Below are 56,484 nucleotides of genomic sequence, written 5' to 3'. Positions count from 1 at the left end.
CATGTGCGCCTTGCCGACGGTGAGCAAGTGCCGTACGACCGGTTGCTGATCGCCACGGGCACACGCGCGCGCCAGTGGCCGAACCCGGCCGAAGCCGCCCTGCACGGGGTGCACGCGATTCGCTCGCGCGATGATGCGGAGCAGTTGCAGAAGGAGATGGCCGAGCCGCCGTCGCGGGTTCTGGTGATCGGCGCCGGATTCATCGGCTCGGAAGTGGCCTCTGTCTGCCGGGAGCTCGACATCCCGGTGACCGTCGTCGAGCGGGGTTCGGCGCCGCTGGTCGGCGCGCTCGGCGGGGTGATCGGGAAGATCGCCACGCAGATGCAGCGCGATCACGGCGTGGACCTGCGCTGCGGGCTGGGCGTGTCCTCGCTGGAGGGCGACTCCGGAGGACGCGTGCGGCGGGCGCACCTGTCCGACGGCAGCACTGTCGACGCCGACGTGGTGGTGGCCTCGTTGGGGTCGATCCGCAACGTGGAATGGCTGGACGGCTCCGGGCTGGCGGCCGGATTCTGGGGCGTAGGGTGCGATGCCGGTGGCCGGGCCTTCGACATCAATGGCGTGGTCACCGACAGCGTCTACGTGGCAGGCGACGTGGCGCGTGCGCCGCATGTGCTGTACGAGTACCAGTTCCTTGCGATGGAGCACTGGGACAACGCCGTTTTCGGCGCGGAGGTAGCGGCGCACAACATGGTGAACCTGGAGCCCCACTATCGCCCGCATCTGCTGCTTCCCGGCTTCTGGTCCGGTCAGTTCGGCGTGAACATCAAGTCCGTCGGCGTGCCGCCCTTCGGTGACGAGATCGTCTTCACCCAGGGGTCCGTCGAGGAACGCCGTTTCGCCGCCGCCTACGGTCACCGGGGCCGGATCGTCGCGGCCGTCACTTTCGATCACGGCAAGTGGCTGCAGTACTACGGGAAGCTGATCGAGCAATCAGGTCCGTTTCCGCCTCCGCCGCCGGGCTGGGACCAGCCGCCCGAGACTAAGCCGATGCCGGCCGAGTTTCCGGACCCAAGGGTCCCGACGGCGATTCCCGACGTCGTCCTGACCGGACACGCCCCGAGCGAGCGGACGGCCGAGTTCCGGCCGTAGCGTCACTGACGCGCGCGCCGCCCGCCGAGTCAAGCGTGCAAGCGGACAGCACCGACAGGAAGAAGGAGGGGAGCCTCGTGGTCGAGGAAACCCCCTGGCAGCAGGCCCTCCGCTACGCCAACCGCGCCAACCCGTATCCGTTCTACGAGGAACTGCGCAAACAACCCGTGGCGCGGCAGCCGGACGGTACCTATGTCGTCAGCACCTACCGGGAGATCGTCGCCCTGTTGCATGACCCCCGGGTCAGTTCGGATCCACGGAAGTGTCCCGTTCCGGCCGCAGTCCGGGCAGAGGGCTCGGGGGAGGCGGTGGCCGAACCCATCAGGGAGGCGCTGACCGAGCCGAACATCATCACCTGCGATCCACCCGAGCACGATCGAGACCGCTCGATGATGATGCCGCATTTCGCCGGCCCGCCCCGTGCGCCTCATCTGATATCCGACCTGGAGCCCGACATCCGACGCATCGTCGACGGCCTGCTGGACGACATGAAGGGCAAGACCCGGATCGATGCCGTCGACGACTTCGCCTACCCCTTGCCGGTGACGGTGATCTGCAAGGTTCTGGGCGTGCCGCTGGAAGACGAGCCGCGCTTCCACCACTGGATCGAGACCGCACTGGACGCCCTGGACTTCGGCCCTGAGGCCGCCTCCGAGGAGATCCAGAGCCGGCAGGCCGGCGGCCGCCAGGCCGTGCAGGATTTCGGACAGTTCGTAGCACAGCTGCTCGACCGGTACGCCCAGCAGCCCGGCCCGGGCATGCTCTCGGCATTGGTGAACGAGGACGGCCCGGAGGGACGGATGTCCAGGGGTGTGCTCACGAGCAACGCCCTGCTCCTGATCTTCGCCGGACACGAGACCACGGTCAACCTCATCGCACACAGCGTGCTCACCCTGCTGCGCCACCCCGACGCGTTGGACAAGCTGCGCAGCCGGCCCGATTTGATCGTGCCGGGGGTGGAGGAGCTGCTGCGCTTCGAGTCGTCGGTGCAGTTCTGGCACACCCGCTCCGCCCTGGAAGACATCGACATCGCCGGCACCACCATCCCGAAAGGCGCGCCGATCTTCCTGGCGTACGGCTCGGCGAACCGTGACCCGGACCGGTTCACCGCCCCCGACATACTCGATCTTGAACGCCGCGACAACGAACACCTCGGCTTCAGCCAGGGCATCCACTTCTGCTTCGGCGCTCCGCTCGCGCGACTCGAGGTCCAGATCGCGGTCGGCGAGTTCGTCCGCCGGGTGCAGAATCCCCGGCTCGTCGAGGACCCGCCGCCGTACCGGCACAACCAGATCTTCCGCGGACCGCGGCACGTCCTGGTCGACATCGACGGCATCCGGGACTGACCGGTGTGCGTGTGAGGAGGGATCACCGTGCGGGCTGATCAAGTCGTCGTTGGCGACAACCGCGCGAGGTGCCGGTGCCGGTGCCCGAGCCGGCGCCGGGGCAGGTCCGGATCGCTGGTGAGCGCGCCCGATGCACAAACGCGGTGCGGTGGACGGTGATTGTCGGAGGGGTTGTCATGGAGGCGGCGGCTGTTGGTGTGATCGCTGATCCGGGCCGGTGGCCCTCGGCGCAGTCAGCAGGGGTCGTGGTGGCGGTAGTTCTGTCACCGCGAGTGGCGTGGGCCGGTCTGGCGAATGCCGCCTGTCGGATCCGGTCATGACGGATCAGGCGTCTCGGCCGGTGGCTGTTCGGCGGCCGTATCTGATCGTCAATCCGCGTTCGGGGGGAGGGAAGGCGAGCCGGTTCCGTGTCGTGGACAAGGCCCGCGCGCTGGGCGCTCAGGTTTTTCTGATCGATCCGTCCCGCCCCCAAGACCTCGCGGATGTCGCCCGCCAGGCGGTGGACGACGGCGCGGATCTGCTGGGCGCGGCCGGCGGGGACGGTACGCAGGCACTGATCGCAGAGGTGGCTGCGGAGCGCGGTCTCCCCTTTGTCGTCATTCCGGCCGGTACCCGCAACCACTTCGCGATGGACCTGGGGCTGGACCGTGCGGACCCTTCGGCCGCGCTCGAGGCACTCACGGACGGCATGGAGTTGCGCGTGGACCTCGGGTTCGCAGGCGAGCGGGTCTTCGTCAACAACGTGTCGTTCGGCGCCTATGCCGCCCTGGTGCAGGACCCGGCCTATCGGGACGACAAAATCGGCACGGCAGTGCGCATCCTTCCAGAATTCCTGGCCCGCCACGAGGGCCCGGAACTGGTGGTTCGCGCCGAGCTGCTCACCGTGGACGGGCCGGATGCCGTGCTGGTGAGCAACAACCCTTACCAGGTGGATGATCCGGCCGGGCTCGGCAGGCGTGCGCACCTCGACTCCGGCCTCCTGGGCCTACTGGCCGCCACGGCAGAGACGCCCGCCGAGACGGCCAGGAGGCTGCGCAGCGGGCAACCGAACCGCCTGACCCGTCTCGCCACGCCCGACGACGTCATCGTGGACGCCGATGTCCCCGTCCTCCACGCCGGGCTGGACGGCGAAGCGATCAGCCTGCCGACTCCCGTGCGGTGCCGCATCAGTCCTCGGGTGCTCCGGGTATGGGTTCCCCGGCATCGTCCCGGCGCCCACAGCCGGCGTCCTCTGACTCGCCGGCCGCCGACACAGGATTCCCCTTTGCCGTAGCCGCGGGCTCTCGTCATGGAAGCCAGAGGCCCGGAGATGTCGAGTACCAGAACACCGGCCCGGAGGGCGCCTCCGGGGAGTGAGGAGCGTCTCCGGCACCGGGGGCAGGCCGGCCGCCTTCTATGGTCTGGCCGCAGCCGTGCGGGTCGCGTCCGGCGGGGTGCAGGCGCGATCCGAGTAATTGTCAGATGGTGTGAAGTTGGGCGAGGCTGTCACCGGCCTTGCCTGCGGTGCTCTCCGGAGTTGCCCAGGTGTCACTCGGAAGATCTCTCGCCGGAGGTCTCACCTGCACGAGGGCTCCTGACGTGCGCTCAGCAGTGCGGAGCGCCTCTGTCCGCTGCAAGGCGGGTGAGCCACTCGCGCAGCAGGTGCTGCTCGGCGTCGCTCAGGACATCGGCATCGTCAGGGAGAGCGGCGCGCAGCGCGCGGGCCGCTGCCGCGGGGCCGGCCTCCGCGGCGGGGACGGTCGGTTCGGCGCGGGTGACGGCGGCGACCATGGCCTCGCGGAGGGTGGTCAGCAGCGCCGGATCGCGGCGGTCTGCCGGGGTGGAGTGCCAGGTGGTGACCGCGCCTCGGCCGGTGGCCTGGATGATCTGGGCGGCCAGTTCCTCGTCGACCCGTAGCCACCCCGCAGCCGCCAGTCGGCGCACCCGGCCATGGAGTATCTCCAGTCCCGCGCGGTGTGCCATGTCCGCTCCCCGGCCGGTGGCCCTGTCCATCACCGCGAACAGTTCGGGGCGGGAGACCCCGAACTCCACCACCATGTCCCAGCCCCGGCGCAGGTCCTCCACCGCGTCCTGCGGTTCGGGATCGAGCTGCGCGCGCTTGCTCTCCAGGAACTGCGCGTAGCCGTGCTCCGCTACGGCCTCGAGGAGGCCCTCCTTGTCGCCGAAGAGGCGGTAGATCGCCGGCGGCTGCATGCCGGCCGCGGCGGCGACCGCCCGGGTGCTCACCGCATCCGGGCCGCCCGTCTCCAGTAGCTCGACGGCTGCCTCGACGATGCGGTGACGAGGGCTGTCGGTGGTGTCGCGCGTAGCCATGAATCGATGATATCGGAGATTTGATTCCAGCGATATTCCAGTGTTAACGTCATGGTGATTCCACTGGAAACAGCGTCGGGAGAGCCCATGATCATCGTGACCGGAGCGACCGGAAAGCTCGGCCACCGCACCGTCGAACGCCTCATGGAGCGCGTCCCCGCCGACCGCGTCGGCGTCAGCGTCCGCGACCCCCGTAAGGCCCAGGACCTCGCCGACCGCGGCGTCCGTGTCCGGCAGGGCAGCTTCGACGACCCGGCCTCGCTGGTCCATGCCTTCGAGGGGGCCGAGCAGGTGCTCCTCGTCTCCCTGGACCGCACGGGAGAGGAGTGCGTCACCGGCCATCGCGCCGCCATCGACGCCGCCGTGAAGGCCGGCGTCGGCCGCATCCTCTACACCAGCCAGATGGGCGCCGCCCATGACTCCCTCTTCCAGGCGTGCCGCGACCACGCCCGGACCGAGGACCTGCTGAGCGCCACCGGCCTGCCCTGGACGGCGCTGCGCAACGGCTTCTACGCGGCCAGCGCCTTGCAGTTCCTGGAGTCCGCCCGTCACACGGGCGACATCGCCCTTCCCGCCGACGGCCCCGTCGCCTGGACCGGCCACGACGACCTCGCCGACGCCACCGCCGCAATCCTCGCCGAGGAGGGCCGCTTCGAAGGGCCCACCCCGCCGCTCACCGGCGCGGCGGCGCTCGACTTCGGCACCGTCGCCGAGATCGCGTCCCAGGCCACCGGACGGCCCTTCACCCGCACCGTCGTCCCCGACGACGCCTTCCGCGAGCAGGCCCTGGCGCACGGCACCCCGGCACCGATCGCCGACCTGATACTGAGCATCTTCGCAGCGGCACGTAATGGCGAGTTCACCGCCGTCGACTCGACGCTTGCCGAGCTGATCGGACGAGAGCCCGCCACCTTCGGTGCCCTGCTGGAGCGCGCCTGGGCCGAATAGACCCGTTGACAACGTGCAGAAGGCGCGGGCCCGCAAGGACGCACCCGGCGAACGCGCCGTCCCCGCCCGGGCAGAGCTGAAGACCAGAGCCAGTGCTCTGACCGGGATGGTTCGCCGGATCGCCTCTTCTGGCGGTTGGAAGTTCGGAAGCGCGGTGACGTCCGATCCGACCGCTGGGGGGTGTGGTGGCTGAGCCTGTCCGTATGCGCGGGTTGACCGACCAGGAGGGGCAGAAGCTGCAACAGATCGTGCGCGCCGGGGCAGCGCCAACTCGGTGCCTTACCGGCGGGCGATGATCCTGCCGGCCTCGGCCGGCGGGAACGGAGTCCCGGTGATCGCGAAACTGGTCCAGGCCGACGAGGACACGGTCCGGGACGTGATCCACCGGTTCAGATGACACCGGCGACCTCACACCCGCTCAGTGCGTGGCCATGCTGCCACGGCTAGAAGCGATCGTCGGCGAGCGGCCACAAGTCGTCGACGATCCCGTCCTCCAACGGCGCATCAAGGACACCCGCCAACTGATCGCCGTCGTGAACTACTGCGTTAGGCAAGGGTGTCCCACTCGATTCCCGCTGAGTAGGGGTCCAGAGCTGTCCCGCCCCGCTCGGTCCAGCCGCTGAAGTGCGGGCTGGTCACGGGGCACGTTCGTACGGTGCCCCCGGGTCCTGGCCCAGTGGCCCGCCGCGCCAGTGCGAGAGCCGCGCGGGGACGGGGCCTGGCAGGATCCCCTCCCATGAGTGCTGTCCACTTCTCCACCCACGGGATCGAGATGGGCGCGGGTCGCGTGATCAAGCGGTTCGCGTCGCGGGACGACGGCCGCGCCGGACGTGAATGGCAGGGGCTGACGCTGCTGTCCACTCACGCTCCAGGGCTGGCACCCGAGCCCGTGAAGGCGGACCTCGTGGCGGACAGACCGGTGGTGGTGATGTCCCGTCTGGCAGGTGTTCCTCTGCGGGGCACCGTCATCGGCGAGAAGGAACTTGCGGCGCTCGTTGAGGCCGTAGCCGCGCTTCATCTGGCTGTGCCGGGCGATGTCCTTGGTCGGGTTCCGCCCAGACCGGGGCTGCCGGGCGAGCTTCTGGGGCGAATCGACGGGTGGGCGGCTGACGTGCCCTCCCAACGGGGGTTGGTGAGGCAGGCCATGGATGCCGGGCTGGCCTGGTTGCAGCGTTCCATGCTGTCGGCCGGCGCCCCGCAGGACCTCCCGGAGGTGTTCGGACCCGGGGACGGCAATCTCGCCAACTACCTGTGGGACGGCTCCAGGGTCCGGGTGGTCGATTTCGAGGACTCAGGGCGCAGCGACCGCGCGTTCGAACTGGCCGAGATCACCGAGCATGTGGGCAGCTGGGTCGAGGAACCCTCGGATGTCCCCGCCTTCCTCGGCCAGTTCGATCTTCGGCCAGCGGAGCGGGTGCGGCTGGGGGAGTGCAGGAGACTGCTTGCGCTGGTCTGGCTGTTCCTGCTGGCCGGAGATGATCCGGAGCATCCGCGGAATCCGGCCGGCACCGTGGACAAGCAGGCGGCCCGGGTGCTGGAGCTGCTCGGCTGACCGACCACAACCCTGCCGTGCAGGACGGCCTGGAGCCGCCTGACGCCCCGCACGCATCTTCCACCTCTTTCCTCGGCGGCCTGCCGGGGGAAGGCGGTGCCCGGATCCGTCCGCAGCGCCGCAACCCCTGGGCTGGGACGTTAGGTTGTTTCGATGACCGAGCCTTCACTGCCCGGCTTGCCCGGCGGCGCTGTCCTCGATGCAGGCGAACTGGACGCCCGCTGGGCGGATGCCTGGCGGCCGCACCAGATCGCGCAGCGGCTGACCGGGGTCAGCGTGCCCTGGTGCGTCGTGGCCGGGTGGGCCCTGGATCTGTTCCGCGGTGCGCAGTCGAGGCCCCACGGCGATCTGGAGATCGCGGTACCGGCGGCACAATTCGCGGAGATCCGCGGCCGTTTCGCCGAGTACGAGTTCGACGCGGTCGGCTCGGGACGGCTCTGGGCACGGGCAGGAGCCACCGCGCTCGCGGTCACGCGCCAGACCTGGGTGCGTGATCCGGCGAGCGGACAGTTCCTCTTCGACGTCTTTCGCGAGCCGCACGAGGGCGGGACGTGGATCTACCGGCGGGACGAAAGCCTGCGGCTGCCCTACGACGCGATCATCGAACGGACGCCCGACGGCATCCCCTACCTGGTACCGGAGCTGGTGGTGCTGTTCAAAGCGAAGGCGCCACGTCCCAAGGACCACGCCGATTTCGAGGGCGTCCTGCCGCTGCTGACCCAGGCACGGCGCGACGCTCTCGGTGGATGGCTCACGCAAATGCACCCCGGGCATCCATGGCTGGCGAGACTCGCGCGAGAGTGAAGCGGCCCCCGAGGGGCGACCCTACGTCCTCACGCTGATTGCGTTCGGACTGTTTGGGGGTGGGCATATGGGGCTGGTCACAAGTCTCTGACGTCCGTCTCGACCTCGTTCTCGGCGTCCGGTGTTGTGACCTGGGGGTTCGCCGAGTGCACCATGACCTCCGCGTGATGCGGCACGTCGACTGCCGAGCGGGAGCCGATGCGGTCGAGAACCGACTTCGCCGCCCGAAGCCCCCTGCCTGACCCGGTTCGTCGGCACGGATGAGGCCGGCCAGGGCGGAAGAGGCCAGTGCCGGTCGCTGTCGACGCCCGGTCCAACGCTGTGCGCCGTGCGGACGACGGGCGGCTACGGATTGTGGCAGGCCCGCCAGCATCGCCGGTTGCGGTGTGTCGTCCTCGGCTGTGCCTGCGAGCGCGCCACCGTAACGCGGTCCTGAGACCGGTGAACGCGGCATCTGGCAGCAAGGGGTCAGGCAAAGGAGTCGTGGCCGCGTAGGCAGGGCTGGTAGGAAGTGGAGATGACTACCAGTGATATCAACCCGATGGAGCGTCTCCTGGCGGAACGGTCTTGTGAACGCTTGATTTTGGAATTCGTCCGCCGGCTCGACCTGGGTGACCCGAGCACCGTCTGTGACCTCTTCACCGCCGACGGCGTCTGGGAATGGCCGTATGACCAGCGGCGGATCGAAGGCAGGGAGGCTCTGCGCGAGTACTTCGGCTCTCGACCGGTGGATCGGTTGTCCCGGCGCATGTGCACGAACATCCTGGTCACCATCGACTCGCCGGACACTGCCGCAGCGACCACCTACTTCGCGACCTACCGAGTCGACGGCTATACAGAGGGGGCACTGGTGGCGCCCCGACTGCCGGCGAACATCGGCCACTACCAGGACACTTTCCACAAGATCGACGGCTCGTGGCTCATGGCGACACGCACCCTCGTCCTGCCTTTCGGCGGGCCGACCGAACGCCTGGACAGTCCCAGCCAGTCCTGATCGACACGCAGCCCTCAGCACGTGACGGTGTTTTCTGTCTTCGGGCCGCCCTGGGGTCGGCGAGCTGGTGCGACTTGGTGCTGGTCGAGTTCGCTGAGTGGTGGCCTGAACGGAGATGGTCACCAGGTGTGGAGGGCGGGCGTGCCGCTGTCGTGGTGTTGCCAGGCTGCGTTCAGGCGCGTGAGTCGGTCTGCGGCGGCGATGCCGTACAGGGCGGTGACGTGGCGGTCGTCGACTTCGAACACCACGGTACCCACGACCCGTTGGCCGACCACGGCGATGACGGCCGGGCAGCCGTTGACCGTTGCGACATGCAGCGCGGGGGAACCGCCGGCCAGCCGCCGTTTGGCCGGCGTGGGCCTGAAGCCGGCGCGCACGAAGGTGGCGATGCGTTCGCGAGTGGTGTGGCGCAGCAGCCGCCTGGCCAGCCCGGCGCCGTCGGAGACGGCGGTCGCGTCCTCGGTGAGCAGTGCCACCAGGTGCTCGGTGCGCCCTGACACGGCGGCGGCCAGGAACTCCTCGACGACCCGGCGCGCAACGGCGGGGTCGGCGAGGCCTTGTCCGCGGCGGCGTTCGGCGGCGAGGCGGGCGCGGGCCCGGTGGAGGTGCTGCTGGCTGGCGGACTCGGTGATGTCGAGGATCTGGGCGATCTCCGCGTGGCCGTAGGCGAACGCCTCGCGCAGTACGTAGGCGGCCCGCTCGGTGGGCGAGAGCCGCTCCATGAGGGTGAGCACCGCCAGGGACACCGATTCCCGTTGCTCGACTGTGTCGGCGGGATCGAGCATGGGGTCGCCCTGGAGGAGCGGCTCGGGCAGCCAGGCGCCTGCCGTGCGTTCGTGGCGTGCCTGCGCCGACCGCAGCCGGTCGAGGCAGAGGTGGGTGCAGACCTTGGTCAGCCAGGCTTCCGGTACCTCGATATGGGCACGGTCGGCGGCCTGCCAGCGCAGGAACGTGTCCTGTACGGCGTCCTCGGCGTCGGCGGCCGAGCCGAGCAGGCGGTACGCGAGCGAGGCCAGCCGGCTCCGGCCGGCCTCGAACCGTTCGACGGCTGCGCTGTCCATGCCAGGAAGCCTAGGCGGTAGCCCCCACCCCGCTTGGTCCGGGTGCGGCGGCGAGGCGGCGGGCCCGTGCGGGGAGGCCGAAGGTCGGGTGGGCGACGTTCCACCCCGCGCCCTTGAGGATGCCCGACTTCAGCCGGGCGGCACTTCGGCCGCTCAGGTACCAGGACTTGGAGCGGACGTCGGCATCCACCATCTGGAAGATCGCGTCCCTCCGGCCGAGGCTGAGGTGGTTGCCGTAGTGCTTCAACCCGGTCAGTGGGACCTCACGGCCGGTCAGGCGTGCGGTGATCGCGGCGGTCGCCTGCTGGGCGGTGAAGCCGGCCGTCGCGCAGGACATCGGCAGCGGCCGCCCGTTGTCGCCGACCGCGCAGGCGCAGTCACCGGCGGCGTAGACGTCCGGGTGCGAGGACGAACGCATCGTGCGGTCGACGGCGATCCGCCCGCTACCGGTGACCTTGAGGCCGCTCGCGGCCGCGAGGGGGTGCACGGCGAACCCTGCCGACCACACCGTGACGTCGGCTGTCAGCGACCTGCCGTCGGCGGTGACCGCCCGGCCCGGTTCGACGGCCTCAATCCCGGTGTGCTCGTGGACGGTGATGCCGAGGCGGTCGAACGCCCGGCGCAGGTGACGGCGGGCCCCGGGGGACAGCCAGGCACCCAACTCGCCGCGGGCGGCGAGCGAGATGCGCAGGTCGGGCCGCGACTCGGCGAACTCGGTGGCGGCCTCGATCCCGGTCAGCCCCTCACCGACGACCAGCACACCGCCGCCCGCGCCCAGACGGTCCAGACGCTCACGCAGCCGCAGCGCCGAGGACAGACCGGTCACATCGAAGGCGTGCTCCGCCGTACCGGGGATCCCGTGATGGGCCACCGAGCTGCCGAGGGTGTAGAGCAGCGTGTCGTAGGCGAGTTCGCTCTCGCCGTGCCTGCCGTGGCCGCCGTTCTCGCCGCCCTCACCGTGCCCGCCATGGTGGTCGTGTCCGCCGTTTCCGCCGGTGAGGGTGACGGTCTTGCGCTCGGGGTCGAGGCCGGTGACGCGGGCGAGGCGCAGCCGTACCCCGGTGCCGGCGAAGACGTCGGCGAGCCGGCGGAACGCGACGTCCCTACCGCTCGCGAGCTGGTGCAGCCGCATCCGCTCGACGAAGTCGGGCACGGCGTTGACGACGGTGATCTCGGTGTCGGCGGGGGAGAGCCGGCGGGCCAGGTTCCCGGCGGCCCAGGCCCCGGCGTATCCGGCACCAAGGACGACGATGCGGTGCTTCATGACGTTGCTCCTGTCTCGTTCGTGCCCCCTGAACGAGACGGCGCCCCGATTACTGACAGAAGCAGCGTGTGACGTGGGTCACCGGGGCGACGGTGGGCGACTTGGTCTCCGGGTATGCGGGGGAGATACGTCCCCGATGGCGGTCGGAACCGGCTGCTCGAACGGTCCGGCCGCTTGGGGGGGCGTCCGATTGCTCGGGCGTCTCCGGTGGGCAGCGAACGGTGCCCCGAGTGTGGGCCCGGGGCACCGAGATCGCTGCGGCAGCCGCTTTCCTTATGCCGCAGCGATGCCTGTTCGTGCTGCGGTGCCATGGTGGCCTGTAAGTTGCGCGGACCGCTCCTGTTGGACCGGACACGTCACTGACACGTCACTTCCCCGGAAGGGCTGGGGGAGGGAGCGGAGGGCCATGGCAGCATCGAGAACCCGCTGCCGGACCAATTCGCCGCGCCTCGTGCCCCCACCAACGCAGCAGCCCGTACGCGGCAAAAGGCAGGTCCGTGGTCAGCGGTCACCGTGAGGGTATGCAGTGGTAGGTCTGCCGGATCGGGGCGATGAGTTTGGACAGTTCCACCAGGGCGGCGTCGGTCTGGACCGGGCCGTTGAAGACGACCTGGGTGGCCGGGGTGCGGCCGTAGCTGACGATGACCTTGCGCGTACCCGCGGACTGCGCCCGGTCGATGATCCAGTCAACGCCGTCGACCGCGAAGCACGGATCAGGGGTCAGGTGCGGGGGAGTGACCCCGCAGCGTAGAACGATGTCCTGCTTCCCCCACACCGCCACGCCGGCAAGACTGCTGTCGCGGCGGGGCAGGCCCCCGAGCGGGGTGGGAGCGGTGTCGGTGATGCGCCGGCAGTGCGGGGCACCGGAGGCCTTCGCCGGCTGTAACCCGGCATCCGCGTCGGTCCCGGTGAAAGCATGAACGGCCAGGGCCGCGCCGGCGGTGAGCAGGGCACCCCCTGCGGCGAGAACGAGTCGGGTACGGCGTGTAAGAGGCATGCGCGACGGTCGTCTTCCCGGATGGGGCGGCTGGGCCCGGCCCACGTTAGAACACGGCGGCAGACGCACCGCACGCGGCACCGGCAGCCCCCTTGAGCCGCGAGGCCGAGCGACGGGCCCGCCCGTGACACCGGTGAGGCCGGTTTGCCCGGCCACCCCGGGTGCCCGGCCGCCCCGGGTGCCCGGCCGCCCCGGGTGGCCTGCGACCCCCAGCAGTCCCCGACCGAACTGTCCCCGACCGAACTGTCCGCCCCGGTCCGGCAGTTGTGCTGTCCGGGCGCCATGGGCAGCGGCGGCGGTTACCGCGCCCCGCCCACGGGACCGTGGGGGACTGGGAGGACAATGATCGTGAAGCGGCCCGCCGTCGGGGCCCGCACCACATAGAGGATGAGGTGACCGTCATTTGGCGCAGAGCCGTTCCGTTCGCGCTCACGCGCCGTCTACGTGGCAGCAGCTGACCATGCGGTGCCGCGGCCGCGCGCGGACCGTGCGTAGAGACGGCCGGACCCCCATTGACACGAAGGATCCCGCACAGCCGATGACGACACCCCGCCGACCCCGACAACCTCGCCGAACCGAACGAACTCCTCTGGCAGTAGCTGTAGTTGCGGCCCTGTTCTGCGTGATCGTGGCCGGCTGCTCGACGCCCGCCCCGATCGGTGACACGTCCTCCTCCGGTCCCCTCAGCCAGACCCTGAAGGAAGACGAGCGGCCGCCTGCTCCTGACTTCTCCGGGCCCACGCTGGAGGGCCGCACGGTGCATCTGTCCGACTACCGGGGCAAGGTCGTGGTGGTCAATGCCTGGGCGTCCTGGTGCGGCTCGTGCCGTATCGAGGCGCCCGAGCTGAAGAAGATCCAGCAGCGCTGGAAAGGCCGGGATGTACAGGTCCTCGGGATCGACCACGACAACAACCGCGCCGACGCACTCGCCTTCCAGCACGACCACCATCTCGGCTACCCGTCCCTGCACGACCCGTCAGGACGCCAGGTCCTGAAACTTCCGCACGGCCTGGTCAACCCCCAGGCCCTTCCCTTCACGATCGTCGTGGACCGGAAAGGGAAGATAGCGGCCACCCAGATGGGAGCGGTGACCGAGACCGCGCTGACGAAGGCCATCACCCCGCTGCTGCACACTGCCGAGAAGACCCCCGCCACTTCCTGACCCCGGCCGGCGAGTGACGGCCGCCCCGTGCACAACCCGGCGGGGGACGGCCTCGGCTGCCGGACCAGACGGTCTCGAACACCTCCACCTGCCGGACCACATGCCCGTAGGGGGCCGACTCGAAGTAGAACCAGATCGCGCCCCCGTCCCAGAAGCAGCGGATCCGGCGCGTCACTGGTTCACCGCATCGAAGGGCTCATCGTGCCAGCGCCAGTCGGCGGTGCCGTCGTCATGGAGGCGCAGCATGAACTCGGTGACCTCGCGGCCGTCGGGAAACGTCAGGGTCAGTGCACCGCGGATCCGGGCGTAGCAGGCGTCGGCCTGCTCCCAGTCCTCCTCCTCGACGGCCCGCTCCTGCTCGCGGAAGAGGGGACGGAACTCTTCGAAGCCGGGCAAAGTCTCGACGGCGGCGTGGGTCCAGGGCATGTCGGCGCCGGTCACGGTCAGCCGGGCGATCTCCTGGCCGCCGTGACGGAGCCGCCAGACACTGCCGGCGGCAAGGGCATGATGGGTCATCTCCCTATGATGGCGATCACCCCTGACACACACCCGGCCGGGACCTCCGCACGGCAACAGCGATCGGTGACGGGGCGCGCCCCTTGCGCGCGGCACACGCAGACGGGGTACGAAATCCGAGCCCCCAGGCCGCGTTCGGGCCGGCGAAGCCCGTTGCGTGTGTGATGGTGCATGGCGGTGCTGTCGTCCGGCGGAGAGGGCAGGATTCGAACCTGCGTGGGCCCCCAAAGGGGCCCGACCTGTGAGGCGTGCTCGCTGGTCCCCGATGAACCACTCCGGGCACCTCTCCTCGTGTCCGGCCCCAGGGTTGTACCCCTTGCGCCGTTCACAAGCACCACAGTGGCAGGAGTCGCTGACGGCGCCCTGACACCGCCCGGCGAGGCTCGTACGGGGGTGCGGTTGAGGCCCGTATGGGGCTGCCGTTGCGCCCGGCCGCCCGGCCGCCCGGCCGCCGGGCCAGCCGCCACTGCCGCGGGCCGCGGGCCGCGGCGGTGCGAGCGGGCGCCCCGTGGCCGGAAGAGGGGACTTGGCGCACTGCCGGTTCAGCGGTTGCCGTTCGGCCCGTTACTCGTAGCGGTACTTCAGCGAATCCGCCTCCGCACGCTCGATGTCGGCGATCGTCAGCTCCGGCATCCGCAGCTGGGCCAGCGTCACCTCGGCCGAGGTCGGCTGGGCGTCGGCCGACAGCCACTGCTCCGGCTTCCAGGCTCCGCTGCGCAGCAGGGACTTGGGGCAGTGCGGGTAGACCTCTTCGATTCCCACCACGAGCGCACTGGCCGGTGGCTTGCCCACCGCGGTCAGCTGCTCCAGCAGCTCTGGGCGGGTGGAGACGCACGCCCGGCCGTTCACCCTGAGTGTCGTGGTGCGCCCGGGAATGACGAACAGCAGCCCGGCCCGGCCGGTGGCGATGACGTTCTGCAGGGTGTCCAGGCGCTTGTTGCCGGTCGCGTCCGGTATCGCCACGGTCCGTGAGTCCAGGACGGCGACGAACCCTGCGGGGCCGCCGCGCGGGGAGACGTCACAGTTGCCCTCGGCGTCCGTGCTGGCGACCAGGACCAGCGAGGAGCACGCGATCAACCGCCGGGTCTGTTCGCTGAGTTCGGTCATCTGCTTGCGTACGGCCGCGTCGCTGGGCAGTGCGTAGGCCCGGCGCAGCGTCTCCTGGTCGGGCACGGCGTCGAGGCGGAGCGTGTCGAAGGCACTGCCGGCAAGGGGTGGTGTCATGCCCTGACCCTAGTGAGCCGGACGCGGACTGATCCGGTCGGGGGCGCGCGGGGCCCGGAAGACACCCGAGAGAGTCGTCTGCGAAGGGGCTGGGCGGCCTGACCGGACAGCAGTTGCTCCAAGTCCGCGCGAAATTCCCTTGCTCAATGGTCAAGAGTCGTTGACCATTGCTCGTATGCCCACAGACGATCTCCCCGAGACGCTTCACGTCACCACGGACGAGCAGCTGCGCGCCGTCTCCAATCTCACGCGTCACCGGATCATGGCCGTGCTCCGCTTCGAGCCCGCGACGATCACGCAGATCGCCGAGCGGGTCGGCCTCGCGAAGGGAAGCTCCAGTTACCACGTGAGGCTGCTGGAGCGGGCCGGCCTGGTGAAAGTGGTGCGGACGCGGAAGGTCCGGGGAGTCACCGAGCGGTACTACGCGATGGCCGCGCGGGCGCTCGTGCTGCCGGAGCCAGGCGAAGGAGGGCCGGACGTGCTGATGCGGCATGCGGTGGCGGACCTGGAGGCGTCGCCGGTGGAGAGTGAGCGGCACGTACGGATGGTGCATCTGCGGCTCACCCAGGAGCAGTTCGCACAGCTGGGGGCGCGGCTGCAGGCACTGGCGGACGAGTACCGCGAGCTGTCCGACCCGTCACTGCCCGACGCGTCACTCGTCTTCGCACTGTTCCACCCGGCAGCGCCCCAGCAGACCGAGGGGGAAACCAAGTGACCGCAGCCGTAAGAAAATTGCCGACCGGGTTCGGACGGCTGTGGACCGCGCAGACGACCTCCTCGTTCGGCGACGGGGTGACACAGGCCGCGCTGCCGCTGCTCGCGTTGACGCTGACGCGCGATCCGATGGCACTCGCCGTCGTCACGGCCGCGGGAACGCTGCCGTGGCTGCTCTTCGGGGTGCTCGGCGGTGCGCTGGTGGACCGCTGGGACCGCCGGCGAACGATGTGTCTCGCGGACACGGCACGTGCGGTGCTGCTCGCGATACCCGCGACGGCGGCCGTGCTCGACGTGCTGAGCATGAGGCTGCTCGCGGCCGTCGCCTTCCTGCTCGGCCTCGGCGGGATCTTCTTCGACACGGCCGCCACGGCCTATCTACCCGATCTGCTCCGCCGCGATCCCGCACTCCTTCAGCGCGCCAACTCCCGCCTGCGCGGCGCCCAGACCGCCATGTCCGGCTTCGCGGGACCGCCCGCGGGCAGTGCGTTGCTCGCGCTCGGGAGGGCGGTTCCGCTGCTCACCGACGCGGTGTCGTTCGCGCTCTCCGCACTGCTTGTACGTACGCTGCCCGCCCTGCCCCGGCCCGTGCCGGAGACCCGGGAGTCGCTGCTTGGGCAGGCGCGGGCCGGGGCCGCGTACGTCGTGCGGGACCGGTTGCTGCTCGGCCTCGCGCTGCGCCCGGCGGTCGGGAACATCGCCTTCCTCGCTGTGGAGACCGTCCTCGCCCTCTTCGCGCACGACCGCCTCGGCATCAGCACCTACGGCTTCGGCCTGCTCCTCACCGCGGAGGCCACCGGCGGCCTGCTCGGCTCGGGCATCGCCTCCCACCTCGGCCGGCGACTCGGCACCGGCACCGCACTGACCTGCACAGCCGCCGTCGAGGGGCTGGCCATCCTGGGCCTGGCCGCTGCCCCGAACCCGTACGTGGCCGGCCTGGCGCTCGCCGTCTGCGGGGCCGGCATGGGCGCCACCATGGTGCTCGGGCCCTCCCTGAGGCAGGCGATCGTCCCCGCCCACCTCATGGGCCGGGTCGCCTCCACCTCCCGCATGCTGGCCATGTGCGCCGCCCCCGTCGGGGCCTTCCTCGGCGGCTGGCTGGCGACCACCTACGACATCCGCACCCCGCTCTACGCCGCCGCCGGACTCCTCCTGGCGATGACAGCCGTCACGGCATCCATGACCGCCAACCACCGGGTCGAAGCGGCGCTGCGTGCTGCCGCCCCGGCCGGCGCCACGGATTCTCCGGGAGGCAAGGTCACAGCCCAGGACAGTGCCCCCGAAGCGTTGTGATGCCTGCCACGACGGGGCGCAACATTTCGGATGTCACGCCCCCGGGTGGCGCAACGAGCGGCCGGGCCGGTCGGGTGTGCCGGCCGTCAATTTCCCTCGCGCTTGGGAGGCGTTCGGGCCCCGGGAAGGCGCGTATCGTCCTGACGGCGATCCCCTTCGACGATCGTTAAAAGGCGGCCCGGCCGAAAGTGTCGCCTGCCTTACACGCCTTCGACGAGGCTGAAGTCAAGGGCTGGTTCCTCAGTCACCACACCGATCTGCGGGCCTTCTACAACCGGACTGCCTCCACGGGGGCATGCCGTCGTCAAGGCCTTCTGGTACTGAGCCGCAGTCTTCTCCTCGGCTCGCGGCTACCTCAGCCCATTTCACCTGCGCCGTTGAGGACGCAAGGCCCTCAGGGGGTCCTGAGGGCGGTCGGGCTGCGTGGCACCGGGGCCTTCGCCGCCCCCCCCGGACCCCGCTACCCCGCCACTTCTGCGCGGATGAACGTCACCGGACGGGGTAACCGGGCTGCTGCCGTCTGAAGCTCGTCCGAGGAGAACTTGTGAATGAACCAGCAGATCTGGGTGTCGAGGTGGCTGTGATCAGCTCCGACGCCGCGATCATCACCGTCTGCGGAGAGCTCGACGCTGACACCGACCTCGTCCTTCAGCACCAGTTGGCCGGCCAGGTGGTGCACGGACGACGTCACCTGGTGCTGGACCTGGCGGACGTGCCGTTCATGGACTCCTCCGGGCTGCGTGTCATCGTACGGACCGTCAACGAGGTGCGGAACGTCAACGGATCCGTGTCCCTGGCCGCGCCCAGCCCAGTGGTGCGACGCGTACTCGACCTGACCGGGGTCGGCATGAGCTGCCGGATATTCGACACCGCGGACGCGGCCTGTGAAGCTCTCCTCGGCCGGCAGGGAGAGGTGTCGGAAAGCACGGTGGGTGACACGGCGGATCGATAGCGGATCCACCACGACCAAGCCTTGCGGGCACTCCGTCGGACCGCCTCGTCGCCCTGCGCGAGGAACTGCGCGGCAAGCTCCTCGTCGACGTCTCCAACGCCACCTCGACGGACCGGACGGACTGCCCGCCGACCTGATCGACCCCAGCTCGAGTCTCGCCGGGCACCTCCAGGAGGTGCCCGGCGAAACACGCGTCGTCAAGACACTCAACACCATGCTCTTCCCGGTGATGACCGCGCCGGCCACGCTCACCCAGGCGCCCGGCGCCTTCCTCTGCGGCGAGGCCCCGCAGTTTCCCGTTGCCGGCAGAGCGGACCCGTACCCCGGCTCCGGCCGCATGAGCCCCGACGAGGGCCGGCGAACCACCGCGGGCACGAACAGCAACAGCGCGTCCGGACACCGCGGCCGGACCTCGCCGAACGGAGAAGACGTGCCCGACCGCCGCGGCCCGTGCGGTTGCCGAGTTCGCGACGCTGCGACCCCGCACTCGCGAGTACGGCGCCGAGCGGCGGCCTAGAGGCCATTCGGCACCGTCTGGCGGAGCTGGCCCGGCAGCCGCGCGAGGATTGCCGTGCCATCGAACCGAGTGGTGCCCAGTCGCGGACGCGCCTGGAGGCGTCACGACCGCTGGACGAACAGGCACTGGGCCGGGACGTGCAGTTGCTGACCGTCTACCAGGACAGCGCCCGCGGGAAGAGAGGCCGGCCGCGGTGCAGGCGCCCTCAGCGTCGCGCCCGGGTCAGCGCACACCGGCTGGATCAAACCAGCGCGTACCGGCACCGACGGCTGCACTTCCATTGCCTGACGGTGCTCCGCCTCACACCGATCCTTACCGGCGATCCAACCGTCGAGTCAACCCAGGGCGTCCTGTTCCCCGAACCCGCGGGGATCGGCCTTGGGAACCGAAATGATCCTGCTACTCCGGGGGAACCGCCGGTGCGGGGCAAGCGCGGGCCGTCCCGGCGCCGACCGGACATCGTGTTGGCGACCGCGGCCACGGTAAGGGCCGCCGGCCGATCCGGGACCTTACCGTGACCGTTGCTCGCCCGCCGAGGCTCACTCCGTCACGACCGGGGGCAGCGGTTCGCAGGCGGCGTGCCACGCCGGCGGGAGCGCAGTGACGCCCGTGCGTGCGGCGATCACCCCGCCCGCGATAGCGCAGGTGGTGTCGATGTCGCCGCGCCCTGCAACCGTGAACCACAGGCCCTCGTGCAGGTCGTCGAGGTGCCCCGCCGCGCACCACAGGGCGTAGGGGACGGTGTCGGGCCCAGACATCCGGTAGCCGGAGCCCAGGACCTCCGCGGCGTGCCGGACCGAAGTGTGCGCCGGCATCCGGGCGGCGATCCGTATTCCCGACCGGACGTCGCTGTCGGGGAGCCGCTCGGCGACTGCCTGAAGGAAGTCCGACCTGGCCGGGGCGTTCCCGCCCTGGCTGCGGGTGGCCAGCGCAGCAGCAAGGGCGACCGCCACCGCACCGGTGACCGCCTCAGGGTGATGGTGCGACACCGCGCCCTGGCGGGCGGCCTGTTCAGCGACCGCATCGAGGTCGGCGGAGTGCCAGGCGCCGAGCGGAGCGGCGCGCATGGCTGCGCCGTTGCCCCAAGAGCCCTGGCCGCCGAACTGTCCGGCGACCACTTCCTGCCATGGCTCGCCCGCGCCGATCCGGCGGAGCACGTCGTGCATCGAGGCTCCGTAGCCGCGGTGCGTGTCCTCGGCGTAGGCCGCCGCGAAGCGGAGGGCGAGGCGGTCCTGGTCGACGATGCCGCCGCCCTCGGCGAGTTCCCGGACGAGAACGAGCGCTTGGGCGGTGTCGTCGCTCCACCGCCACAGCGGTTCAGAGGGCAGCGTCCGCGCCTCCAGGCTTGTCGGACCGTCCCGGCGCAGAATGCCGAACCAACGGTCACCGAAGGCGTCGCCGAAAGCGAGCCCGTGCAACGAATCCAGCACAGCAGCAGGGACGGTGATCATCAGGACAGTTTCGCAGCGCGACGGCGCTTCCGCGCCCCAGTTTCGGACCGGGCATGCTTCAACCTCGCCCTCGCCCGATAACGGAAAAGCAATCAGGTTGACCTCGCATGTAAAAGATCACTTACGGGGCGGCCTTCGGGGACCCCTTGCCGAACCCGCCCGGCGCGTCGTGATCTCGCGCGTGCAGTACAGCGCGATGGCCGACACGCCCACGGCGAGCGGAACCCATTGCGGCGAGACGAACCAGACATACACGCGTCTACGCAGCCACCGACCTGACGGCGGACCAGGCCTGCACCCCGAGATCGCGCACCACGTCCACGAGCACTGGGGCATCGAAAACAAGATCCACCACGTCCGCGACACCCTCTTCGCCGAGGACGCCTCGCGCGTGCGCACCGGGACCGCACCCCGGACCATGGACGTACTGCGCATCCTCTCTATCGGCGCCCTCCGCCTCGCCGGCTACGACAACATCGGCGCCGGCTTGCGCAAACACGGCCGAGACGCCGCCCGGCCGCTGGCCACCCTCGGCATCACATGATCAAAGTCGCTGCGGGGACGAGATGGTCGAGTCCGTGCGCACTGCTCATCGCGGCCTCGATCGAGCGTGGCAGCATGATGCTCTCGTAGGCGCGGACGGCGTCGTCGACGCTGGATTCGGTGACGAGGGCGTGGGCGAGGTCGGAGCCGTCGAGCATGGCGAGATTGGCGCCCAGCCCGACCGGGGGCATCAGGTGCGCGGCATCGCCAAGGAGCGTGACGCCGGGAGCGTGCTGCCAGGTGTGCGGGGCGGGCAGGACGAACAGGGACCGGTTGATGAACCCGTTGTCGCTGTTGCGCAGGATGTAGCGCAGGCTCTCGTCCCACCCGTCGAACATCCCCAGCAGGTGCGTGCGCACGGCCCGTTGATCGCCGAGGTCGATGCCGGCGGCCACGTGCCAGTCCTGCGGCGCGCGGAGCGCGATGTAGGCGCGGATGTGGCCGTTGCTGTTGCGCTGGGCGACCAGGGACATGCCGGCGCCCTTCGCCAGCATCGATCCGTTGCCGACCAGCCGCGCGAGGTCGGGATGGCGGGTGTCGCAGTGGTCGAATCCGGTTTCGACGAAGGTGACGCCGGTGTAGAGGGGTGCGGCGTGCGACAGGGCCGGGCGGACGCGCGACCAGGCGCCGTCGGCTCCGACCACCAGGTCGAAGTCCTCGGCGGTGCCGTCACCGAAGAGCAGCCGGCAGGTGCCGTCCGCGAGCGGGGTGGCCCCGCTGACGGCGCGGTCCCACCGCACCGTGTTCTCGGTGAGCGAGTCCAGGAGCAGGCCGCGCAGTTGGCCGCGGTCGATCTCCGGCCGGCCGCCGGCGGCGGAAGGCCCCTGATGCGCCAGGAGGGCGGCGTCGGCGAAGTCGAGCACGCGCCACTCCTCTCCTTCGGGGCGGGCGAGGGCTTGGAATCGGTCGAGGAGCCCCGCCGCCCGCAGCGCGGCCTGACCGGTGTCGGCATGCAGGTCGAGGGTGCCGCCCTGCGGGCGGGCGTCGGCGGAGGCCTCGCGCTCGAACACGGTGACGGAGCGGCCGTGTTGCTGCAGGACTCGGGCGCAGGCGAGGCCACCGAGGCCGGCGCCGACAATCGCGATGCGGGGGTCACGAGCAGAGTTCATGGGAGTGTCCCTCGGAAAGTGGGTGAGCCGCCGGGAGGCCCGGCATCCCCAAGAAAGCACACTCACCAAATAAGTGCAATCACTCAACTTTCATATTCGCTGCACACTTGGGTATGGTGGGCGAGTGACCGAACCGACCGGGCGCCGCGAGCGCAAGAAGGCCCAGACCCGCCAGTCCCTGGCCGACGCCGCACTCAAGCTCTTCCTCGACCGCGGCTACGACCAGGTCGGGGTCAAAGACGTCGCCGACGCCGCCGACGTCTCGGTGACCACCCTGTTCAAGCACTTCCCCAGCAAGGAGGCCTTGGTCTTCGACCAGGACGACGACCTGGAAGCAGCACTCGTCGCCGCCGTGCGCGACCGTGCCCCCGGCCAGTCGATCCCACAGGCGCTACGCGAGCACCTCCTGCTGAAACAGACCCAGTTCGCCGTCCACGCCACAGACCCGCGGTTCGCCGACTTCACGCGCCTGGTGCAGGAGACCCCCGCGCTGCGCGACTACGCCCACCGCATGTGGACGCGCCACGAAGCGGCCCTGGCGCGGGCCATCACCGAGGCTGTCGGCGCCCCCGAGGACGACGTCAGCTGCGCCGCCCTGGCCCGTTTCGCCCTTGAGGCCCGCGGCCTCATCCTGCGGCACGCCGAGCCGCACCGCGCCGCCGACGAGGCCTTCGCATTGCTCGAACACGGCTGGGCGGCCTCCCACCCGGGCAGCTGACCCGGTCCGCGCGGAGCCCTGGGGCGAATGGCTGCGTTGCGCACCACACAGATTCGACCTGAGTATGAAGTACACGTGATCATCACAATCTCAGGCCGGAAATTGGAACGGAAAACGGCAGTCAGATAATCCCCCACCCGCAGATCCAGGGCGGTGTCGTTCAGAGGTTTTGTCCGGCTGGAGAGCTCCTGAAGGCGGCGTGTCGGATGTCAAGGAACCGAAGCTTCCGAATCTCGTCGACCGAACCACAGGGCGATCTGTGTGCGTGAGCGAAGACCCAGCTTGTCGCGCACCCTGTCCAGGTGTGTGGCGACCGTGTGCGCCGAAAGCCCGAGTGCGTCGGCGGTCTGCCGGTTGGTCAGCCCCTTCGCGACGAGTTCGACCACCATGAACTCCCTGGCGGTCAGCCGCCACCACTCGCCGCCGGCCCCCATGGTGTCCGGCCCCTGCCGGACCTGCTCACGGTTCCCTGTCCGCAGGGCGTAGGCGACGAGCCGGTCCCCGCGCAGCCCGCGAGCGCCGACGACCGCGGCCTCCCGCGCCGCCGTCGGCAGCAGGGTCCGGGCGCGGGCCGCCGCCTGCTCGATCCGGCGCCGCCAGGGCGCCTCGGGCTCGGTGTCCAGCCGGCGTCGCGCGTGCGCGCTCGCCTCGCACAACCGCAGGGCGCGCCGCATGTCACCGCTCTCCGCGGCCACCAGCGCCAGGCCCTCGACGGGGTACAGCGCGTGGAAGCTCCCTCCGGGGGCGATGCGCAGCACTTCGGCGAAGAGGGCCTCGGCGCTCTCCAGCTGCCCCAGAGCCAGCCGGACGGCGCCCGCGGTGTGCAGCGCGGCCGCGGCCCGGGGCCAGGGCGCCTGCTCCCTGAGTACCGGAAGGCAATCCGCCATCAGCTCGTCGGCCTCGCGCTCCCCACCCGCCTGGAGCAGCGCCCAGGCCAGGTGCTGGGTGCACCATGCGACGTCCTCGGGCGAGCCGAGCGAGACGACGACGTCCAGGCACGCGCGCAGATCCGTGACGGCCTCGGCGAATTCGCCGTGACACAGCCACGCCGCGGCCCTGGCGTCGAGTGCGTTGGCCAGCCCGGCGGGCACGTGACGCCGCCGCTCCAGGTTCACCGCCCGCTCGCCCAGGGACAGTGCTCGGTGCGGGTCGGCCTGCTGAGCGGCCACGCGTGCGGCGAGCGCGGCCACCTCCCCGCCCAGTGCCCGACCGCCGGGCTCCCGCAGCAGTCCGGTCAGCAGTGCGCCCGCGGCCGACGGTTGCTCCTGCTGGTAGTGCACCCGGGCCAGCTCCAGGGTCAGCCGTAACCGCGCGGCCTCGTCCTGGCCAGTGGCGTGGGCCGGCACCGAGGTGAGGTTGTCCCGTTCCACCGTCAGCGGGCTGCTCGCCTGGTCGGCGAACACATCCCCACGATCGCGCTCGGCCACCTCGTGGAGCCACGTGAGGGCGCTGCGCAGGGTGGGGCCCAACTCGCCGGATGCGCGCAGACGTTCCATGGCGTAGGCGCGGATGACACCGAGCTGTCGGAAGCGGGTGGGCGTCGCGTCCCCCGGCAGCCGTACGATCAGTGATTTCGCCTCGAGCGCGCACAGGAGGGGAAAGACCTCTCGCGGCCCGATGCCGCCGCCCGCGCACACCGAGCGCGCCGCGGCCAGGTCGAATCCTCCGACGAGGACCGCGAGGCGCCGGAAGACGGCCTGTTCCGCCGGATCCAGCAGCCGGTGGCTCCAGTCGACGGCGGTGGCGAGCCCGCTGTGCCGCGGGGGCCCGGTCCTGCTGCCACCAGCCAGGAGGTCCAGCTGGGACAACTGGTCGTCCAGGCCCGCGAGGATGTCGCCCGGTGCGAGGGTGCCGATGTGGCCGGCCGCGAGTTCTACGGCGAGGGTCAGGCCGTCCAGCCGTCGGCAGATCTCCGCGACCAGCCGGCCGTTGTTCCGGTCCAGCGCGAACCCGGGCGAGCGGTGCGCGGCGCGTTCCACGAACAGCCGTACGGCGTCCGCCCGCAGCAGGGTCGTCACATCGTCCCCGGCGTCCGCCGGCGGCAGGGACAGTTCGCCGACCCGGAACACGGTCTCCCCGGGCACCCGCAATGCCTCACGGCTCGTGGCCAGGATCCGCAGCTGGGGGCAGCGGCCCAGCAGGGTCACGACCAGCCGGGCGCACGGCTCGGCGAGGTGCTCGCAGTTGTCCAGAAGCAGCAGCCGGGGGGCATCACCGATGGCCCGGACCAGGACGTCGACCCCGGTACGGGCCGCCCGTTCGCCCACGTCCAGCGCGTCGGCCACGGACTGCGTCAGAGTTGCGCCGTCCCGCAGCGAGTCGAGCTCCACCAGGTCGAGCCGGGCGTACCGGCTCGGTAACCCTCTGGCGAACTCCAGCGCCAGCCGCGTCTTGCCCACACCGCCCGCCCCGGTCAGCGTGAGCAGCCGTGTGCTCCTGAGCAGCGCGCGCAGGCCCGACAGTTCCTGCCGCCGGCCGACGAAGGAGTCGAGTGCCGGCGGCAGGTCGCGGTCACGGGTTGCTGCGGTCGTCGCAGCGGGTGCCGTGGTGGGGGCCGCAATCGACGCGGCACCCTGGGTCCGGACGGAGTCCCGCGCTGCCGTCCGCCGCCGGAGCGCCCGTTGCCGGCAGGCGTTGGAACAGTACCGAGCCGGCCGGCCGCCCTGCCGCCTCGTGATCAGCGTCGTACCGCATACCTCGCACGTTCGACTCTGGCTCATCCCCGATTCCTGGCCGCACGTTCTCGCGCCGAAACCAGGCGCGGCGAGTGGGCGGTGCGCGCGGCGGCCGGAACCGTCCCAGGGCCCGGCCACCGCTCCCGGACGACCGTCAGGGTGTGGCGGTGGGGTCGATGCCGAGTACGACGGTCCCGGTCACGCCCTTGCTCAGGTCGCTGCCCTTCTGGGTGAGGGTCAGCAGGGTCGACGAACCGCCGTTGCGGTAGATACCGTCCCTCGCGTTGAGCGTGCGCGTGGCCGTGTTGTTCCGGTAGGGGGACAGGGCGGCGACCCTGGTGTTGTACGTCTCCGGGAAGTAGAGCTGGCCGGTGTGGGAGACACGGCCTCCATGATAGGTCCCGTTGGAGACGGTGCCGCCGGCGTGCGTCTTGACGTGGATGTGGAGGGCCCGGCCGACGTACCACCCCGGGTAGACGGTGGTGAACTCCGCGACCCCGGAGGCGTCGGTCAGCTGCACACCGCGCAGGAAGGTCGTGTCGGGGGTGGATCCGCCGGCGACGTAGCCGGAATAGATCCCCAGCGCGTCACAGTGCCAGATGTCGACGGCCGTGTTGGGCAGTGCGGCGCACGTGATGCTGTCTATGGCCGTGACGCGAAGGGTCAGCGGAACGCCGGCCTTGCCCTCGGTGATGTCCTTGCGGACCCGCTCCAGGTCCAGGTAGTAGGGGCCCTCGGTCTGCTCGGGCGTGAGGACGCACGCCGCGGCGAGCGGGGGAGCGGGCCGGTCCGCGCTCCGGGCCGCCGCGGCCGCGGCCTGCGTGGCGGTGAGTCCCAGGGCGGCCACGCCGAGCGTGGCGCCGCCGAGGGTGGCGATGACGGATCTGCGGGTGGCACCGGCCGGACCCTCGGTCGGCTCGGGGGCGCGCTGCGGGTCCGTGGCGTTGTGGTGGGGGGTGTCAGTCATGCAGCGACCATGGCGCGCACGACGTTTCACCGGATCGCTCGGACGAGCGACGAGATCGGACGCGTTACGAAAGCCGTGCGGGTCCTTCCGCCGGACCTCAGAAAGGCCGTCGTGCAGCCTTCGGAACTGGGGGCAGGATGAGGTGGGCGAGATTGCCAGGCGGGGGTGTGGTCACCGGCCACAGCCGAGCGGCTGCAAGCGGCGGAAAGCGTCGAGGGCGGGCCGGCGCATCCGTCCGGGAGGAAGAAGGGGCGGTCCGTGAACTACTGCCGCTCAGAGTCTGGTGGAGTGCACGGTGCACGCCGGCACCGCAGTCGCGCTGTCGAAGCATCGGCACATGCCCGACGGTTGTGCGGGACACGAGCGGCACGAGGGCAGGGAACACCGGCCATAGCCGGTACGAGTCCCGTGCTCACTCGGGCGCCGGCAGGGGGTCGTCGCCGTCACCTGGTCGGACCGGAAGCAGCAGGGTGAACGTGGCCGGAGCGCGGCTGGTCAGGGAGAGCCGGCCACCGAGCGAGATGGTCAGGTCACGCGCGAGGGCGAGGCCGATGCCTGTTCCCGGCCGGGAGCCCGTGTGCCCCCGATCGAACAGCCGCGCCGGGTCGCCCGGCACGGTTCCCTCGTCGCTCACGTCGAAGGCGAGCGCGTCGTCGAGATCCCGCACTGCTACACGGACGGTTCCGTGTCCATGCACGCGCGCGTTGTCCAGCAGGATCCCGAGCACCTCCGCCACCGGGCCGCCGGGAACCCGGACGTCCGGCGGTACGTCCTGGGTGCCGTACTCCAGTCGTCGGCCGTCGTCAGCGAAGAGGCCGTGCCACCGCTCCTCCGTCTCGCGCAGCAGCCGCGCCACCGGAACACCAAGGGCGACGGCGTGGGCCCAGTCCTGCGACCGGGACAGGCGCAGCACCTCCTCCACCGTTTGGTGCAAGCGGTGGGTGGTGGCAAGCGCCTCCGCAAGCAGAGGCCGCAGCCGGGCGTCGTCGTCCTGGGCGAGGCCCGCCTCCAGTGCCAGTTGCAGGCCGGTGAGCGGAGTGCGCAGCTGGTGAGAGGCGTTCGCCGTGAAATCCCTTGCGCGGCGCAGGAGTTCGGACAGGCTGTGCAGCATCTCGTTGTGGGTGCGGGCGACCTGGTCGATCTCGGCGATGCTGCTGGGGGCCGCCCGGACGTTCAGGTCGCCCTCGGTGACGGCCCGGCAGCAGCGGGATAGATCCTCCAGCGGTGCGGCCAGCGCTCTGGCCTGACGGCGGGCGACGAGTACGGCCACGGCAAGGGCGAACAGGGTGACGCCCAGCAAGGCGGCCCAAACGGCGAGAACACGGTCACGTGTGGCGTCGGCAGGGGAGGAGGCCCGTACGCTGCCGATCACCTGCTCGGCGTGCGACACGGGTACGGCGACGACCAGGTCGCCTCCCGAGCGGCCGTGGGCCACCTGCCCGGCGAGGGCGCGGCGAGTCAGGGCGTCACCGCTCTGGGGGCCGCGGCCCGCACGCAGCCTGAGCCGGGGGTCGTACAGCCCCAGACGACCGCCGGCGGGCGCCGACGGCAGTTCCACCGGGTCGCCGGTCGCATAGTCCGGGCTCACCTGCACCGCGCCCGCGAGGGCCGCGCGCTCCAGGGTGTCGCGCTGGTCGGCATACAGGGACGACCTGATGGCCAGGGCCAAGGGAACGGCGAGGAGGACGACGGCAACCAGGGCGGCGGTGAGGGCCACTCGCACCACGCGCTGTCTCATGCTCTCATCATGCGGCCCCCGCACGCGGCCGGCGGGCCGGCGGCACGGCTTTTGCCGTCGTCTAACTCTTGCTGAGCGGAGCGTTAACCGATCACTTCCTAGCGTGGCTGGCATGACCGTCCGGTCCGACGACTTCCTGGAGGGGACTGCCATGACAGTTCACGTACGGACAAGCGCGGCCTTCGGGCTGGTGCTGGCGGTGGCGGTGACCGCGGGTTGCTCCGGCTCCGGCTCGCACTCCGGTTCCGGCCCGACACCGGCGGTGACCTCGTCCTCCACCACGGGCGGGAGCAGCGCACCGAACCAGGCAGCGCCCACCGAGTCCAATCCGCCCGGTGACATCCCCGACAACCAGGTCTACGTCCCCTACCGGCCGGCCGGTGGTGCCTTCACAGGCTTCGCGGTGAAAGTGCCCGAGGGCTGGGCCCGCACCGTCCAGAGGGACACGACGGTGTTCACGGACAAGCTCAACACCGTGAGGATCACGGCGGTCTCCGCCGCGAGTGCCCCCACGATCGGCTCGGTCACCAACACGGTCGTACCTCAACTGCGGTCCCGGGTATCCAAGTTCGCGGCGCCGAAGGTGTCCGAGGTGACCCGGCACGCCGGTCGTGTCGTTCTGCTCACCTATCAGGGCGACTCGGCGAAGGATCCGGTCACCGGAAAGGTGGTGCGGGACGCGTTCGAGCGTTACGCCTTCTACCGGTCCGGCCACGAGGTGGATCTGACCCTGTCCGGCCCGGTCAACGCCGACAACGTCGATCCGTGGCGGATCGTCAGCGACTCGTTCGCATGGCGGTGACCGCCATGGCGTCCGAGACGGCCCTCGTCGCCCGCGAGCTGTACCGCTTCTATCGGGCCGGCGAGGAGGAGACCCTCGCGCTCCGGGGCGTGTCGCTGCACGTGGAGCGGGGGGAGACGCTCGCGGTGGTCGGGCCGTCCGGGTCCGGTAAATCGACCCTTCTGGCCTGTCTGGCCGGGCTCGACGAACCGTCGGGCGGGGAGGTACGGGTCGCCGGCATACGGATCAGTCACCGGCCGGAGACCGAGCGGGCCCGGTTGCGGGCCCGGCACATCGGGGTGCTGCTCCAGACCCGCAATCTACTGCCCCATGTGAGCATTCAGGACAACATCCGCCTGGCCCAACGGGCCGACACGGGCAGGCCCGCCGTCTCCGCGCGGCAACTGCTCGGCCAGGTGGGTATCGCCGAGCGTGCTCATGCTTTGCCCCGGCAACTTTCCGGCGGCGAACTGGCACGAGCCGGGCTGGCCGTCGCGCTCGCCAACTCACCCGACGTCCTGCTGGCCGACGAACCGACCGGCGAACTGGACGGTGAGACGGAGCAGGTCGTTCTCGCCCTGCTGCGCGACCGGGCCGCCCAGGGGTGCGCGGTGCTGATCGTCACGCACAGCGAGGCTGCCGTGCGCGTCGCCGACCGCGTCGTCGAACTGGCAGACGGACGGGCCGGCAGTCCCGCGGTATCGAAGACGGCAAAGTGACGGGAGACCCGAGATGACACCGCCTGAGACACTCGTCGCCTGCCGGAAGGCGGCGCTCACCTTCGGCCGCGGCCCGCAGGCGGTCGTGGCCGTGCACGGAGCAGACCTGGAGATCGGGTCCGGCGATCGGCTCGCCGTCGTCGGACCCTCCGGATCGGGAAAGAGCTCGCTCCTGCACCTGCTCGCAGGGCTGGAGCAGCCCACCAGTGGAGCCGTGATTCGGGCCTCCTCACTGGGGCCGTACGACATCGGCCTGGTCTTCCAGGGCGACAGCCTGATCCCGGCTCTGAACGTGGTCGAGAACACCGCCCTGCCCTTGGTCCTGGCCAACCGGCCGGAGGGCGAGGCACGACAGGCAGCCCTCGCGGCGCTCGCCCTGGTGGATGTGGCCGACCTGGCCGACCGGCTGCCCGAGGAGATCTCCGGCGGCCAGGCCCAACGGGTGGCCGCGGCCCGGGTTCTGGCCCAGGCTCCACGCCTCATCCTCGCCGACGAGCCCACCGGCCGCCTCGACCATGCCACCGGAGCCCACGTCCTGGACGCCCTGCTCACGGCCGCCGACCACACCGGCGCGGCCCTTGTCGTCACCACCCACGACCCGGCCGTCGCCGCCCGCCTCGCCATGCGGCGCACCATGCGCGAAGGCCGGCTTCTCGCACCCGAGGGAGTGTCATGATCGGCTCGTGGGCGGGCGGCCTGGTCCGCCACCGCACCGGACGGCTGCTGGCCGCCCTGACCGGCATCGCGCTCGCGGTCGGGCTCGTCGCCGCGCTCGGCTCCTTCCTGACCGCGTCGAAGGCGACCATGACCCAGCGCGCCCTGCGCTCGGTCGCCGTCGACTGGCAGGTCCAGGTACAACCCGGCGCCGCCCCGAACACAGTCCTGGACCTGGTCCGCAAAACCCCCGGCACCCGGGCCGCCCTACCCGTCGGATACGCCCGTAGCACCGGCTTCACCGCCCGCGTGCAGGGCAGCACCCAGACCACCGGTCCCGGCATGGTGCTGGGCCTGCCCGACGGCTACCGCAGTCTGTTCCCGGACGCGATTCGCACCCTCTCCGGCTCGTCCACCGGCGTCCTGCTGGCCCAGCAGACCGCCTCCAACCTGCACGCCGCACCCGGCGACACCATCGGCGTCCAACTGCCGGGCGTCGGGGCGCGCCAGGTGAGGGTGGACGGCGTCGTCGACCTGCCACAGGCCGACTCGCTCTTCCAGACCGTCGGCGCTCCCAGCCAGTCCCAGCCGACCGCGCCCCCCGACAACGTCGTCCTGCTCCCCGCCGCCCGGTTCGCCGCCCTCACCCAGGGCGCCACCGGTACGACGACCCAGATCCACACCGCCCGCGACGACACCCGGCTGCCCTCCGACCCGGCCGCCGCCTTCAACGCCGTCACCCGCGCCGCCCACAATGTGGAGGCCCGCTCGACGGGTGCCGCGCTCGTCGGCGACAACGTCGGCGCCGCCCTCGACTCCGCCCGCCAGGACGCCCTGTACGCCCAGATCCTCTTCCTCTTCCTCGGCGTCCCCGGCGCCGTCCTCGCCGCTGCGCTGACCGCCGCAGTGGCCTCGGCCGGCGGCGAACGACGCAGGCAGGAGCAGGGGCTGCTGCGGCTGCGCGGACTGCGCCCGCGCCAGATCACCGTGCTCGCGGGCGTCGAGGCGGTACTCATCGGCCTGGTCGGCGGCCTGACCGGACTCGGCATCGCCGCGCTGACCGGCCGCCTCGCCTTCGGCAGCGCGTCCTTCGGGGCCGGCGCGAGCACCTGGGCCGCCTGGTACGGCGCTGCCTTCGTCCTCGGGGCGGCCGTGGCGGCGGGAGCCGTACTCGTGCCGGCCCTGCGTGACCTGCGCACCGTGACCGTCGCCGACACCCGCAAGGAGAGCGGAGCCCGCGGCAGTCGCAGCCCCTGGTGGATGCGCTACGGCCTGGACTTCGCCCTCCTGGTCGGCTCCTGGCTGATCTTCCGCGCCTCCTCCGGCAGCCAGTACGCCCTGGTCCTCGCCCCGGAAGGCGTGCCCAGCATCTCCGTGTCGTACTGGGCCTTCCTCGGCCCCGCCCTCCTGTGGATCGGCGCTGCCCTGCTCCTGTGGCGGCTCACCCTCCTCGCGCTCGCCCACGGCCGACCTGCCGTGGCCAGGCTGGCCCGACCGCTGACCGCGACGCTCGCCGGCACCACCGCGGCCACACTGTCCCGGCGCCGCCGCCCGCTGGCCCGGTCGGTGGTGCTGCTCGCCCTCGCCGTGTCCTTCGCGATCTCCACCGCCGTCTTCAATGCCACCTACCGGCAGCAGGCCGAGGTCGACGCCCGCCTGACCAACGGCGCCGACGTCACCGTCACCGAACCACCAGGCGCCCGCGTCGCACCCGCGGCCGGATCTACGCTGAAGGTATCCGGCGTGCGGCACGTCGAGCCGCTCCAGCACCGCTTCGCCTACGTCGGCTCCGACCTGCAGGACCTCTACGGCGTCCGCCCCGGCAGCATCGGGCGGGCCACGTCCCTCCAGGACGCCTACTTCGCCGGTGGCACCGCTGGGCGGCTCATGCGCAAGCTGGCCCAGAGCCCGGACAATCTTCTGGTCAGCGCCGAGACCGTGCACGACTTCCAGCTCTCCCCGGGCGACACCGTCAACCTGCGCATCCAGGACGCCCGCACCAAGGCCCTGCGCACCGTCGCCTTCCACTACGCCGGCGTGGTCAAGGAATTCCCCACCGCCCCGAAGGACAGCTTCTTCGTCGCCAACGCCTCCTACATCGCCACGGCGACCGGCAGCGACGCGGTCGGCGCGTTCCTCCTCGACACCGGCGGCACCCGCCAGAAGCAGATCGCCGCACAACTGCGGGGGCGACTGGGAACGAGCGCCACCGTCACCGACCTCACCCAGACCCGCGGCACAGTCGGCACCAGCCTCACCTCCGTCGACCTGGCCGGCCTCACGCGTATCGAGCTCGCCTTCGCCGTGCTGCTGGCCGCCGGAGGCGGCGGGCTCGTCCTCGCCCTCGGACTCGCCGAACGCCGACGCACCTTCGCCATCGCCACGGTCCTCGGCGCCAGGACACGCCAACTGCGCGGCATGGTCCTCACCGAGGCCCTCCTCCTGACCGCCGGTGGCCTGGCCGGAGGCGCCCTCATCGGCTGGGCCCTGTCCGAGATGCTCGTCAAGGTCCTGACGGGCGTCTTCGACCCACCGCCCGCCGGCCTCGCGGTCCCCGTCGCCTACCTGGCGCTCACCGCGGCCGCCGCCGTCGCCGCCGTACTGGCCGCGACAGCCAACGGCATCCGCGGCGCCCGCCGACCCGCGGTGGAGGAACTGCGTGACCTCTGAACAGCCCGTGCCCGCAGACCGTGCCGACCGCCTCGCTTCCTCCTACGCTGTCGACCATGGGGACCCCCGCCACACCGGACCGCAGCAGCCTGCGCGTCCTCGTCGTCGAGGACGACACCACCATCGGCCACCACCTGGAGACCGGTCTGCGCGGCAACGGCTACACGCCCACCTGGAGCCGTACCGGCACCGCCGCCCTGACCGAGGCCGCCCGCACCCCGTTCGACGCGGTGCTCCTGGACCTCGGGCTGCCCGACACCGACGGCCTCGACATCGCCCGCACTTTGCGTACCCGCTTCCCGGACCTGCTGATCGTCATCCTCACCGCACGCACCGATGACATCGACATCATCGCCGGACTCGACGCCGGCGCCGACGACTACCTCGTCAAACCCTTCAGCCTCACCGTGCTCCTCGCCCGCCTCCGCGCCCACCTGCGCCGCCACACCGGTTCCTCGCCCGTGCCCGGCCCGATCCGGCTGGGCGACCTTGTGATCGACCCTGCCGCACGCAGATGCACACTCCAGGGCACCGACGTTCCCCTGCGGCCCAAGGAGTTCGACCTGCTCGCCCTTCTGGGCCGGCATCCGGGCGAGGCGGTGTCGCGTGAGACCCTGATGGCCGACGTGTGGGACGAGAACTGGTTCGGCTCCACCAAGACCCTCGACGTCACCATGGCCGGACTGCGACGCCGCCTGACCCGGGCCGCCGGCGCGCTCACCCGTCCCTGCCGCCTGCCCCGGATCACCACCCTGCGGGGGCACGGCTACCGGCTGGAAGGGGTCGTGGGAGCAAGTCGACCGATCGACGGCAGCCAAGGTGGCAGTTCGCGTTCAGCGTGGTGAAGGCATCGTCGTCGGACTCCGGAGGGGTCGGTGACATCGCCCTGCGACAGCCGCCCGCGTGCCGCGCCGCGCTACTGCGTGCACGCCCGGCCGACGTGCCCTCCGAAGCAGCATCCTCTCGTTCCTCGCGGCCGCGGGGTGGGCGGGCATGAACAGCGGAGCGTGAACGGCGACGGAATGACGTCACCGTAGACTGAGCTGTCGGCCACCGAGGCCAGCCGGGACGCGGACCCGCGCACACCCTCGGCCACGCAGCAGTTCTTCGGGGTGGGGAACGTGACGTCGAGTGCGGCATCTCTTGTACCGGTCAACCCAACCCTCGGTGGACTGCTCGCCGCGCTACTACTGGTGGCGGCGGCGGTCGCAGGCTGGTTCCGTCTGGACCCCCACCCGTACAAGAGCCGGGCCCGGGAGATCCTCTTCGCCGGCTTCCGTGCCGCTGTCCAGCTCGTTCTGGTCTCGCTGGTCATCACTTGGGCGGTCAAGTCGGTGCCGGGGCTTTTGGCGTTCCTCGCGGTCATGTTCGCGGTGGCCGTGCGCACGGCCGGCAGGAGAATCACCGGCAACCACACCTGGTGGCTGACGGCCGCTCCGATCACCGCAGGCGTGATGCCGGTCGTCGTGGCGCTCCTCGCCACCGGGCTGGTCCCTCTTGAGGGCGTCGCCCTGATCCCGGTCACGGGCATCCTCATCGGTGGCGCACTGACCGTGACTGTCCTCGCCGGACGCCGTGCCCTGGACGAACTGTCCCAGCGCCGCGGCGAGGTGGAGGCGGCGATGGCGCTGGGGTTCACGGACCGTGATGCGCGGATGGAGATCGCACGTTCCGCTGCCTCAGAGGCCCTCCTGCCCGGTCTCGACCAGACCCGTACGGTCGGGCTGGTCACGCTCCCCGGCGCCTTCGTCGGCATGCTCCTGGGAGGGGCCGGCCCTGTGCTGGCTGGAGCCGTGCAACTGTTCGTCCTCATCGCGCTCATGGCCGTGCAGGCCGTCGCGGTCGCGGTGACCCTCGAACTCGTCGCCCGGCACCGCCTGAATCGCCCCGGGCCGAACACCCACACCGGTTCTCCGCGCAAGGCCAGGAGGTTTCTCAAGGTACCGGGGCCGAGCCGTGCCCCCGAGTAGAAACCGTGCCGGTCATACGTGCTCGCCACGAGTGCGATCACGAACAGCGTGAACACCCGCCGCCGCGTCTGAATGATCACGGTCTGACGGTCGAGGCCGGTATCGCACTGCTCGGCGCGATACCGGCCTCGAGGGGCGGCCCCGTCAAGGCCGGCGACCGCTTTCCGTGCCTCGTCGCCGAGGGTTGCAGCGCGCCGACGGCGGCTGCGATCCCGGCGCCGATCAGGTCTGTCAGCGCATGTCTGTGAGGAGGGTGTTGAGCTCGGCTTCCTGGTGCGCCGGCGACATCGGCGGGTTCGGGTGGTCGATGCCGAAGGTCTTCAGGACCTGGTCCATCTGGGCGTCGAGGAACGTCCAGCCGGTGTTGTCCAGCGGTTGCAACGAGGCCTGGTCGGCATCCCAGAGGTCTCGCAGGGACTGGGCAGCTGCGTGGGCCCCGGTCGCGTTCCCCGACCGTGCGTCCTTGAGCGAGGTCGTTGCGAGTGCCTTCAGGGCGGTGACCTTCGCGGGCGGGAACTTCTTCACGGCCTGGCCGGGGGAGAGGTGAACGGTGGAGGTGGCGTCGGTCTCCGGCGCCGGGCCGACGTGCGGCTGGCTGTGCGCCCAGACCAGCAGGCCCACGGTGGCGACGGCGAGGAGGCCGAAGCCCGCCAGTGCGATGCGCTCCCTGCGCGGGTTGGCGGTGATCTGCGGGGTGTGCGTGGCGTCGTAGGTCTCGGTCACGTCGGAACGCGTCACCGTCAGGTAGATGACGGTCGCCAGGATCAGGCCGAGGAAGATCAGGCTGGTGGTGAAGGTGCCCAGCGCAAGGCCGGTCGGCTCGCCCGGCTGAGCGACCTTCGGGGAGGCGAGCCAGTCGCCGATGTTGGCACCGAGCGGGCGGGTCAGGATGTAGGCGAGCCAGAAGGACAGCACGGGGTTCGCGCCGAACTTCCACAGCAGCGTGATCGCCGCGATGAGGCCGAGCGGCAGCATGACCGAGGCTCCCGGGCTCCAGCCGGTGAGCTCGAGGGTCCAGTCGCCGGTGGCGGTGCCGAGCGCGAAGGTGACGAGAACGGCGAGCCAGTAGAACGACTCACGCGGCAGCGTCGTGACGGAGTGGATCGAGAGGGTGCGCTCGCGCAGCCACCACACGCCGAAGACCACAGCGAGCAGGACCGAGAACACGGCGGAGCTGATCCACAGCGGCACGTTGAGCTGGTCGGTCAGGATGTCGGTGTACAGCGTGCCCGTGACGCTGACAACGACCACGGTCAGCCAGTAGGGGAACGGGACGTACCGCTTCAGCCGCAACTGGATGGCCAGGACCACCACGAACACCGCGGTGAAGATCCAGGCCGTGTTCACCAGGCCGACGCCCAGCTTCATGTTGATCCAGTCGGCGAAACTCTCACCGACGGTGGTGCACAGGATCTTGATCACCCAGAACCAGATGGTGACCTCGGGAACCTTGTTCAGCATCAGCCGCCCGCTGCGGCGCGTGTGGGCTTCGCTTGTCGTTGTCATGCAGGGAGGTTTACTCGGCCAACCTGCACACAACCTGACTACGCGATCTCTTCTGGCGTGGGGAAGGTCACCTCGACGCGACCGTGACCATCCGCGATCGCACGGACTGCCACTCCCGCGGACGCGGCGAGACGCCTAACCACGGCCAGCCCCAACCCGTGCCCGTTGCCGCTGGTCACGCCGGGTTCGAAGACCCGATCAACCTCCGCCGGATCGAACCCCGGGCCGTCGTCGAGGACATCGATCACGACGCCCTGGGGCTGGGTGCGCGCTGTGATCCAAACCCGCGAGCTCGCATGCCGCAGGCCGTTCTCCAGCAGGGGTGACAACACCGCCACGACGAGTTCGCTTGCCACGGCGACATCGACGTTGGTCGGGATGGCGAGTTCGATGGAGCGACCGGCGATCGCCTCTCGCGCCGCCGCCCTGAGATCGCAGCGGGTCCCGGCGTCGATCCGCGTCCGGGCGGCACTCAGAATCGTCGTGATCGCCGTGTTCAGACGGTCGACCTCAGTCAGAACATACTCCGGTGACACATGGTGACCGGAGAGTTGCGCCAATTGTGCCTCGCCCCGCAGCGCCGTCAAGGGCGTCCGCAACTCGTGGGCGATCTCATCGGTGAGCCGGCGCTCGTCCGCGAGCGCGTTGTCTATGCGGTCAAGCAGGCGATCGAGAGTTCGCCCGAGCTCCCCGAATTCATCGCGAGGAACGCCGAGGTTGAATCGGCGCCCGGGTTCGTGATCGCCCCAGTCGTCGGCAAGAGCGGCCATTTCGTGAACCACTCGCAACGCACGACCCACCACGAGGTACGCGACGACGCCCGCGAGCAGGATCGTGATGCCACCCAAGATGAGCGACATCCCCAGGCTGCGCTGCTCTGACGTCTCGTACGGCGTTAGATCCACCCTCACGACCGCCACGACGCGGTGGCCTTCGAGCCGGATCGGCTGGGCATACAGCAGGTATCTGCCGGTCGTGGTGGTCTGGGACTGCCCGGAGTCGGCAAGCGCCTCGACGCGGCCACGAAGGCTGCCCGGGACGATCCCGTCGATGAGGTGCCCATCGGCATACACCCACGAGACCGTGTCCAGCGCTTCGTTGCCGCTCTCGATCAGCACGACGTGGCCACCGCGTACGGTTACGTTCGCGGCCACGGCCTCTGCGCGCGTATGCGCCAGAGCGTTCGCGTCAGCGTCGGTCACCCGGCTCAGCAAGACGTGTGAGACCACCACCAGCACTGCGGCCACCGCTGTGGCGATCAGCACTGCGAGCGCGACGACTCTCCCGCGGAAGCCCGTCACTCCCATCGATAGCCCACCCCACGGACCGTCGCCAGGCGATCGGCCACGCCCAGCGCGCCGAGTTTGGTCCGTAGCCGGCGAACGAAAGAGTCGAGGGTGTTGTCGCTGACCTGCGCGCCATGCGGCCAGCCGGCAGCGACGAGGGCGTGGCGGCGTACAGCGTCGCCCTGTGAGGCGATAAGCCTGCCCAACAACCGAAACTCGGTCGGCGTCAGGCTCTCGCTTGCCGAACCGTGGCTTACGACATGTTTCGCCGGATCGAGAACGACGCCCTTCGGTGGGGTCGTCGCGGTTGTTCTGCGTAGCAAGGCGCGGACCCTCACCAGCAACTCCGGGATGTCGAACGGTTTCGTCATGTAGTCGTCGGCTCCCGCCTCGAAGCCGCCCACCTTGTGATGCATGCCATCCAGAGCGGTGAGCATCAGCACCGGGGCATCGACGCCACGCGCCCGCAGCGCCAAGCAGACATCACGACCGTCGGCGTCCGGGAGCCCCAGATCGAGGACGACCAGGTGAGGGACCGGATCAAGGTTCCGCAGCAGGCTGTCCGCCGTAGAAGCGACTGCGACCGTGTGGCCGTCGTGCTCGAGTGCGCGCTTGAGTACGTCGCGGACAGCCGCGTCATCCTCGCACACCACGATAAGAGCCACGCGCCGACCCTAGGTAATCCCGCGAGAGTTCTCCATTCTCCCTGGTCAGCGTCCTGCTAGTGTGCGATACCCGTAACAGCTTCGTGTACCTGCACATCGTCATGGGCCTCGACGGCGATCACACCATGCCCAACATCGGCACCCATGGCGCCCGCGCCGACATCATCCCCGTCGGCCATGGGAGCAGTGCCCTGCCGGGCAGGGGCACGCTCATCGAGTGAAGCGCTCCTTACCGGTAGAGGGAGTCCTGCCGGATGCGCCGGCCGGAGGCATTTCGGGGAGTGGTGCGCCGACCGGTCCGGCAACCTGACTCGGAGGTTCCAGCCGGCGGCGCTCGGCGATCAACGACGAGAGAGCGAGCGCGGAGACCGCCGAGACGATGCCGCCGAGGGTCAGGCAGGAGCGGGCACCGAAGGCGTCGGAGACCAGGCCGACGAGGGGAGCGCCGATGGGTGTGCCGCCGAGGAGGACGAGGTAGTACACGGACAGCACGCGGCCGCGTAGGTGCGGCTCGGCACGCAGTTGCGTCAGGGCGTTGGCGGTGGTGGTGACGGTGACCGCGGCGTAGCCGGTGGGAATCAGCAGCGCCATGAATGTGCCGTAGCCAGGCATCAGGCCCAGCGCCGCTTCCAGCACCCCGAAGACTGCGGTCGCGGTGACCAGGCGCCGGGCGGTGGGAGGCCGACCGCCGTGGGCCGCAAGCGCCGCGCCGAAGAGGCTGCCTGCGGCGTAGGCGGCCGAGAGGCAGCCGAAGGCGGCGGCGCCCGAGTGGAAGACCTTGATGGCTACGAGGGAGATGGTCACCTGGAAGTTGAACCCGAAGGTGCCCACGACGGCGATGAGAGTGATCGGCAGCAGCAGATCCGGGGTGGCGGTGATGTGACGGAACACCTCGGTCAGCCATGGATCACCACGCTGAGGCCCGGTGGGCTCGCGCGGGGCGCCGGGGGGAACACTGATCAGCCCGTACAGGACCGCCAGGTAAGAGACGGCGTTGATGAGGAACACCGGGCCGATGCCCATGGCGGCGACGGTCAGGCCGGCCGTGGCGGGGCCGACGATGCGGGCGACGTTGAACTGGGCGGAGTTCAGACCGACCGCGGCCGGCACTCGCTCCCGGCTGACCAGTTCGGCGACTAAGGCGCCCCGGGCGGGGCTGTCCACGGCGGTGGCGGTGCCGAGAGCCAGGGCCAGCGCATAAACGGACCACAGGTTCACCGCCCCGGTGACGGTCAGCAGCCCCAGCAGCAGGGACTGTACGGCCATGGCGGTCTGCGTGATCAGCAGCAGCCGGCGCTTGGGCAACCGGTCGGCGAGGACGCCCCCGGTCAGGCCGAACAGTGTCTGGGGCAGGAACTGCAGCGCGGTCACGACACCGACCGCGCTGCCGCTGTTTCCGGTGAGGTGCAGGACCAGCAGGTCCTGGGCGGCGCGCTGCATCCAGGTGCCGATGTTGGAGGTCAGCTGGCCCAGCAGATAGCGGCGAAAGGGTCGGACAGTCAGCGTGCCGAGCGCCATGCTCGAAGCCTTGCTTCCCCTCCGTGCGCCGACTTGGTGATCCGTGCTCATGCCGTCTGGAAGGCGTGGGCGTCCCCGACGGGAGCGTCGGGGACGTCGACGTGGTGGAAGGTCGGGTGGGGGTGCATGAGGAACTCCTGGTGGGAGATGTTCCATGCGTAGGCGCCCGCCATCGCGAAGGCGATCCGGTCGCCCACCCGTAGCCGGTCGACCATGGTGCGACGGGCCAGGACGTCCTTGGGCGTGCACAGCTGCCCGACGAGGGTCACCGGCTCACCGCGGGCCTCGGGGCGGGTCCAGGGCTGGTGCCAGGAGTCGTCGGGGACGACCTCGAAGGGCTGGTTGTGCTGCTTCGCGGCGGGTGTGCGCAGGTGGTGTGTGCCTCCGCGCAGGACGGCGAACGCCTCGCCGCGGCTGAACTTGATGTCGAGGACCTGGGTGATGTACCAGCCGCAGTAGGCGGTGACCGAGCGGCCCGGTTCGATGCGCAGCGTCAGATCGGGGTGGCGCTCCAGGGTCCGGCGCAATCCGATGCCGAAGGCCGGCCAGTCAAAGACGTGGCGGGGGTCGGCGTAGTCGACGCCCATTCCGCCTCCGATGTTGACCTCGGTCAGGGTGATTCCTCGTTGGTGCGCCCAGCGGTCTGCCCAGCCCATGACCTGGTCGACGAGGGCCAGGTGGGCGCGCGCGTCGAGGCCGCTGGCCATGTGGGCGTGGAGCCCGCGCAGCCGGATACGCCCGTCGGCGGCGATGATGTGCAGGCATCGGTCCAGCTGGGAGGGGGCCAGACCGAAGGGGCTGGGCCCACCGCCCATAGCCAGCGCGACCGAGCGGACCACCACCGGTACGTTGACGCGCAGGAGGACGTCGGCGGTACGGTCGCCCAGCAGGGTCGTCAGGGTGCGCAGCTCGTGTTCGCTTTCGATGTGGAGGCGTTCCGCCCCGGCGTCCAGGGCCTGCGTCAGTTCGGCCGGGGTCTTGCCGGGGCCGCCGAAGGCGATCGGCGCGTCGGGTAGGAGGCCGCGGATGTGGCGGATCTCGCCGCCCGAGGCCACCTCGAACCCGTCGATGTGCTCGGCGAGGGCACGCAGCAGCCGCGGGTCGGAGTTGGCCTTCGCCGCGTACAGCAGCTCGACGCGTCTCGGCAGCGCCGCCCGGATCGCACGCGCGTGCTCGCGCAGGCCGGGCAGATCGTAGACGTAGGCCGGCAGGTCGTCGTCGGACAGTTGGTGGACGTGGTGCAGCAGGCCGGCTCTCACAGGGAGACCTCGCGGGGGAAGTCCGCGCCGAGCGGGCTGGTCAGGGGGACGTAGGTGGCGTGCCGGTCTGCCCGGCGGGCCCAGCGCAGAAGGAGGTTGGCCTTGGCGGGCAGCGGCACTCCGCAGAGCAGGGCACGGAGCCGTGGCGGTTCGGCCGCGGTGCGGGCGTAGGCGTCGAGGTGGTCGCGGACCAGGCCCCACAGGGCCGGCTCGCGTGCCGGCTGGAGGTCGGCGAGGGCGCCGACCACTTCGGCGACGTGGTTGACCAGGAGACAGTACGCGACCCGGTTCCAGCCGCGTTCGGCGTCATAGGTGAGAGGCCCGCTGACGTCTTCGGGCAGAGTGGCGAGGGCGCGCCGGTGGTGGCGGGGCAGGAGTTTGGTGCCCTCCAGATCGCGAAACAGCATCTGGGCGGGCATGCCCTCTGCGTTGACGCCGACGACGACGTTCTGCAGGTGGGGTTCCAGGACGACGCCGTGGTCGAGGTAGGCGGCCAGTACTGGAGGCAGGAGCAGCCGCAGATACGCGTCCCACCAGGCCAGGACGTCTCCGTCACCACGGGCGAGCAGGTGGGAGACGTGGGCTGCGCTGGTGGGGTACTCGTCCGCGACCGCGGCGGCGAGCAGGGGTGTGACGCCGGGACGCAGGTGAGGGCGCAGGCCGGAGCGGACGATGACGCCGAAACCCTCCAGCAGGGCGGTGTCGTCGTCGACGGCGAGCGTGCGGTAGCCCGGCTCGGCGAGCAGCGCGCAGCCGGGGAAGCGGTCGGCGATCCGGGCCATGACCGGCTGGATGAGCTGGTTCAGGGCGACGGCACCGGACAGTTCGTAACGGGCGTGCTTCCGGACGCAGTTGGTGAGGCGCACGTTCAGGCTGAACTTCAGAAAGGTGTCCGCGTCCGGCTGGTACAGGGTGCGCACCGATGCCGTCGGCACCCACTCCGGCCCGCTCAGGCCGGTGTCCACGACCTCGCCCGCATCCATCGCCGCCCGCAGCAGGTGGTGGTCACTCAGGAGCCGGAACTGCCAGGGGTGCACCGGCAGCGTCACGAAGTCCGGGTCCGCCCCCGGACACAGCGCGTCGAGATCCCTCAGGTCGCCCTCCTCCCGCACCAGGTGGCGACGCAGGGCCAGATGGCGAAGCCGGAAGCGGGCGCCGGTTTCCGGCCCGTAGACCAGCCAGTCCGCTGGGTCCCCGGTGCGGGCTTTGGGTGTGGGGTGGAAGCGGTGGCCGAACACCAGGGCCTGTTCCGAAGCGAGGTAGAGGTTTGTGTGCGGGGTTGCGTCGGCGCGGTGTTCCAGGGCGGTGTGGATGGTCTCGCGGCTGTCGCAGACCTGGTCCAGGAACTCGTCGTTGGCCGTGCCGGTGCGCTGCTCCAGTTCGTCCTGGACGTAGCCGGCCAGTTCCCGCCAGCCGATGGTGACCCAGCCGTCGCTATCGAGCCGCTCGGCCGGCCCCTGGAAACGGTGGGCGCCGATCAGCGAGGCCCTGCGCAGTCGGGCGCGCAGGAGCAGGCCACGTCGGGGCAGGCGTAGCAGGAGGTGGTCCTGGTCCACGGTCACCTGGTGCTCAGGAGCGGAGACCTCTCGGATCAGGCAGTTGAGCAGTGTGTGAGCGGTGACGACGTCGGCCGTCTGCGCGGAGCTGTCGGTGGCGGTGGCGGTGGCGGTGGCGGTGGCGGCGGTGACGGTCGTGGTTGTGTCGCCGGGGGCAGTGGTGGAGGTGGTCATGCGGTGGCTCCAGTACGTCCGAAGTCGTGTGTCGGTCGTCGGCCGGCCGTCGTGGGGCCATGGAAGGACCGGTCCCATGGCCGCACCCGGGGCTGCGGGGGTCAGCGGAACTGCGCGAGAGGATTGGGGACGGGAGTCCACTGCGCCGTGCCGGTGTCCTCGGCCAGACGCATCGCGATGGTCGCCTTCAGTGGCAGTGTGTCGCCGAAGAACGCTGCCGCGTCCCCGTCGTCGGGCAGATCGCTGTACACGCGGCGGCCGGCCTCGGCCACCGTCTCCCACAGCGTCCCGGGATCTGCGGCCCGGGTGCGGGCGAGGACGTCGACCAGTTCGCTGAACACCCCGCTGAGCAGCCCGCCGAACAGCTTGGTGCGCAGCGAGTCCAGGTCGTCGCCGGCGCGGGTGCCTTCAAGCGGCGGCAGAGTGAACCCGCATGCGGCCAGTCGGCGCGGACTGACCCGTACCCCGTCCAGGTCCCGGTACAGCACCCGCACCGGCCGTCCGTTTCGCAGTACTACCAGGGTGTTCTGGCCGTGAGCCTCCAGGGCCACCCCCATGGACAGCAGCGTCAGCGCGGGAGGCAGCACGAGCGTGGCGAAGTCCGCCAGCCAGCGCACAGGATCACCTGCCACCAGAGCAGCGCCAGTGGCGTGAACCGCGGTCAGCGGAACGGCGATCTCGCCGTCGTCCACGTGGCACTCGGTGGACTCCCTGACCATCGCGGCCAGGCTCGCGGACGCCCGGCCGTCCACCCGCACCGCGCCGCCGCCCAGCTCGCGCAGGACCCGCAGGCTGCCACCGAACCCGGCCTTGTCGACGACCGCCGAAACCAGCTCCGACAGGGGCGGGCCGTCGGCGATCTCGACCGGTGAGATGGTGCGGCGGTAGTTGGTGACCTGTACGTCGAGCGCAGTCTTGATGTGGCAGCCCGCGAGACCGGCCAACGGCGCCAGGGTGCGCAGCGACAGCAGCGGCCGGGCCGGCAGTGTGTGCCGCGTCACGGCGAGGTCGCGGTGGCGTACCAGCACATGGTCCCGCTGCCAGGGATGCACCGGGACCAGGAACGTGTCCCCGTCACGCAGCTCCGCGGGCCACGTGCCGGCCTTCTGCAGGCGGTCGGCCGGGACGGCGAGCAGGGCCAGCTGGATCACCGGATGGTGTTCGGGCGCGTAGGCGAGCACATCGGCGACCGACATGCCGGTGCGGGTGCGGCAGCACGGGTGCTGGGGGTGGCCGTCGACGACCGCCTGCTCCGCGTCGGCCGAATCGCGCAGCGGAAGCGGTCCTGCGGCGTTCGCTGCGCGGGCCAGAGCAAGGTTGACGACACTGTTGTCGAGCTCCACGGCCAGCCGGCTCGCCGCGGCGGTACGCGACTTCAGTTGCTCCAGTAGCTGCGCCGGGCCACGGAGGGGCCCCTCGGGCCCCATGACGGTGAAGTCCTCGGGAATCTGCGCGAACCGCTGGGCACATGCGTCGGGGGCGGCGAGACGGCCGCCGCTGTCCAAAGTGACCCCCAGCGTCTCCGCCTCTCGCCGTCGGCCGGTCACTCCGGGAACCGGCTCCCGGGCGATAGCGCCCCACAGCCGGCCCAGCACGGTGGCACGCGCCGCCGGGAGCGCGTGTATGAACGGCTCCACCAGATCCGGGCGCACCATGCGCAGCTCTTCGACTGCGGTCTGAGACATCATCACCGTCCCGGAAGAGAGGGAGACGGCCGATTCGTGAATGCGTTTGAGTCTGTGTTTGGCATGCCTGTTTCCAGAAATTGTGTGTGGGTTCCTTCGCTCGGCGTTCCTGTGACCCGCCGCACATCGACACTACGGGGGAGCGTGTAAGCGAATTCCCAGCGCACATACAGCGAGCGCCGCGAGGAAGGGCACAGTCCGGGAGAACTGCCTGCACTGCGGAACTTTCCTCCCCCGCGTTCGGATCAGGGTGGCCGTCTCGCCGCAGCAGAGAACGGACAGCGGAACAGTACGGCTGTTCCACAAGGTCAGGCCCGGTAAGTGGGCGGTGCCCGGCTGGTCAGCAGCTCTTGGTCACACTCCAGTCGACGCGACCGACATCCGGGGTTCTTAACCGTTTGTTGACCACCTGCTGTCGACGCACTGGATGTCCGCGCACACTCCTCGCCTCCGACTGCGCCATCCGGTCGAATTCCAATGAGCCCATCGGGGGCCTCACCTGCGCCGACGTCACGGAACCGACTCGGACAGGATCACCGACACGGGGGAATGCACCGACGAATGGCCCGCACGGTACGCATGCCGTTTGTGAGCCTGATGGCATGCACGTGTTGCTGATCGAGGACGACGACCGGGTGGCCGAGCCGTTGATGGAAGGGCTGTGCCGCTTCGGGTTCACCGTGGAACACGCGCGGACGGGTGCCGACGGCCTGTCCGCCGGGGAACCGGAGATAGTGCTGCTGGACCTGGGGCTGCCCGACATGGACGGCATCGACGTCTGCCGGGAACTGCGGGCCCGTTCCGCCGTCCCGATCATCATGATCACTGCCCGGGACTCCGAAGTCGATCGCGTGCTCGGCCTGGAACTGGGCGCGGACGACTATCTGTCCAAGCCGTTCGGGATCCGGGAGCTGGTGGCCCGGATCCGCGCCGTCACGCGCCGGACCCGCGCTCCGTCCCCGGGCCCGTGCGGTCCCGTGACGGAGTCTTCCAGCGGCCTGGGCCAGGGCGGTGTAGCGGGTGCTCAGCGGATCGGGCACCTGACCATCGACCGCCGTACCCGTCAGGTGCACCTGCACCAGTCGCCCATCGCTCTGGCTCCCAAGGAGTTCGATCTCCTCGTCTGCCTCGCCGAGGATCCCGGGGCCGTCTTCACCCGCCAGCAGATCCTCGACACGGCCTGGGAGCCGCACTACTTCGGGCCGACCAAGACGCTCGACGTCCACATCGCCGCCCTGCGTCGCAAACTCGGTGATCCCTCCTGGATCGAGAACATCCGCGGCATCGGATTCCGCCTCGTACCGCCGCCGGAAAGGGCTGACGCCACCTTCCAGGCACCGCTCGAACAGCCCCGCAGAGGTGCCCGATGACCCGCCGCCTCCTGCTCAGCTACCTCAGCCTCATGGCGCTCGTCCTGCTCGCCCTCGAAGTGCCGTTCGGTTTCGTCTACGCCCGCAGCGAGTTGAACCGCTTCTCCCACACCGCGGAACTGGGCGCGGTGACACTCGCCTCGGTGTGCGAGGAGAAGCTTGAACACGGACTGGCCTCCGATCTGCCCCAACTCGCCCGCAGCTACGCTCGGCGCACCGGCAGCAGCGTGGTCGTCGCTGACCGGAGGGGCATCGTCCTCACCGACACCACGACCGCCAGCACCGTGGGAAGGAACATCTCCTCCGAACCGGACATCGCCGCCGCCCTGAGCGACCGGCCCGCCACCGGTATCAGCCACGATCTTGTTCCGGGCGGCAAAGTCCTGTTCGCCACCGTGTCAGGGGCCTCCAGTGACACGGTGCCCTGTGCCGTGCGGACCCTGTACTCCCTTGGCCCACTCGCCCAGAAGATCCACGCCACCTGGATGGCGCTCGCCCTCGTCGGGCTGGGCGTGCTGGCCGTGGTCGCTCTCATCGGCTTCGCACTGGCTCGCTGGATCACCCGCCCCCTCCGGGCCCTGGAATGCGCCACCAGGCAACTCGCCGACGGCCGCCTCACCGACCCTCCTGCCACCGACCGTGGGCCGCCGGAACTGCGGCAGCTGGCCACTTCCTTCACGCGCACGGCAAGCCGGCTCCAGCACCTGCTCCGCGCCCAGGAAGCATTTGCCTCTGAGGCGTCGCACCAGCTGAAGACCCCGCTCACCTCGCTGCGGCTGCGCCTTGAGAACTTCGAGCCCCATCTCGCGCCCTGCGCCCAGCACAGTCTCGACGAAGCGATCGGCGAAGTAGGACGGCTCAGCCGCATGGTGCAGGGGCTGCTCGCCCTGGCGCGCCTGGAGAACTCGGCGACCACACCAGAAGTCATCGACCTCGACGCAGTCGTGGCCGACCGCGCAGCCACCTGGACAGCGTTCGCCGGTGAACAACACGTCGACATCACCGTGACCGGAACCAGGGCCGGCCCCGTGTGGGCGGTCCCGGGAGCACTCGAGCAGATCATCGACAACCTGCTCTCCAACGCGCTGCGGGCGTCCCCTGCCGGCAGCACCATCACCCTCGCAACCGCACCGGCACTCACCGACTCCGGTCGTACACCACTCATGGCCGAGCTGCACGTGGTCGATCAAGGCGCAGGCATGACCGAGACCGAACGGCAACGCGCCTTCGACCGGTTCTGGCGTGCCACCGACGCCCACCACGACGGCACCGGCCTCGGCCTGTCCATGGTCCGACGGCTCACACAGGCCTGCGGGGGTGACGTCACACTCGACGCCGCACCCCACGGCGGCATCGACGCCCGCATCCGGCTCCGGTCCGTACGAGGCACCCGCATCCGAAGACATCCCGTCGGCCGCGCCGGGCCACCGCACCTTGCCCCTGCCAGGGCCGCCGACGGGCCGTAGGCGACCGTCCTCGCCGTGTGTGCCCCGCACCGGCCGGCAGGCGAGGACGCGATCCGGACTCCGCACGCGGTTCGCGACACCGGTCGGGCGGCCAGGGCGACAGAAGTACAGCGGTCGCCGGCGCCGGGGTGCCGCCGCTCGTTCAGGCGCCGGCTGCCGTGACGACGGCGTCCGTGGCGAAACCGTGGCAGTTCGCCCTAGTCGCCGCCCGGCGGCGCGATGACCTCGTGCTCGGCGAAGAATGTCGCGACGAGTTCGCCGTGTTCGTCCACGGTCCCGGTGTCGGCCAGTTCGACGGCCGGCCGCGTTCCCGATGATCGACTGATCCGCCGAGAGCCCCGCCCCGGCTCCGAACTCAAGGCGCTGGCCGGCCGCCCGGGGTGCCGTCGAGCGGCTGGCAGCGGGCGAGGAGTTGGCGGTGCACGGCGGGGACGGCGGTGACGCGCAGGGTGTAGCCCTGTCCGCACCGCGCCGTACGGTCATGCCCTGGGCGAGGGCGGCACGCTCGGCGAGCTCCAGTTCAGTGGCGCGGGCGAAGCGGCTTCCGCCTGCACCTGGGCTTGCAATCGGTACCTAGGTACAGGTTTACCGTCAGAGGTGTCCCCCCGCCCCTGGCGGGACGTGATGACGAGAGTGGGCGTGATGAGTGATCTGGCGTGGGTGCCGCAGTCCTGCACGTTGCCCACCGAGGAGCGGCCCCTGCGGGTTGCGGAGTGGGATGACCTGTTCGGCGAGCGGTTGGTCGCGGTGTCGCGGCCCGGACCGCTGCGGTTGCACCTGGACCTGGCCAGCGGACCCGGCGTCGAGGAGAGGGTGCGGGACCTGGCGGAGCGGGAGAGCGGCTGCTGTTCGTTCTTCGCCTTCACCGTCACCCCGGGCGAGAACCTGATCGTCCTGGACATCGCCGTCGACCAGGAGCACGCCGCGGTACTGGCGGCCCTGGCCATGCGGACCGCCGTCGGAGAACGGTCGTGAGTGCTCGGTTGCGCAGCGGGCAGGTCGCCGAGGCGGCCGGGGTGAACGTCCAGACGCTGCGCTATTACGAGCGGCGTGGCCTGCTGGCCGAGCCGGAGCGCAGCAACGGCGGCCACCGCCTGTATGGCGAGGAGGCGGTGACGGCGCTGCGGGTGATCAAGGCGGCGCAGCGGCTCGGTTTCACGCTGGAGGAGGTCGCCGAGCTGCTGGAGGCGGGCGGTCACCGGCACGGCCGCCCTGTTGCGGGGCTCCAGGAGCGTGCCGCGGCGAAGCTCGCCGAGGTCGACGCGAGGATCGCCGACCTCACCACCATCCGTACCGCCCTGGCCGCGGCCGTCGACGCCGGGTGTGACGACCTGACCGTCTGCGCCATGAGTTCCTGCTGTCCCATCCCCTTCACCGATCTCGCCGAGGAGAACCGTCATGCCGGACCCTGCTGCTGACCATCGCCCCCACCGGGCGCCGAAGGTTCTGGGTGGCCTTGCCGCTCTGGCCTGCGTGGCGTGCTGCGCTCTGCCGGTTCTGATCACGGCCGGGGTCGTCGGCGCGGGCGCCGGGGCGGTGGTGGGCTGGCTGCCCGGCGTCGCCGTCGCCCTGGCCGTTCTCGCCGCCGGGACCTGGTGGCTCGGCCGGCGTCGCGGCCCCTGTCCCTGCTCCTCTTCGGCGAAGACTGCTGGTGAGAACGGGTGCGGCTGCAAGGCGTCAGGAGACCTGTCTTCATCGGCGACAAGAGGTCAGGCGCCTGAGCACCAGGCCTGAGGCCTGCCACAGCCGGGTTGGGGGTGGCGGTCCACGCCCGCCGGTCTTGGTAGGTGTCGGTGAGCGAGGCGAGGAGACGAAAAGGATGAGCGCGGCACAGCGGACCGGCACCACGGCCGCACACCACGTGGTGGCTTTGAGGGCGGGGTGCGAAGAGGGCCGCGGCCGTACAGCTGGTGGCCCGGACCAAGCAGTGCCAGGACGTGCGGATGAGCGTGGTCAACGCCGACGAGCGGTTCTCCGAGCGGATGCAGGTGCTTCGCCGTCGCGACCGGCGGCGGCCAGGTCCGCCAGGCCGTGCGCCCGGTCGTCGGCGCGGCCACGGTGGCCGCCTGGTTCGCGGTCGTCGGCACGGTCACCTACCAGGGCGTCGATCCCGCCGACGGGCGAGCCGAACTCGCCCAGATCAACGGCGCTTTGGGCATCCGTGTTCCGTGCGCCCGGGCGCGTGATCGCTACCGTCACCTTCGACGTCGACGCCGGCGGCCGTATCACCGTCATCCACAACGTCGCCAACCCGGACAGACTCCAGGCCGTCACCGGTGGCACCGCCTACGACCTCGGGACCCGGTGAAGGGCGGTGCCCTCGGATGCGGCCGGGTGCTGCCGGTGCTGCCGGGTGGGGCCGGGTGGGACGTGGTGGGCGGAGAGGGCAGGATTCGAACCTGCGTGGACCCTTTGAAGGGGCCCGACCTGTGAGGCGTGCTCGCTGGTCCCCGATCAACCACTCCGGGCACCTCTCCCCGTGCGCGGCTCCGGGGTTCGTTCCCCGGTGCCGTTCACGTGCATCACTGTGGCAGCGCCCGCTGATCGCGGCCTGACGCCCGGCTGACCGGTCCGGGCAGGCCGCGGGGGGCGAGAGAACGGAAGCCGGTGAGCACCGGCTCCTCGCACACGTGCGGGCGGCCGGCGTCCAGCGGAGTCGGGGCGTCCTCGGCGTAAGCGGGCGGCGAGCAGAACAGCGCACGGCAACATGGCAGCCGCGCACAGGCAGGCCCAGCCGCATGTGCCGGCAGGCCGGGTGGCAAGTGCCGCTGATGGCGCTCGCCATGGTACGTCTCAAGCCAAGCGGGTGATCCTGCGGAGAAGAGACGGCGGGGTGAGGCCCTGCTGGACGGCGAGAAGGTAGGCGGCCGGGCTCTGAGCCTTCAAGGCCTTGGTCTGCTGACGATGCGTGTAGCGAAGGCTTGCGAAGGCCAGGGCCGCACCCACCGCGCCGCCGAGCAGCGGCTGCTGGCCGGCGAAACCACCAGCTCCGCCAGCCGCAGCCATCAGCGCGGGAACTTCGAACTTCACGTTAATAGCGCTGTAGACCGTGTCAACCCCTTGTCCCTTCATGGCGGCCCGCAGTGCCCGCAACGGCTCTTCGAAGCGCTCTTCCACCGCCATGTCCACATACCTTTTTTGTGCCTCGGGTAGCGTGACCCCGGCCAAGTCCTGCCTGAGCAGGTCTACGGTCTCCGACACCGTCCTCGTGAACGCTGCGAATTCGTCCCGGTGCTTTCTGCGAAGCGCCACGACCTTCTCAACAGGTACGTCCGCGAGGCCGGCCGGAACGGCGATCCGGATGGCCAGCAGGCCAACCATGTCGGCAGTAGGAGCGGCCGGCACGGGTGAAGCGGACGGCGCGGGATTCAGGAGAAGGGCTTCGGCGATGCGCTCGGTATCCCAGCCGTTCGATGCGAGGTGGGCGCCGGACTGATCAGTTGTGGGCGTGTACCGGCCCTGGGCCGCGAGAGCTTCGACGAAGGCGCACTTGTACACCCAGGCGAGCGCAGCATTCATGGTGACCCATCGCCCTCGAACAAGTGATTGTCTCGCCCGGAGACCGGGGGCACGACGCGCGTCAGCGGCGAGACCGGTGGCGAACAACGCCTCCCGCAGCTCAGGAGTGAACTCTTCCCAGTAGGAAGCTGCCGCCTGAGCTGGGGGAGAAGACGTGGAGCGCCCAACGCCGAAGGAGTGCGGGGGCGTTGGAAGCAACGTGACCGCATGGGTCTCGCGTCCCTCATCCCAGGAATCCGATACACCGTATCCTGCGGCGCGTAATGCGTCCGCATACCGGTCGAGGAGATCAAGGAACATAGGCGCCACCTGCTCTGCCGCGGGGGCAGGCCCCACCTGCGTGACGAAACCGAGTTCATCACTCAGGACGCGTGCGGTCCTGGAATCGGACACGCGGTAGCCCTCGGGCACGACTCGCGCCATCTCCCGCCAGTAGAGCGCAGCGGTCTTCAGCCACCCCTCATCCCGAAAGTGAATGTACGGGTAGTACAAGCCGACATGTGGCAGCACGACAGTCTCCTCCCCAGCGGCAGCCCATGGCGGCGACCGCGCTCGGGCCACCGTAATGCGCAACGATCAGGCACCGCATGAATGTCCCGTGGCGCACAGCAGAGCGTCTCCGGGGCCGACCTGATGGCCCCCGCCGCCCAGTGGCTCAGCGCCCCCGGCGTCCCGGCGCCGTTCCACATCTCCCGCAGCGCCATCGAGCCCACCGGACGCACCCTCTCTGCCTACGGCGCCTACCAGCCCGGGCGGACCCAAGGCTGGACCGGCTACACCGTCACGGGCACCGTGCAGCGGCTGTCCGGGTCCGGGGTGAGCGGAGCGATCTGGGTCCGGGGGGAAGCGCGCTGGCCATCAGCGTGCAGGTCGGCCGCGACCAGCTAAACGTGTACTCCGGTGACGCAGACAATCAACAACTCGTCGGTACTCGCTCCCTCACCGCAGCGGACAGCCACCGAGTGTCCGTGACGGTGACCGGCGGCTCGACAGTCGTCGCCGTGGACGGCTCCACCCGTATGACGCCCATGGCCCGGTCGGAGACCGGGGGCGTGGCTTTCTCTGCCAACCGGGACACGACCCGGCACTCCTGGCCCACCGTCGCCGACCTCAAGGTGACAGCTCAGGGGAGCTCGTGTCCGACGCTCTGGATGCCGAGAGCCCGCGGGCGGCCGACGGCCCGGGGGTGTCCCGGCGCGCCGTGCTGGGCGCTGCCCTGGCCGGCGCGGCGGCCGCCACGGCCGGGGCCGTCCTCGTCGGGTACGCCTCCGGGCGGCACGGGACGACACCCTTCACTCCGGTCTTCACCGGCGAGGGACTCGTGACGAACGAGTATGCCTTCCGTCACCCCCACACCGCCGGAGTGTGCCGCTCCACTGACTGGGTGGTCACCAGCGGTTCGCTGTTCGCCGCGCGGGGCGCGGGGTGGACCGGGGCGCCGGACACGGGCTTCACAGGCGCCGACTCCGCCGCGGCCACCGATTCCGCAGTCTTCCGGTTGGTCAGCAGGTGGCGGGACTTCGGCTCGGTGTCCGTCACCACGTGGGTCCGGCTGAAGCCGCCGGTCACCACGCCCCGCAGTCCGTCCCAGGACTGGGACGGCGGCCACCTCTGGCTGCGTTACCGCAGCCCCGAGGAGCTGTACGCGCTCAGCTTCCGGCGTCGTGACGGAGCAGTGGTGATCAAGAGAAAGGTTCCCGCGCACGACGCACGGGCCGTTGAGGGCGGCGACTACGCGACCCTGGACGAAACGCGTCACACCTTCGCCTACAACAGCTGGCATAAGATCACTGCGTCCACTGTCAACCAATTCGGGTCAGTACGACTTGAATTGGCGATCGACGACCGTACGGTACTCCGTACCGACGACCGCACGCCCGGCTCCCTCGTGCTGCCCGGTGGCGTCGGTATCCGTGCCGACAACACGGAACTGGCCTTCCGCAGTTTCCGTGCCACCCCGCCAGCCTTCTAGGTGTATTGATCACGAGCGTTGTTGACACCGGCCGGGCTTGATCATGACGAAGACCTCCGGAGTGGTGGAGCTGTCTAGGACTGCACCGCACCGCAGGTCTTCGTGCCCCACGCCCGGCTGACCGTGTTCGGCAGGCGGCTGCTGGTCGAACGTGTTCTGTCAGGCCGTGCTGTCGCACATGTCGCGGCCGAGATGGGCATATCGAGGTCCACCGCCCACAAGTCAGGCCGCCGGTGGCGGACGGAAGGCGACTTGGGTCAGCCACGTCAACAACCCTGCGGGTCAATACACCTAGGTCCTATGAGGTCTGCGTACAGCATCAATCGCAACAACTCAGGTTTTCGGCCATCTAAGCGGTTGCTCAGAGCACCTCTCAGCCATTCGCCGCACAGGAAACCCACAGGCCTCGTGCGCGTGCTTCGGATTCCGCACGAGTGCTCGCTTCCGGCCTGTTCCTAGCGGGCTCTTGCTCGCACTGAGACCCGTGTGCGTAGAGTGCTGCTGTACCAGCCGCAGGTCCAGACCAGGCCGCGAGGCTGTACGTGACCGTGCACGGGGGACAACACACAGCAACAGCACGGACCTCCCCGTGTGGCTCGACCTTCACCAGGGGGAAATCCTTTGGGTCATTTACGAGCTACCACTGCCACCCTGACCGCCACTGTCGCCTGCGCTGCCCTTCTCGCTGGGCGTCATCCGCCTACGCCGCAACCTCGTACGACAGCGACATCTGCTCGTCGTCCGGCAACAAGTACTGTTTCCGTCTTCACTACACCTCACGGTCCTCGCAAACGTGGGTCGCACGGTTCATGCTTCCTGTCCAACGTGTCGGTTCCGAACGCGTGGGGCTACTCACCGAACCAGTCCACCGTGGTCCGTTACACCTTCGACTTCCACTCGAACGCGTGTTACAACGACGACAAAGGTTACGGGGACGCCATCTATCGAAACGCGGCGTCCGGGTCCAACGACGACCCGTCGCACTCGTACAACGTGTTCTCCAGCACCAATTACGCGGGGTCCACCACGTACTTCCCTCGCAAGGACGGCATCGCTCACAACCTCGCATCCAGCGTCAAGAACAAAAACGAGTCGCAGCGAAGGAATTGACGTGCTTGCCAGATCCGTACGGGTGGCAGCAACTGCCGCCGCATGCGTCACCGTCGCCACCGCCCCCACAACTCACAGCAGCCAGGGCAGCGACCGGACCACAGCGCACACCGCGGGAAGCCGCGCACAAACCAATGCCGCTCGGCGACTTGCACAGCCCCAGCGAGTTCCCCAGCAGGGCCTCGTCGAAGGCGTGAGACTGCCGGTCCAGGACTACATGCTTTCCAACGCGGACACCGCCAGGATCGAGGACGCGCGCTCGGGGGTGGAGTCTGCGTGCATGCAGAGTCACGGGTTCACGTTCAATCCGCCCCCTGCCCGTGACACCGTCCCGGGCAGGTTACGACGAGGCCAACATGGAGCGCCGCTACGGCCTCGCCGACGTCGAGGCCGCACGCACACACGGCTACCAACTCCCCGGCGCGGCAGACCCTACCCAGGAGCAGGCCGAATCGGACGCAGAAGAGAAGACGGAAAACCGCACCGACGCGTGGGACAAGGCCCTCGACGAAATGTGCATCCCCGAGGCGAACGAGAAGATTGGCATTGTCAACCCTACCGATCCAGCCGGCGAGCTGTCCGCTCAATCGTTCGCAGTGACGCAGAAGCAGGGGTCGGTGAAGAAGGCGCTCGCCGCGTGGTCGTCCTGCATGAACCGGGCGGGACACAGCCTGCGTTCCCCACTGGACGCCCCAGCGGCCCTTCCGTCTGCCGGCCGTACCGTTTCCAGGCCCTCACACGCAGAGGTGCAGACCGCCACAGCTGACGTCACCTGCAAGAAGAGCGGTCGTCTCGTAGCAGTCTGGTACAAAGCGGAAGTTGCCTACCAGAAGAAGCAGATCGCCGCCCACAAAAAGCAACTCCAGGCCCAAAAGGCCCGCAACGCCAAGCTGCTCACCAACGCGCGTACCGCTCGCGCTACGTCAGACAATCAGTAGCCGCTTCCGCCCCAGTAGATGACAGGCGAGACCCCGTGTACCTCCCCCCCGGGGCACGGGGCCGCGTCAGTTGGTAAGGACCCTTCATGCCCGGCAGAAGAACCATCATCAGCTTGCTGGCGATGTTCGCGGTCGTCTTCGGAGCGGCAGTCTGGTTTATAGAAACCCAGGTCAACGCCACCCCTAAGCCCGTCGATGAAAGGCCGCAAGTCGAGGTGACGCGGTACGGCGTCGACCAGAGCCACGGACACCGGATGGCGACCGCCGAGTACGTCATCCACAACGACACATCCCCCGGACCGGCTACGTACACCGTGACGTTCGGCTTCGGTGACGATCCCTCCGCCTTCACCAAGACCGTCATCAGCCGCGTTCGCGCCCATGCCAGCTACACCGGCAGCGTCAGCATTCCCTGGGACCGGCAGGAGATCCTCGACGGGGTTCGTGTCCTTGCAGTCCAGCAGAACTGACCGGACCCTTCCTTCTCTTCGTGAAGCCCCCGCTCCTTGGCCCCTGTAGGTGCAGGGCGGCTCAAGCCGTGCCCTGCGATCGGGGCACGGGACATCCCATAACTCAACAGTGGGCAAGTCCTGTCTTGAAATCCAGCAAACGACCCATATCCTCGGCTGGTGTCACAGTGGCAGCTGTTCTGACCGGTGGCCTGCTTCAGGCGGCCCCGGCCAGGGCATCCAGCCCGCCGCCGTCGCCGCCAGGCAGGAGTGAGCAGCAGACCTCGCCGCTGCGTATCCCGGATCCCGGCAAAAAGCTCGGCAAGGACTGGAGCACGTCTTCCGACCGTGCCATGACCACGGCGGCCGACGCATCCGGCTTCAAGATCCTCATCGCGGACAGCAAGACTGCCTACCAGTGGTGGACCGCCGCCGAGCTGGCTGAGCCGGGCATGCCGGCAGATGCGTGGATCGGTAATGCGTGCGCCATGGACCGTGATCACGTGGCTGCCGTATACGCACCGCGCGCGTTCACGAACAAGCCGGATCTGATACAGGGAGGGGCGTTTACCGCCATCGTCGACTTGAAGTCCGGGCAGGTGAAGAATCTCGCGTTCACCGGATCCTTGGCCTACTTCGACCCCTCCTGCAACCCCCGGACGGGCATCGCGCGGGCTGCGTCGGCGATGATGAACGCGTCCCTCGCGTCCGTCTTGGCCTCGCCCGGGTAGAGGTCGGCGATCCGTCGCATCGTCAGCCCGGGCAGGTAGGCGACCGGGCAGCCCACGTCGCGTGCGACCGCCGGCGGCAGGGCGCCGATCGAGGTCGGCTGATCGACCACGACCAGGACCGTCCCGTGCTTGGCCTGGAGCTTCGCGAATAGCTCGCGGAGCTTGGGTTCGGTTTTGGGCAGGCGCTTGTCGAACGCTTTCTTCCCGGCTGGGGTGACGGCGGTGGCGTGGTGTTCGCCCTTGCCGACGTCCAGGCCGAGGAAGACGTCGATGTCGCCGGTGTCGATCAGGTGCAGGCCCCTCCATCACGCTTTCGTCCGGCCTTGCCTGGGCACCGAGCTGCCACATCCACGTTACGGAGAGCTCTTCCGGCCCGGGTGAAGCCGGTGCTCAAGCCCCTCATCAGCGATCCGTCGATGCCTCCGGACCCGGTGACACCACCCCCCCGGATCATGAACAACAAGGGGGGAAGTCATGCCGGACCCGAAGGCCGGAGGCCCCGTTGCGGAGCCACGAAGACGGTAGCGGGGGGGGGG

Annotated in this window: 48 protein-coding genes and 6 pseudogenes (1 of these 54 only partly in view); 33 read left to right on the top strand and 21 right to left on the bottom strand. The window is 70.1% G+C overall.

Annotated elements, in window-relative coordinates; genetic code table 11:
• The 3 genes from V7E45_RS02905 to V7E45_RS02895 form a co-directional block, all read left to right on the top strand.
• Positions 1 to 1,092 carry the 3' portion of an NAD(P)/FAD-dependent oxidoreductase gene (locus V7E45_RS02905; protein WP_333772453.1) on the top strand. 303 nt of this gene lie to the left of the window's left edge, so only the last 1,092 of its 1,395 coding nucleotides appear in the window; the start codon falls outside the window, past its left edge; its stop codon occupies positions 1,090 to 1,092.
• A 77-nt stretch (positions 1,093 to 1,169) separates the two neighbouring features.
• Complete coding sequence (locus tag V7E45_RS02900; RefSeq protein WP_333772452.1) at positions 1,170 to 2,438, top strand: cytochrome P450; 1,269 nt, start codon at positions 1,170 to 1,172, stop codon at positions 2,436 to 2,438.
• Between the two features lie 316 nt (positions 2,439 to 2,754).
• Positions 2,755 to 3,711, top strand: coding sequence for a diacylglycerol/lipid kinase family protein (locus V7E45_RS02895; protein ID WP_333772451.1), 957 nt, complete (start codon positions 2,755 to 2,757; stop codon positions 3,709 to 3,711).
• A 311-nt stretch (positions 3,712 to 4,022) separates the two neighbouring features.
• Here V7E45_RS02895 and V7E45_RS02890 read toward each other — a convergent pair whose 3' ends face one another.
• On the bottom strand, positions 4,023 to 4,751 hold the full coding sequence (locus tag V7E45_RS02890) for a TetR/AcrR family transcriptional regulator (RefSeq protein WP_333772450.1): 729 nt from the start codon (positions 4,749 to 4,751) through the stop codon (positions 4,023 to 4,025).
• 87 nt (positions 4,752 to 4,838) lie between these two features.
• On the opposite strand from V7E45_RS02890, the gene V7E45_RS02885 reads away from it, so the two are divergent.
• The 5 genes and pseudogenes from V7E45_RS02885 (at position 4,839) to V7E45_RS02865 (ending at position 9,049) form a co-directional block, all read left to right on the top strand.
• Positions 4,839 to 5,699, top strand: a complete 861-nt coding sequence (locus tag V7E45_RS02885) for an SDR family oxidoreductase (protein ID WP_333772449.1) — start codon at positions 4,839 to 4,841, stop codon at positions 5,697 to 5,699.
• A gap of 185 nt (positions 5,700 to 5,884) precedes the next feature.
• A pseudogene (locus V7E45_RS02880) lies at positions 5,885 to 6,090 on the top strand (IS630 family transposase); the annotation flags it as partial.
• Between the two features lie 345 nt (positions 6,091 to 6,435).
• Positions 6,436 to 7,251 carry a phosphotransferase family protein gene (locus V7E45_RS02875; protein WP_333772448.1) on the top strand — a complete coding sequence of 272 codons (816 nt, stop codon included), beginning with the start codon at positions 6,436 to 6,438 and terminating at the stop codon, positions 7,249 to 7,251.
• A 153-nt stretch (positions 7,252 to 7,404) separates the two neighbouring features.
• The gene (locus V7E45_RS02870) at positions 7,405 to 8,055 is read left to right on the top strand and encodes a nucleotidyltransferase domain-containing protein (protein ID WP_333772447.1); all 651 of its coding nucleotides are present in this window, start codon (positions 7,405 to 7,407) and stop codon (positions 8,053 to 8,055) included.
• Between the two features lie 517 nt (positions 8,056 to 8,572).
• Positions 8,573 to 9,049, top strand: a complete 477-nt coding sequence (locus V7E45_RS02865; RefSeq protein WP_333772446.1) for a nuclear transport factor 2 family protein — start codon at positions 8,573 to 8,575, stop codon at positions 9,047 to 9,049.
• 119 nt (positions 9,050 to 9,168) lie between these two features.
• Here V7E45_RS02865 and V7E45_RS02860 read toward each other — a convergent pair whose 3' ends face one another.
• The 3 genes from V7E45_RS02860 to V7E45_RS02850 form a co-directional block, all read right to left on the bottom strand.
• Positions 9,169 to 10,110, bottom strand: coding sequence for a sigma-70 family RNA polymerase sigma factor (locus tag V7E45_RS02860; protein WP_333772445.1), 942 nt, complete (start codon positions 10,108 to 10,110; stop codon positions 9,169 to 9,171).
• A gap of 10 nt (positions 10,111 to 10,120) precedes the next feature.
• Positions 10,121 to 11,374, bottom strand: a complete 1,254-nt coding sequence (locus V7E45_RS02855; RefSeq protein WP_333772444.1) for an NAD(P)/FAD-dependent oxidoreductase — start codon at positions 11,372 to 11,374, stop codon at positions 10,121 to 10,123.
• A gap of 508 nt (positions 11,375 to 11,882) precedes the next feature.
• On the bottom strand, positions 11,883 to 12,371 hold the full coding sequence (locus tag V7E45_RS02850; RefSeq protein ID WP_333772443.1) for a DUF3515 family protein: 489 nt from the start codon (positions 12,369 to 12,371) through the stop codon (positions 11,883 to 11,885).
• A gap of 622 nt (positions 12,372 to 12,993) precedes the next feature.
• Here V7E45_RS02850 and V7E45_RS02845 point away from each other — a divergent pair.
• Positions 12,994 to 13,533, top strand: a complete 540-nt coding sequence (locus V7E45_RS02845) for a TlpA family protein disulfide reductase (protein ID WP_333772442.1) — start codon at positions 12,994 to 12,996, stop codon at positions 13,531 to 13,533.
• Positions 13,534 to 13,704: 171 nt separating this feature from the next.
• Here the strand turns inward: V7E45_RS02845 and V7E45_RS02840 are convergent, their stop codons facing one another.
• Positions 13,705 to 14,049 (bottom strand): hypothetical protein, encoded by a 345-nt coding sequence (locus V7E45_RS02840; protein ID WP_333772441.1) that lies wholly within the window; start codon positions 14,047 to 14,049, stop codon positions 13,705 to 13,707.
• A 564-nt stretch (positions 14,050 to 14,613) separates the two neighbouring features.
• Positions 14,614 to 15,273, bottom strand: coding sequence for an MSMEG_1061 family FMN-dependent PPOX-type flavoprotein (locus tag V7E45_RS02835; RefSeq protein ID WP_333772440.1), 660 nt, complete (start codon positions 15,271 to 15,273; stop codon positions 14,614 to 14,616).
• Positions 15,274 to 15,448: 175 nt separating this feature from the next.
• Between V7E45_RS02835 and V7E45_RS02830 the strand changes: the two genes are divergently transcribed.
• From V7E45_RS02830 to V7E45_RS02815, 4 genes and pseudogenes are all read left to right on the top strand, one after another.
• On the top strand, positions 15,449 to 15,988 hold the full coding sequence (locus V7E45_RS02830) for an ArsR/SmtB family transcription factor (protein ID WP_333772439.1): 540 nt from the start codon (positions 15,449 to 15,451) through the stop codon (positions 15,986 to 15,988).
• A gap of 17 nt (positions 15,989 to 16,005) precedes the next feature.
• Positions 16,006 to 17,280, top strand: coding sequence for an MFS transporter (locus V7E45_RS02825; RefSeq protein WP_333772438.1), 1,275 nt, complete (start codon positions 16,006 to 16,008; stop codon positions 17,278 to 17,280).
• 544 nt (positions 17,281 to 17,824) lie between these two features.
• Positions 17,825 to 18,232, top strand: coding sequence for an STAS domain-containing protein (locus tag V7E45_RS02820; RefSeq protein WP_333772437.1), 408 nt, complete (start codon positions 17,825 to 17,827; stop codon positions 18,230 to 18,232).
• Positions 18,223 to 18,524: pseudogene (locus V7E45_RS02815) on the top strand (NADPH-dependent F420 reductase); the annotation flags it as partial. The gene V7E45_RS02820 and the pseudogene V7E45_RS02815, both read left to right, overlap by 10 nt.
• A gap of 764 nt (positions 18,525 to 19,288) precedes the next feature.
• Here V7E45_RS02815 and V7E45_RS02810 read toward each other — a convergent pair.
• A complete protein-coding gene (locus V7E45_RS02810; RefSeq protein WP_333772436.1) occupies positions 19,289 to 20,200 on the bottom strand; it encodes an ADP-ribosylglycohydrolase family protein in 912 nt (303 codons plus the stop codon).
• A gap of 181 nt (positions 20,201 to 20,381) precedes the next feature.
• Between V7E45_RS02810 and V7E45_RS02805 the strand changes: the two genes are divergently transcribed.
• Positions 20,382 to 20,744: a hypothetical protein gene (locus V7E45_RS02805; RefSeq protein WP_333772434.1), complete on the top strand. Its 363-nt coding sequence runs from the start codon at positions 20,382 to 20,384 to the stop codon at positions 20,742 to 20,744.
• On the opposite strand, the gene V7E45_RS02800 is transcribed toward V7E45_RS02805, so the two are convergent.
• A complete protein-coding gene (locus tag V7E45_RS02800; protein WP_333772433.1) occupies positions 20,737 to 21,852 on the bottom strand; it encodes an FAD-dependent oxidoreductase in 1,116 nt (371 codons plus the stop codon). The two genes, V7E45_RS02805 and V7E45_RS02800, sit on opposite strands and share 8 nt — an antisense overlap.
• Positions 21,853 to 21,976: 124 nt before the next feature.
• On the opposite strand from V7E45_RS02800, the gene V7E45_RS02795 reads away from it, so the two are divergent.
• Positions 21,977 to 22,570, top strand: a complete 594-nt coding sequence (locus V7E45_RS02795) for a TetR/AcrR family transcriptional regulator (RefSeq protein ID WP_333772432.1) — start codon at positions 21,977 to 21,979, stop codon at positions 22,568 to 22,570.
• Between the two features lie 209 nt (positions 22,571 to 22,779).
• On the opposite strand, the gene V7E45_RS02790 is transcribed toward V7E45_RS02795, so the two are convergent.
• The 3 genes from V7E45_RS02790 to V7E45_RS02780 form a co-directional block, all read right to left on the bottom strand.
• Positions 22,780 to 25,290 (bottom strand): ATP-binding protein, encoded by a 2,511-nt coding sequence (locus V7E45_RS02790; RefSeq protein ID WP_333772431.1) that lies wholly within the window; start codon positions 25,288 to 25,290, stop codon positions 22,780 to 22,782.
• A gap of 109 nt (positions 25,291 to 25,399) precedes the next feature.
• Complete coding sequence (locus V7E45_RS02785) at positions 25,400 to 26,212, bottom strand: intradiol ring-cleavage dioxygenase (protein ID WP_333772430.1); 813 nt, start codon at positions 26,210 to 26,212, stop codon at positions 25,400 to 25,402.
• 412 nt (positions 26,213 to 26,624) lie between these two features.
• Complete coding sequence (locus V7E45_RS02780) at positions 26,625 to 27,950, bottom strand: HAMP domain-containing sensor histidine kinase (protein WP_333772429.1); 1,326 nt, start codon at positions 27,948 to 27,950, stop codon at positions 26,625 to 26,627.
• 112 nt (positions 27,951 to 28,062) lie between these two features.
• On the opposite strand from V7E45_RS02780, the gene V7E45_RS02775 reads away from it, so the two are divergent.
• The 6 genes from V7E45_RS02775 to V7E45_RS02750 all read left to right on the top strand — a co-directional run bounded on the left by V7E45_RS02775 (position 28,063) and on the right by V7E45_RS02750 (position 34,744).
• Positions 28,063 to 28,752, top strand: coding sequence for a hypothetical protein (locus V7E45_RS02775; RefSeq protein WP_333772428.1), 690 nt, complete (start codon positions 28,063 to 28,065; stop codon positions 28,750 to 28,752).
• A 5-nt stretch (positions 28,753 to 28,757) separates the two neighbouring features.
• Entirely contained in the window at positions 28,758 to 29,450 is a 693-nt protein-coding gene (locus tag V7E45_RS02770) for an ABC transporter ATP-binding protein (RefSeq protein WP_333772427.1), read from the top strand.
• A gap of 13 nt (positions 29,451 to 29,463) precedes the next feature.
• The gene (locus V7E45_RS02765) at positions 29,464 to 30,126 is read left to right on the top strand and encodes an ABC transporter ATP-binding protein (protein WP_333772426.1); all 663 of its coding nucleotides are present in this window, start codon (positions 29,464 to 29,466) and stop codon (positions 30,124 to 30,126) included.
• On the top strand, positions 30,123 to 32,774 hold the full coding sequence (locus V7E45_RS02760) for an FtsX-like permease family protein (protein WP_333772425.1): 2,652 nt from the start codon (positions 30,123 to 30,125) through the stop codon (positions 32,772 to 32,774). Before V7E45_RS02765 ends, V7E45_RS02760 begins: the two co-directional genes overlap by 4 nt.
• A gap of 56 nt (positions 32,775 to 32,830) precedes the next feature.
• A complete protein-coding gene (locus V7E45_RS02755; RefSeq protein WP_333772424.1) occupies positions 32,831 to 33,619 on the top strand; it encodes a response regulator transcription factor in 789 nt (262 codons plus the stop codon).
• A gap of 276 nt (positions 33,620 to 33,895) precedes the next feature.
• On the top strand, positions 33,896 to 34,744 hold the full coding sequence (locus V7E45_RS02750) for an ABC transporter permease (protein WP_333772423.1): 849 nt from the start codon (positions 33,896 to 33,898) through the stop codon (positions 34,742 to 34,744).
• Positions 34,745 to 34,975: 231 nt separating this feature from the next.
• Here the strand turns inward: V7E45_RS02750 and V7E45_RS02745 are convergent, their stop codons facing one another.
• From V7E45_RS02745 to V7E45_RS02735, 3 genes are read right to left on the bottom strand one after another with little or no spacing between them, the layout of a single operon-like run.
• Complete coding sequence (locus V7E45_RS02745) at positions 34,976 to 36,250, bottom strand: COG4705 family protein (RefSeq protein WP_333772422.1); 1,275 nt, start codon at positions 36,248 to 36,250, stop codon at positions 34,976 to 34,978.
• Between the two features lie 38 nt (positions 36,251 to 36,288).
• Complete coding sequence (locus V7E45_RS02740; protein ID WP_333772421.1) at positions 36,289 to 37,557, bottom strand: sensor histidine kinase; 1,269 nt, start codon at positions 37,555 to 37,557, stop codon at positions 36,289 to 36,291.
• Positions 37,548 to 38,201, bottom strand: coding sequence for a response regulator transcription factor (locus tag V7E45_RS02735; RefSeq protein ID WP_333772420.1), 654 nt, complete (start codon positions 38,199 to 38,201; stop codon positions 37,548 to 37,550). Before V7E45_RS02735 ends, V7E45_RS02740 begins: the two co-directional genes overlap by 10 nt.
• Positions 38,202 to 38,260: 59 nt before the next feature.
• Between V7E45_RS02735 and V7E45_RS02730 the strand changes: the two genes are divergently transcribed.
• Positions 38,261 to 38,422: a hypothetical protein gene (locus V7E45_RS02730; RefSeq protein WP_333772419.1), complete on the top strand. Its 162-nt coding sequence runs from the start codon at positions 38,261 to 38,263 to the stop codon at positions 38,420 to 38,422.
• Here the strand turns inward: V7E45_RS02730 and V7E45_RS02725 are convergent.
• The 4 genes from V7E45_RS02725 to V7E45_RS02710 all read right to left on the bottom strand — a co-directional run bounded on the left by V7E45_RS02725 (position 38,412) and on the right by V7E45_RS02710 (position 44,393).
• Entirely contained in the window at positions 38,412 to 39,719 is a 1,308-nt protein-coding gene (locus tag V7E45_RS02725) for an MFS transporter (RefSeq protein ID WP_333772418.1), read from the bottom strand. The two genes, V7E45_RS02730 and V7E45_RS02725, sit on opposite strands and share 11 nt — an antisense overlap.
• A 47-nt stretch (positions 39,720 to 39,766) precedes the next feature.
• Entirely contained in the window at positions 39,767 to 40,978 is a 1,212-nt protein-coding gene (locus V7E45_RS02720; protein ID WP_333772417.1) for a type III PLP-dependent enzyme, read from the bottom strand.
• Entirely contained in the window at positions 40,975 to 42,708 is a 1,734-nt protein-coding gene (locus V7E45_RS02715; protein WP_333772416.1) for an IucA/IucC family protein, read from the bottom strand. The genes V7E45_RS02720 and V7E45_RS02715 overlap by 4 nt, the downstream gene beginning before the upstream one ends.
• Before the next feature lie 101 nt (positions 42,709 to 42,809).
• Positions 42,810 to 44,393 carry an IucA/IucC family protein gene (locus tag V7E45_RS02710; protein WP_333772415.1) on the bottom strand — a complete coding sequence of 528 codons (1,584 nt, stop codon included), beginning with the start codon at positions 44,391 to 44,393 and terminating at the stop codon, positions 42,810 to 42,812.
• Between the two features lie 602 nt (positions 44,394 to 44,995).
• Here V7E45_RS02710 and V7E45_RS02705 point away from each other — a divergent pair.
• From V7E45_RS02705 to V7E45_RS02685, 5 genes and pseudogenes are all read left to right on the top strand, one after another.
• The gene (locus V7E45_RS02705) at positions 44,996 to 45,763 is read left to right on the top strand and encodes a response regulator transcription factor (protein WP_333772414.1); all 768 of its coding nucleotides are present in this window, start codon (positions 44,996 to 44,998) and stop codon (positions 45,761 to 45,763) included.
• Positions 45,760 to 47,229, top strand: a complete 1,470-nt coding sequence (locus V7E45_RS02700; protein WP_333772413.1) for a sensor histidine kinase — start codon at positions 45,760 to 45,762, stop codon at positions 47,227 to 47,229. The genes V7E45_RS02705 and V7E45_RS02700 overlap by 4 nt, the downstream gene beginning before the upstream one ends.
• A gap of 642 nt (positions 47,230 to 47,871) precedes the next feature.
• Entirely contained in the window at positions 47,872 to 48,204 is a 333-nt protein-coding gene (locus V7E45_RS02695) for a hypothetical protein (RefSeq protein ID WP_333772412.1), read from the top strand.
• Positions 48,201 to 48,647, top strand: a complete 447-nt coding sequence (locus tag V7E45_RS02690; RefSeq protein WP_333772411.1) for a MerR family transcriptional regulator — start codon at positions 48,201 to 48,203, stop codon at positions 48,645 to 48,647. Before V7E45_RS02695 ends, V7E45_RS02690 begins: the two co-directional genes overlap by 4 nt.
• Positions 48,648 to 49,236: 589 nt before the next feature.
• Positions 49,237 to 49,537: pseudogene (locus V7E45_RS02685) on the top strand (RNA polymerase subunit sigma-24); the annotation flags it as partial.
• A 70-nt stretch (positions 49,538 to 49,607) separates the two neighbouring features.
• Here V7E45_RS02685 and V7E45_RS02680 read toward each other — a convergent pair.
• Positions 49,608 to 49,706 (bottom strand): annotated as a pseudogene (locus tag V7E45_RS02680).
• 316 nt (positions 49,707 to 50,022) lie between these two features.
• Entirely contained in the window at positions 50,023 to 51,258 is a 1,236-nt protein-coding gene (locus V7E45_RS02675) for a DUF6236 family protein (RefSeq protein ID WP_333772410.1), read from the bottom strand.
• Between the two features lie 81 nt (positions 51,259 to 51,339).
• Between V7E45_RS02675 and V7E45_RS02670 the strand changes: the two genes are divergently transcribed.
• The 6 genes and pseudogenes from V7E45_RS02670 (at position 51,340) to V7E45_RS02645 (ending at position 55,948) form a co-directional block, all read left to right on the top strand.
• Positions 51,340 to 51,636 (top strand): hypothetical protein, encoded by a 297-nt coding sequence (locus tag V7E45_RS02670; RefSeq protein WP_333772409.1) that lies wholly within the window; start codon positions 51,340 to 51,342, stop codon positions 51,634 to 51,636.
• Between the two features lie 247 nt (positions 51,637 to 51,883).
• Complete coding sequence (locus V7E45_RS02665; RefSeq protein ID WP_333772408.1) at positions 51,884 to 52,720, top strand: hypothetical protein; 837 nt, start codon at positions 51,884 to 51,886, stop codon at positions 52,718 to 52,720.
• Positions 52,721 to 52,822: 102 nt separating this feature from the next.
• Positions 52,823 to 52,978, top strand: a pseudogene (locus tag V7E45_RS02660) (helix-turn-helix domain-containing protein); the annotation flags it as partial.
• A 1,208-nt stretch (positions 52,979 to 54,186) separates the two neighbouring features.
• Complete coding sequence (locus tag V7E45_RS02655) at positions 54,187 to 54,768, top strand: hypothetical protein (protein WP_333772407.1); 582 nt, start codon at positions 54,187 to 54,189, stop codon at positions 54,766 to 54,768.
• Positions 54,769 to 54,854: 86 nt separating this feature from the next.
• Entirely contained in the window at positions 54,855 to 55,238 is a 384-nt protein-coding gene (locus V7E45_RS02650; RefSeq protein WP_333772406.1) for a hypothetical protein, read from the top strand.
• A gap of 167 nt (positions 55,239 to 55,405) precedes the next feature.
• A complete protein-coding gene (locus V7E45_RS02645) occupies positions 55,406 to 55,948 on the top strand; it encodes a hypothetical protein (protein ID WP_333772405.1) in 543 nt (180 codons plus the stop codon).
• Here V7E45_RS02645 and V7E45_RS02640 read toward each other — a convergent pair.
• Positions 55,879 to 56,235, bottom strand: a pseudogene (locus V7E45_RS02640) (IS110 family transposase); the annotation flags it as partial. The gene V7E45_RS02645 and the pseudogene V7E45_RS02640 sit on opposite strands and share 70 nt — an antisense overlap.
• Positions 56,236 to 56,484: the final 249 nt, after the last annotated feature.

It is taken from the genome of Streptomyces sp. IBSBF 3136, assembly GCF_036815105.1.
GTDB lineage: Bacteria > Actinomycetota > Actinomycetes > Streptomycetales > Streptomycetaceae > Streptomyces.
This window is presented reverse-complemented; position numbering and strand designations above follow the sequence as displayed.

What these genes read in the sequence shown, in the direction of transcription:
- V7E45_RS02860 (WP_333772445.1), bottom strand. Translation starts at nt 10,110, where the DNA reads ATGGACAGCGCAGCCGTCGAACGGTTCGAGGCCGGCCGGAGCCGGCTG.
- V7E45_RS02775 (WP_333772428.1), top strand. Translation starts at nt 28,063, where the DNA reads ATGACCGTCCGGTCCGACGACTTCCTGGAGGGGACTGCCATGACAGTT.
- V7E45_RS02885 (WP_333772449.1), top strand. Translation starts at nt 4,839, where the DNA reads ATGATCATCGTGACCGGAGCGACCGGAAAGCTCGGCCACCGCACCGTC.
- V7E45_RS02755 (WP_333772424.1), top strand. Translation starts at nt 32,831, where the DNA reads ATGGGGACCCCCGCCACACCGGACCGCAGCAGCCTGCGCGTCCTCGTC.
- V7E45_RS02695 (WP_333772412.1), top strand. Translation starts at nt 47,872, where the DNA reads ATGAGTGATCTGGCGTGGGTGCCGCAGTCCTGCACGTTGCCCACCGAG.
- V7E45_RS02745 (WP_333772422.1), bottom strand. Translation starts at nt 36,250, where the DNA reads ATGACAACGACAAGCGAAGCCCACACGCGCCGCAGCGGGCGGCTGATG.
- V7E45_RS02725 (WP_333772418.1), bottom strand. Translation starts at nt 39,719, where the DNA reads ATGGCGCTCGGCACGCTGACTGTCCGACCCTTTCGCCGCTATCTGCTG.
- V7E45_RS02705 (WP_333772414.1), top strand. Translation starts at nt 44,996, where the DNA reads ATGCACGTGTTGCTGATCGAGGACGACGACCGGGTGGCCGAGCCGTTG.
- V7E45_RS02870 (WP_333772447.1), top strand. Translation starts at nt 7,405, where the DNA reads ATGACCGAGCCTTCACTGCCCGGCTTGCCCGGCGGCGCTGTCCTCGAT.
- V7E45_RS02740 (WP_333772421.1), bottom strand. Translation starts at nt 37,557, where the DNA reads ATGGGAGTGACGGGCTTCCGCGGGAGAGTCGTCGCGCTCGCAGTGCTG.
- V7E45_RS02830 (WP_333772439.1), top strand. Translation starts at nt 15,449, where the DNA reads ATGCCCACAGACGATCTCCCCGAGACGCTTCACGTCACCACGGACGAG.
- V7E45_RS02855 (WP_333772444.1), bottom strand. Translation starts at nt 11,374, where the DNA reads ATGAAGCACCGCATCGTCGTCCTTGGTGCCGGATACGCCGGGGCCTGG.
- V7E45_RS02875 (WP_333772448.1), top strand. Translation starts at nt 6,436, where the DNA reads ATGAGTGCTGTCCACTTCTCCACCCACGGGATCGAGATGGGCGCGGGT.
- V7E45_RS02670 (WP_333772409.1), top strand. Translation starts at nt 51,340, where the DNA reads ATGTCCCGTGGCGCACAGCAGAGCGTCTCCGGGGCCGACCTGATGGCC.
- V7E45_RS02780 (WP_333772429.1), bottom strand. Translation starts at nt 27,950, where the DNA reads ATGAGACAGCGCGTGGTGCGAGTGGCCCTCACCGCCGCCCTGGTTGCC.
- V7E45_RS02890 (WP_333772450.1), bottom strand. Translation starts at nt 4,751, where the DNA reads ATGGCTACGCGCGACACCACCGACAGCCCTCGTCACCGCATCGTCGAG.
- V7E45_RS02760 (WP_333772425.1), top strand. Translation starts at nt 30,123, where the DNA reads ATGATCGGCTCGTGGGCGGGCGGCCTGGTCCGCCACCGCACCGGACGG.
- V7E45_RS02850 (WP_333772443.1), bottom strand. Translation starts at nt 12,371, where the DNA reads ATGCCTCTTACACGCCGTACCCGACTCGTTCTCGCCGCAGGGGGTGCC.
- V7E45_RS02765 (WP_333772426.1), top strand. Translation starts at nt 29,464, where the DNA reads ATGACACCGCCTGAGACACTCGTCGCCTGCCGGAAGGCGGCGCTCACC.
- V7E45_RS02715 (WP_333772416.1), bottom strand. Translation starts at nt 42,708, where the DNA reads ATGACCACCTCCACCACTGCCCCCGGCGACACAACCACGACCGTCACC.
- V7E45_RS02655 (WP_333772407.1), top strand. Translation starts at nt 54,187, where the DNA reads ATGGAGCGCCGCTACGGCCTCGCCGACGTCGAGGCCGCACGCACACAC.
- V7E45_RS02800 (WP_333772433.1), bottom strand. Translation starts at nt 21,852, where the DNA reads ATGAACTCTGCTCGTGACCCCCGCATCGCGATTGTCGGCGCCGGCCTC.
- V7E45_RS02710 (WP_333772415.1), bottom strand. Translation starts at nt 44,393, where the DNA reads ATGTCTCAGACCGCAGTCGAAGAGCTGCGCATGGTGCGCCCGGATCTG.
- V7E45_RS02790 (WP_333772431.1), bottom strand. Translation starts at nt 25,290, where the DNA reads ATGAGCCAGAGTCGAACGTGCGAGGTATGCGGTACGACGCTGATCACG.
- V7E45_RS02895 (WP_333772451.1), top strand. Translation starts at nt 2,755, where the DNA reads ATGACGGATCAGGCGTCTCGGCCGGTGGCTGTTCGGCGGCCGTATCTG.
- V7E45_RS02770 (WP_333772427.1), top strand. Translation starts at nt 28,758, where the DNA reads ATGGCGTCCGAGACGGCCCTCGTCGCCCGCGAGCTGTACCGCTTCTAT.
- V7E45_RS02810 (WP_333772436.1), bottom strand. Translation starts at nt 20,200, where the DNA reads ATGATCACCGTCCCTGCTGCTGTGCTGGATTCGTTGCACGGGCTCGCT.
- V7E45_RS02835 (WP_333772440.1), bottom strand. Translation starts at nt 15,273, where the DNA reads ATGACACCACCCCTTGCCGGCAGTGCCTTCGACACGCTCCGCCTCGAC.
- V7E45_RS02840 (WP_333772441.1), bottom strand. Translation starts at nt 14,049, where the DNA reads ATGACCCATCATGCCCTTGCCGCCGGCAGTGTCTGGCGGCTCCGTCAC.
- V7E45_RS02785 (WP_333772430.1), bottom strand. Translation starts at nt 26,212, where the DNA reads ATGACTGACACCCCCCACCACAACGCCACGGACCCGCAGCGCGCCCCC.
- V7E45_RS02650 (WP_333772406.1), top strand. Translation starts at nt 54,855, where the DNA reads ATGCCCGGCAGAAGAACCATCATCAGCTTGCTGGCGATGTTCGCGGTC.
- V7E45_RS02865 (WP_333772446.1), top strand. Translation starts at nt 8,573, where the DNA reads ATGACTACCAGTGATATCAACCCGATGGAGCGTCTCCTGGCGGAACGG.
- V7E45_RS02700 (WP_333772413.1), top strand. Translation starts at nt 45,760, where the DNA reads ATGACCCGCCGCCTCCTGCTCAGCTACCTCAGCCTCATGGCGCTCGTC.